The sequence below is a fragment of the Mixta sp. BE291 genome (assembly GCF_031457955.1).
Classification (GTDB): Bacteria; Pseudomonadota; Gammaproteobacteria; order Enterobacterales; family Enterobacteriaceae; genus Mixta.
In genome coordinates, this window is the sequence record NZ_JAVDXN010000002.1 from 57672 (window position 1) to 114438 (window position 56767).

Sequence of the window (56767 nt, forward strand, 5' to 3'; positions counted from 1 at the left end):
CATGCCAGCAATCAGCGGCATCAGGCTGGCACCGCCGTTTAACTCGTTCATAACAACCTCTGTTCTTCTTGAATTACGTCATCGATTTTACCTGGATTCGGCATAATGAATAGCCGTTGTGCTAAATGGCGCTTTAAGCATCCTCCGATCGATCTCACTCTACGGCCAGGCTATGCTGCATTCGTTTTGGTAGCGAAGCGGGAAACTTCGCCATTTTACAGGGAGACACAATGAAAATATTGCTTCGCATAGTGAGTTTACTGGCGCTGATCTGGCTGGGCTTGCTGTTAACCGGCTACGGCGTGTTGACCGGCAGCCATAAGAATGTCGCCGGTATCGGTTTGCAGTGTCAGTATTTGACGGCACGCGGCATGATCAAAGCGCAATACCTGCACAGCGACAGCGGCATTATTGGCGTGGCGGATTGTCCTTTGCTCAGAAAGACCTCTGAGGTTGTGGACAACAACGGATAAGGTTTCTGCCAGCGGCACCTGCGGGTACCGCTGGCTGCTATCAGAAAGGATAGTCGTGATAACCCAGCTGTGAAGAAAGCGTTCGCCCTGCGCGGTGCAGCATCGCGACATACTCATGCTTACGCTCTTCTGAAAAGCGGATCGTCGGGAAAGAGATACTCATACCGGCAATAACCACGCCAAAACGATCAAAAACCGGCACGGCAATGCAGCGTAATCCCTCTTCCTGCTCCTCATTATCTTCGCCAAAACCTTGCGTTTTGACCAGATCCAGCACCTCCAGCAGCGCTTCTTCGCTACCCAGAGTATGCGGCGTGCTGCGGCGGAACTCGACTTCGCGCAGAATTTCATGCACTTCGCCCCGATCGCGCCAGGCAAGCAACACTTTGCCGATCGCCGTGCTGTGCAACGGATTACGACGTCCGATACGCGAATACATACGCAGGTTATACAGCGAATCAATTTTATGAATATAAACGATGCTGTCTTCTTCCAGCGCGCCAAGGTGAATGGTCTCTTTGGTCAGCCGTGACAGCTCACGCATCTGAATATCTGCGCTGCGAATCAGATCGACGTTCTGCAACGCCCGCGCGCCCAGCTCAAACAGCTTCAGCGTAAGCGCATACTTCTCTGATTCACCTTCCTGCGAGACATAGCCCAGCGATTTCATGGTTTGCAGAAAACGATAAACGGTACTTTTTGACATCATCACGCGCTGCGACAGCTCGGTAATGCCGTTTTCACGCTCTTCGCCCAGCGCCTGTAAAATGCCAAACACTTTCAATACAGAGGAGACCGAATCCGGCTGTTTATCGCCATCTACATTCGCCATAATCAAAGCCTTTTGAAATTGTTTTATAAAAAATGGAACGCCATTTCCAGTATACGTGGCTCCTTCATCCCCAGGCAATATTTGTCCATCACAAGTGTCGTCTCCGTAACGCTTTGCCGTGGGATTTAAGTGCATCTTGCAAAAAAAATCATTAGCATGATGATATTCACCCTCTTCAATGTCTGAATATGCCTGTAACCACACCCACTGATGGCTTACCGCTGCCGCGCCGTTATGGTGCGATAGCCGCTATTGCTTTAGGAATCACCGTTGCGGTGCTTGATGGCACCATTGCCAATGTTGCGCTTCCTACCATCGCGCAAGAACTCCAGGCTAGCCCGGCGGAATCGATCTGGATTATTAACGCCTATCAGCTGGCGATTATCATCTCGCTGCTCTCTTTCTCTTTTTTGGGCGAGATGTGGGGCTATCGACGTATCTATCAGGGCGGGCTGCTGCTGTTTAGCGCAATGTCGTTGCTGTGCGCGGTTTCCGACTCGCTCGGGATGCTGACCGTGGCGCGCGTTATGCAGGGTTTTGGCGGCGCGGCGCTAATGAGCGTGAACACCGCGCTGATACGGATTATCTATCCGCAGCGCCATTTGGGGCGCGGCATGGCCATTAACGCGTTGATTGTCGCGGTCTCCAGCGCGGCTGGCCCTACCGTTGCCGCCGCAATCCTCGCCGTGGCGTCATGGCAATGGCTGTTTCTGATTAACGTCCCGGCGGGCATGCTGGCGCTGCTGCTCGCCTGGCGTTTTCTACCGGATAACACGCAAAAATCGCCGACGCAGCGTTTCGATATTATCAGCGCGGTGATGAATGCCCTGACCTTTGGCCTGCTGCTTTCGGCGCTAAGCGGCGCGGCGCAGGGCCAGGACTATCGGCTGATTGTCGCTGAGCTGCTGGCGCTGCTGGTTATCGGCACGCTGTTTATCCGACGGCAGCTAACGCTGACGTTTCCTCTGCTGCCGGTGGATTTGCTGCGCATCCCTATTTTCTCGCTGTCGATTTGTACCTCGGTCTGTTCGTTTCTGGCGCAGATGCTGGCGATGGTTTCCCTGCCCTTCTTTTTGCAAAGCGTTTTGGGCAGAAACGAGGTGGAGACCGGTTTGCTGTTAACGCCCTGGCCGCTGGCGACCATGATTATGTCCCCCATCGCCGGGCGCCTGCTGGAGCGTTTTCATGCCGGGCTGCTGGGCGGGATCGGGCTGGCTATTTTTGCCTGCGGCCTGTTTGCGCTGGCCTGGCTACCCGCTGCGCCTGGGGATGGCGATATTATCTGGCGCATGATCTTATGCGGTGCAGGCTTTGGCCTGTTTCAGTCGCCAAATAACCACACCATTATCTCTGCCGCGCCGCGCCATCGCAGCGGCGGGGCCAGCGGTATGTTAGGCACGGCACGCCTGCTGGGACAAACCAGCGGCGCCGCGCTGGTGGCGCTGATGTTTAACCTGTTTGCCACGCAAGGCACACACGCCTCGCTGCTGCTGGCGGGCCTGTTTTCCACTCTGGCCGCGCTGTTCAGTCTGTCGCGCCTGCGCCAGCCGCTGCATCGGGAAAGCTAGCCATCAGGAAGAATAACAGATTCGGATTTTCACATGAGTAGCCTTACTGGCAGAGCCAATCTGTTGCTGACCGTCTCCACAGTGGGTGATGTTCAGATAGGTATAAAAAAACCACCTCCTGAGAGGTGGTTTTTATTATCACGGCCTGACCAATCCAGATGTTTATTTCAGATACTGGCCGCTGCGCAGCGCTTCGATTCGTTTATCCAACGGCGGGTGCGACATAAAGAATTCGCTTAACGACTTCCCTTTACCATTGATACAAAACGCCATCATGCTGCCCGGCTCCTGCGGCTCATAGCTGGTTTTTAACCGCTGCAGCGCCGCAATCATTTTTTCACGACCAACCAGGCGCGCGGAACCGGCATCGGCATGGAACTCACGGTGACGCGAGAACCACATAGTGATCATGCTGGCGAGAATACCAAACAGCAGTTCCAACACCATCGACACGGCAAAATAGACCATCGGGTTACCGTTGCTGCTCTCTTCGTCGTCCCGGTTACCGGACAAAAAGCCTGCGGCGATCTGCGCCAGAATACGGGAAATAAAGATCACGAAGGTGTTCACGATGCCCTGAATCAACGTCATGGTTACCATGTCACCATTAGCGATATGGCTAATCTCATGCGCCAGCACGGCTTCCGCTTCGTCACGGCTCATGTTCTGCAACAGGCCGGTGGACACGGCGACCAGCGACGCATCACGCCGCGCGCCGGTGGCAAACGCGTTAATGTCAGGCGCGTGGTAAATCGCGACCTGCGGCATCGCGATTCCCGCCTGCTGCGCCTGACGCCCTACCGTTTCCATTAGCCAGCGTTCCGTTTCATTACGCGGCTGCTCAATCACTTCACCGCCAACGGAGCGCAGTGCCATCCATTTCGACATCAGCAGTGAAACAAACGCACCGCCGAAGCCAAACAGACCTGCCATTATCATCAGGCCCTGCACACTGCTTGACTGAATTCCTGTCAGGCTCAGAATCAGCCCGAATACCAACATCACGGCAAGGTTGGTCAGCAGGAAAAGAGCAATACGCATCATAAACTTTTATCTTCCTCAGTTAACTAAGCGCCCATGCGCGGATATACATCGTAGGGGCATCGTGGCGCATTTCAAGCATCCTTAACGTTTAAGTGCTTAAAAAGACATAACTTTACATTTTGTCGCAATCTTTTTTTAACCTTGTTTTGCGGCAATAAACAGCGTTGCTAAACAATCCCACGCAATAAAAAAGGCACCGCTTATGCAGTGCCTTTTAAATGGGGATAAAGTGGTGGTTTTATTGCGCCGACGACGCTTTTTCGCCTGATTGCTCCGGTTGCTGATGTGCCAGATCGTTAGCAATATTTACCGTTTCATCCAGATAAGGATCGGGCTCTTTATAGTCCTTCGGCAAATCATCAAGCTTAGCCAGCGGCTTTTTCCCTTCCGCTTTATAGCGCGCATTGATACGCTCCAGACGCTGCGCATCATCCTCATGGTTCTCTTTCTCGCGCTGGGCAAGATTGAGCGACACGATATTACGCTTATCTTTCATGGCGTTATAGCGCTCAATATCCTTAATGATGTACTGGAACTCCGCATCTTTCGCGATACGCTGCTCATGCGTTTTGCTCAGCTGCGGCACCAAGTCACTGATATCGCCCGATTTGGTATAGCTTGCCGCATTGATGCTGTCCCAGGGCAGCGCGTTATCTTCAAACTTCTCGCCGGTTTCCACCGCTTCGATACCGGTTGGCATCAGCAGATCGGGCGTAACGCCTTTACGCTGCGTACTGCCGCCGTTGATGCGGTAGAACTTTTGAATGGTGTACTGGACGGAACCCAGCGCCGGCCATTCAGGGCGCAGCATCTGATCGTAAATACGGTTCAGCGAACGATACTGCTGCACGGTACCTTTACCGAAGGTCGGTTCGCCGACAATCAGCGCGCGGCCATAATCCTGCATCGCTGCGGCAAAGATTTCCGAGGCCGAGGCGCTAAAGCGATCCACCAGCACCACCAGCGGGCCTTTATAATAAACCACGCCGTCGTTGTCGCTATCTTCACGGACTTTGCCGTTATTGTCGCGTACCTGCACCACCGGACCGCTGGGAATAAACAGACCGGAAAGCGATACCGCTTCAGTAAGCGCGCCACCGCCGTTAGTACGCAGATCGATCACTACGCTATCGACGTGCTGCTTCTGCAGTTTCTGGAGCTGCACTTTAACGTCATCGGTCAGGCCAACGTAGAAGCCAGGGATATCCAGCACGCCAACTTTGTCTTTCCCGACGTTATGCACGCTCATTTTAACCGCGCGATCCTCAAGGCGGATCTTCTCGCGCGTCAGCGTGACGGTACGGGTTTTGGTGCCTTTACCGGCAGGCAGGATCTCCAGGCGCACTTTGCTGCCCTTCGGTCCTTTGATTTTTGCCACCACGTCATCCAGGCGCAGACCGATAACATCTTCAACCGGTTTGCCTGGCTGACCGACGCCAACAATACGATCGCCGACGCTCAGCGACTTGCTTTTCGCTGCCGGGCCGCCCGCTACCATTGAATTGATGATCGTGTAGTCTTCATCCATCTGCAACACCGCGCCGATACCTTCCAGCGACAGGCTCATCTCGGTATTGAACTGCTCGGTATTACGCGGTGACAGGTAATTCGTATGGGGATCGATTTCATGCGCAAAGGCATTCATCGCCAGCTGGAAAACGTCTTCGCTGTTGCTCTGCGCCAGACGGCGAATCGCCGAGTTATAGCGCTTGGTGAGAATATCTTTAATCTCAGCGTCATTTTTGCCGGTGAGCTTCAGGCTCAGCCAGTCATATTTGACCTTGGCATGCCACAGCGCATTCAGCTCAGCACCGCTTTTCGGCCAGGGCGCTTTGCTGCGATCGGTATCGATCGTATCGTTGCCGGTAAAGCTCATCGGCTGATTCAGCACTGTTAATGCATACTGATAACGCTCAAAACGGCGTTTTTGCGCCAGATTGAATAAATCATAAAACACCGTGAGCTTGCCGCTGCGTAGCTCATCGCCCAGCGTGGTTTTCTTATCCGCGAACTGCGCGACATCTGTTGCCAGCAGCACATTATGGCTGTAGTCCAGCATATTCAGATAGCGGTCGAAGATTTTTGCTGAAAACGACTGATCGAGATCGAACTGACGATAGTGGGAGCGGGTAAAACGAGAGGTAACGCGTTCACTTACGGTGGCGTGCTGCGGTTCTTCGTGCAGCTGCGGAATTTGATCCGCGCGGGTAATGCTTTCAGCGCCAATGGCGTGACCTGCCAGTAGCAGGCCCGCCATCACGCTCATCTTAAAAAACTTGTTCATGCCCAGGGTGGCCTCCGTTTCAGAACTGTAAGTGTTCTGCGCGTACGATCATTGCCAGGCCGGAAGCCAGCTGTACCCGAACGCCATCCTTGGAGATCTCAAGAACAGTGGCGTCCATCGCGCTTTTGCCAGCTTTAACTTTAATATTTTGACCAGGCTGCAGTGCGGAGGTGTCAGTAACGGGTTGCGGACGCGGCTGGCGCGGTGCGGCGGGCGCACGCTCCTGAGCCGGGCGAGCCTCGTTAGTGCGGGCTTTGCGCGCAGGCTGACTGCCTTCAGCAGGCTTACGGCTGGCGGCTTTACGCGGACGACGCGCAGGCGCATCTTCACCCGTAGCGGCACCGGCGGCTTCACGCTTTTTCGCCTGCTGTTGCTGACGCTGCTGCTGAATGCGGGCTTTGGCCTCTTCAAGCTGCTTGCGTGCATGCTCAACATGCTGCTCTTCCAGCTCGCCGCAGGGGTTGCCATCCAGATCGACACGGGTTGCGCCCGCTTTAACGCCGTACAGATAGCGCCAGCTGGAGGTGTAAAGACGCAGCGCGGAACGTAATTGCGTTTTGCTCAGGTTCATTTCACCCTGAACACGTTCGACGAGGTCCTGAAAGATACCGATTTTAAGCGGACGCGCTTCACCTTCGGCACTAAAGCAGTGCGGGAAACGCTCCGCAAGCCAGGCGATGACTTCTTTACTGCTATTCAACTTAGGTTGATTTTCCATGAAATTTCCTGATTACAACGAGTGGCCAACAAGCCGCGGGCATGAACAGGCGACATTATAATGACCCCATCAGCAATTGCCACGAAATCCAGCGCTTTAGCGACGATTCAGATGAATATATTTTTTAACATCGCTTTGGGCTAACACGTTACAAAGCTCATTAGTAAAGGTTTGCAGGCCAATTTCATCTTCACTGTCGAAACGTTCGAAGCGCGTGCTGTCAATATCCAGTACCCCAATCACCTCGTCGTCAACGATCAACGGCAGCACGATTTCCGCGTTGCTGGCAGCGTCACAGGCGATATGACCGGCAAAGGCATGAACATCCGCCACGCGCTGGACACTTTTCTCGGCAACGGCGGTGCCGCAAACGCCGCGACCAACCGGAATACGTACGCAGGCGATTTTGCCCTGGAACGGCCCCAGCACCAGCGTCTTCTCTTCGGTTAACAGATAGAAGCCTGCCCAGTTCACCTCTTCCAGGCGCTCATACAGCAGCGCGCTGCTGTTGCTTAACGCCGCCAGAAAACTGGTTTCACCGGCGATAAGCGCACGCAAATCGCGGTTAAGATCGTGATAAAATTCTTGTTTGTTCATTTCCTGACCATCTTAAAAGCAACCGGACGGCTACAATTGAGCCGTCCGGTAAAATAAGTATTAAATATCCATTACCACAAGGTGAAGGATTCCGGCAGTTAATATAACCTTAGGATCTTGCGGAGCGGATTATCAAAACGGGCTATGCCCCTCAGCGTCCGTTTTGCGTCATGTTAAGGACCGTGCTTACCTGCACGATGAGGGTCACTGCTTTACTATATGAAAATACATACTATCAGTCACGTTCTGCCCCATGAACGTTATCAGCGTTGTCCACAATGCGATACCCTTTTTTCCTTACCGGATGTTAAATCCTGCCAGTCTGCGCACTGCCCGCGCTGCAACGCCAGAATCATGACCGGTCGAGACTGGTCGATGACGCGTTTAACCGCCATGGCGGTGACCATGCTGCTGCTGATGCCGTTTGCCTTTAGCGAACCGCTGATCCAGATCCGCCTGTTGGGGACGCCGATTCACGCCAACGTGCTCACCGGCATTATGCAGATGACCATGCAGGGCGACGTGCTGACCGCCGCAATGGTCGCCTTTTGTACTATCGGCGCGCCGGTGACGCTGGTAGGCGCTATCGCCTTTCTGTTTTTCGGCCACCGGCTGGGCATGAATTTGCGTCCGGTGCTGCTGATGCTGGAACGTCTGAAAGAGTGGGTGATGCTGGATATTTATCTGGTGGGCCTGGCGGTGGCGGCGATCAAGGTAAAAGATTATGCCGATATCAATATCGGCTACGGGCTGGTGGCATTTATCGCGCTGATGGCGCTTAGCCTGTTTACCCTGATTCATCTTAACGTCGAGCAGCTGTGGCACCGCTTCTATCCGCAGCCGCCAGCAGAGGTGGCGCAGGAAAAATTACAGGTTTGCCTGAACTGTCATCATACCGGGATGCCGGATGCGCGCGGGCGCTGTCCGCGCTGCCATACGCGCCTGGCGCATCGCCGCCCGCACAGCCTGCAAAAGTCGTGGGCGGCATTGATATCAGCCATGGTTTTTCTGATACCGGCTAACCTGCTGCCGATCTCAATTATTTATCTCAATGGCGGACGGCAGGAAGATACGATTTTTTCCGGCATCCTGTCGCTGGCCTCCGGTAATGTGCCGGTGGCGGCCATCGTGTTTATCGCCAGTATTCTGGTGCCCTTTACCAAGGTGCTGGTGCTGCTGGTGCTGCTGCTCAGCATTCACTTCCGCTGCCAGCAGGGCATCAAAACGCGTATCCGACTGCTGCGTTTGATCACCTGGGTGGGACGCTGGTCGATGCTGGATCTGTTTGTGATTTCGTTAACCATGTCGCTGGTCAATCGCGATCAGCTGCTGGCTTTTACTATGGGACCGGCCGCCTTCTATTTCGGCGCCGCGGTAATTTTAACTATCCTCGCCGTACAGTGGCTGGATAGCCGTCTTATTTGGGATGCTCATGCAACAAACGCCGACTACACCGACTAAAGCGCGGATAACCAACAAGCGTAAAATTTCGCCGTTTTGGCTACTGCCTTTTATCGCCCTGATGATTGCCGGTTGGCTACTGTGGACCAACTATCAGGAGCGCGGCACCACGGTCACCATTGATTTCGCCCAGGCGGACGGCATCGTGCCGGGACGCACGCCGGTACGCTATCAAGGGGTTGAGGTGGGCACCGTGCAGGGCATCAGCCTCAGCGACGATCTGCGTAAAATTAAAGTGCGCGTCAGTATCAAAAGCGATATGCGCGATGCGCTGCGTGAGGATGCACAATTCTGGCTGGTGACGCCTAAAGCCTCGCTGGCAGGGGTTTCCGGGCTGGATGCGCTGGTCGGCGGTAACTATATCGGCATGATGCCCGGCAAAAGCGGGGAGCTGCGGGAGAATTTCGTGGCGCTGGATACGCAGCCGAAATATCGCGTGAACACCGGCGAAATGCTGGTGCATCTACATGCCTCCGATCTGGGTTCGTTGAATACCGGCTCGCTGGTCTACTACCGCAAGATTCCGGTGGGCCGCGTTTATGACTACACCATCAATTCCGATAACAAAGGCGTGACCATTGATGTGCTGATTGAACGTCGCTTCACTAACCTGGTGAAAAAAGACAGCCGCTTCTGGAATGTGTCCGGCGTCAAAGCGGATGTCGGCCTTAGCGGCGCGAAAGTGGAACTGGAAAGCCTGGCGGCGCTGGTAAACGGCGCAATTGCTTTTGATGCCCCGCCCGCTTCGCAGCAGGCCGCCAGCGAGAGTAATTATCAGCTTTATCCCGATCTGGCTCACAGCCAGCGTGGCGTGATCGTTACGCTCGATCTGCCTAACGGCAAAGGTTTGCAGGAAGGCAGCACGCCGCTGATTTATCAGGGGCTGGAAGTCGGCACCCTGACAAAAATGACCTTACAGCCCGGCGGTAAAGTGCTTGGCGAGCTGACGCTGGATCCCTCGGTCGTGGAGCTGATGCGCAGCGGCACGCGTATTGAAATGCGCAGCCCGAAAGTTAGCCTGAACAATCCCAACCTGAGCGCGCTGTTAACGGGCGCGACGCTGGAGCTAATCCCAGGCGACGGCGAGCCGCAAAATCGTTTCCAGGTGCGGCAAAGCAATGAGGCGCTGTTGCAGCAGCCTGACGTGCTGACCGTACATTTGAGCGCGCCGGAAAGCTACGGCATTGACGCCGGTCAGCCGGTGGTGCTGCGCGGTATCCAGATTGGTCAGGTGATTCGGCGTCAGCTTACCGAGAAAGGCGTCGAGTTCGACGCGGCGATCGCGGCTGAGCATCGCCAGCTGGTACATGCCGACAGCAAGTTCATTATCAACAGCCGCCTTGACGTGAAATTTGGCCTCGACGGGATGAAAGTGTTAGGCGCCAGCGCCAGCGAATGGGTCGATGGCGGTATTCGCCTTGAGCCAGGCAATAAAGGCGCGCCGCTCAAGCAATACCCGCTGTTCTCCAATGCGGAAAAAGCAGAGGAAGGCATTACCGGCGAGCGTCCGTCAACCACGCTGACGCTCACGGCGAATAGCCTGCCGGATATTCAGCCCGGCTCGGTGGTGCTGTATCGTAAGTTTCAGGTGGGCGAAATCGTTGATGTGACGCCGAAAGCCAATGAATTTGTGGTGGCGGTGCATATCAAGCCGGAATATCGCAAGCTGCTGACCTCTGACAGCGTGTTCTGGGCGGAAGGCGGCGCGAAAGTGCAACTGAACGGCAGCGGCTTGACGGTGCAGGCTTCGCCGCTGAACCGCGCGCTGCGCGGCGCCATCAGTTTTGATAATCTCGCGGGCGCCAGCAACAGCAAAAATGAAACGCGCGTGCTTTACAACTCTGAAACCGCCGCGCGCGCCGTCGGCAGCCAGATTCTGTTGCACACGTATGATGGCAGCAAGCTTTCTGCCAACATGCCGATTCGCTATCTGGGGATCGATATTGGTCAGGTGGAGTCGCTGGCGCTGAGCCAGGATCATAATCAGGTGATCGCAAAAGCCGTGCTCTATCCTGAATATGTGCAAAGCTTCGCCCGCACCGGCAGCCGTTTCTCCGTGGTTTCGCCGGAGATCTCCGCGACCGGGGTTAATCATCTGGAAACGCTGTTGCAGCCTTATATCAACGTCGATCCCGGCAAGGGCGGCCTGAATCGCCGTTTCGAGCTACAGGAAACCACCATCACCGATTCGCGCTATCTTGATGGGCTGAGTATCGTGGTGGATGCGCCGGAGGCGGGATCGCTCAGCATCGGTACGCCGGTTCTGTTCCGTGGCGTTGAGGTGGGTACGGTCACCGGCACGTCGCTCGGCAGCATGGCGGATCGCGTGCAGGTTCAGCTGCGCATCAGCAAGAAGTATCAGCACCTGGTGCGCAATAACTCCGTGTTCTGGCTCGCCTCAGGCTATAACCTGGAGTTTGGCCTGATTGGCGGCGTGGTGAAAACCGGCACCTTCCAGCAGTTTATTCGCGGCGGTATTCAGTTTGCCACGCCGCCGACGGTGCCGCTGGCGCCGCAGGCTGGCTCTGGCAAACATTTCCTGCTGCAAAACGAAGAGCCTAAAGAGTGGCGTAAATGGGGAACGGCTATCCCCTCTTCCTGATCGATTACGGGAGCCTGCCTGTCAGGCTCCCCTTGCCATCGGCTTTTCGCGCAGCTGTGATACACTTCCCGCCTGATTTTTTGCAACTACCGGAATCCTGTCGTGTCCCAACAACCCCGCCCCCGTTTCCCTGAGGCCTTTCTTGACCTGATGCGGCAAACGCTGCCCGACGAAGCCAGCCTGCAGGCTTTTCTTGCTATCAGCCAGCAGCCGCTGCGCCGCAGTTTGCGCGTCAATACGCTGAAAATCAGCGTGGCAGATTTTTTAAGCCAGACAGCGGATTACGGCTGGCAGCTGACGCCGATCCCCTGGTGCGCCGAAGGTTTTTGGGTCACGCGCAGCGAAGAGGATGACGCGCTGCCGCTGGGCAGCGTCGCCGAGCATCTCAGCGGGCTGTTTTATATTCAGGAAGCCAGCTCAATGCTGCCGGTGAGCGCGCTGTTCGCCGCCCAGCCGCAGCCCGAATATGTGATGGATGTGGCGGCCGCGCCCGGTTCAAAAACCACCCAGATGGCGGCGCTGATGCATAATCAGGGCGTAATTGTCGCCAATGAATATGCCGCCAGCCGCGTTAAAGTGCTGCATGCCAATATCAGCCGCTGCGGCATCAGCAACACGGCCATCACCCATTTTGATGGCCGTGTGTTTGGCGCGGCGCTGCCGGAAACCTTTGATGCCATTCTGCTTGATGCGCCCTGCTCCGGCGAAGGGGTCATTCGTAAGGATGCCGACGCGCTGCGCAACTGGACGCTGGAAAGCACCCACGCTATCGCCGCCACCCAGCGCGATCTCATCGACAGCGCTTTTCATGCGCTCAAGCCAGGCGGCACGCTGATCTATTCAACCTGCACCCTGAACACGCTGGAAAACCAGCAGGTTATCCGCTGGCTTTGCCAGCGCTATCCCGATGCGGTAGCGATCGAATCGCTGATGGATCTCTTTCCTGGCGCCGAGCTTGCCGCCACGCCGGAAGGTTTCCTGCATGTGTTCCCGCAGCTTTTCGACAGCGAAGGCTTTTTTGTGGCGCGACTACGCAAAACCGCCAGCATCGAGCCGCTGCCCGCGCCGGGTTATAAGGTCGGTAAGTTTCCCTTCAGCCCACTGTCGCGTAAAGATGCGCAAACGGTGGTCGCAGCCGCGGCGAAATCGGGTCTGCACTGCCCCTCTTCGCTCACGTTATGGCAGCGTGATAAAGAGATCTGGCTGTTTCCCGCCGCCGCGGAGCCGCTCATCGGCCGGGTTCGCTTTTCACGTATCGGACTGAAGCTGGCGGAAACCTTTAACAAAGGCTATCGCTGGCAGCATGAAGCGGTCATCGCCCTTGCCCGCCCGGATGGCGGCAATAGCGTTGAGCTCAGTGAAAGCGACGCGGAAGAGTGGTATCGCGGGCGTGATATCTGGCCAGAAGCGCCGCTGCCACGCGACGAAGTGCTGGTCACCTGGCAGCACCAGCCGCTTGGCCTGGCGAAAAAAGTGGGGCAGCGTTTAAAAAACAGCTACCCACGAGAACTGGTGCGCGACGGCAAGCTGTTTCGCCGTTAACACCGCCTGCGTGCCTACTGAATTTTAACCAGCGTAAGCTGATTGTCGAACACTGCGCCGGTATCAATAAAGTGTTGGTTCCAGCCGCTTAGCGGCTGGTCCAGCGGCGTGTGGCCAAAATAGAACGCATCCGCGCCGACAATGGTTTCCCCCCGCCCACGCTGTAAATCATGGATGCGCTTGCGCCCCCAGACCACTTGATATTCATCAACCGGCTGTTCAAAAGCGTAATGCGCGGCCGGATAATCAGCATGTGCCACCACCACCGTGCGCGCTTCCAGGCTGATATGCAGGATTAAAGGCAGCGTCTGACACTGCATCAGCGCACGCTGTGCCTCATCACGCTCTTTTTCTTCCAGCTGCCAGAACCAGTCGCCGCCGTTTCTTTTCCACAGCAGCTTTTCGTTTTGCAGCAGCGCGTTCAGCGCCATCTCTTCGTGATTGCCGCGCACGCTGCGAAACCAGGGTTCTGCCAGCAGACGCAGGCAGCCCAGGCTATCCGGTCCGCGATCGATAAGGTCGCCAACCGCAATCAGCAAATCCTGCTGCGGATCAAAGCTTGCCGCCAGCAGCTGCCGATCGAGCAAGGCGCGGCAGCCGTGCAGATCGCCGACGATATAGATATGCCGCCAGTTATCACCGTTAAGGTATTGATACAACATAATGGTGTTCCTTACAGCTGTAAGGGCGATATTGATGTGCGGTTGAGACTACAGCCCTTAAAGTGTAGCAGCGGGATTAACTCACGGGTACGAAACGGAATGAAGAGCCAGAAGACGTTTATTTTGATGCTGGTTTGCCTGTTTTGCGGGAGCCTGCTGTTACTGGAAATCCTGGCGCGCCTCGCACACAAAATCATTGTGGGCTAAGCGCACCGCCATCTCGCCGCGCATAAGTGAATTCAGTACGCCACTATTTATCGTCGAGGAAATGCAGCACCGCTTCGGTAAACTCCTGCGGCGCCTGCAGGAAAGCAAAATGACTCACGGTGGGCAAAATCAGCAGTCCGGCGTCAGGAATGGTTGCAGCAATATGCTCCAGATGATTACGGTCGATCGCCTCATCATGGTCGCCATCAGCAATCAACACTTGCGCACGGATGTTGCGTAAATCTTCATCGCGCCATTCCGGCTGCGACTGCCACATCTGGCTAATCTGCCGCACAAAATTTTGATAATCGTCAGGCGTGGCCGACAGCTTTTTATACTCCTCTCCCGCACGGGAAATATAGGCGGCAAATAGCGGATTTTTATCCACGCCCGCTTTCACGCCCTGCGTGGTGGTGTTTGGCGCAAAGGCAAACACTTTACTCACCCGCTGCGGATAACGCATCGCCATATCCAGGCCGATAATCGCACCGTCGCTCCAGCCAACAATGGCGGCCGTCGGCAGTTGCAGCCGATCCATCAGCGCAATAATATCGTCGGTCATTAGATCATAACCGTAAGGCTGCGCGTTGCGCGTACTGCGTCCGTGACCACGGCTATCCACCACAATTACTTGATGGTGCTTCGCCAGCTCCGCAACCTGTAGACCCCAATAGTCACTGTTGGCCAGTCCGCCGTGCAGCAGAATAACTGGTGAGCCTGTGCCCAAAGCGGCGTAATAAAGCTGAATGCCGTTCACCGCGATATAACCGCTTTGCATAGCAGCGACCGGCGCGGGCGTCGCCGGCAGCCGTTGCCAACGCGTTCCCCAGTGGCTGTGCTGCGTTTCCGTTTGCGCTAATGCAGGCGCCAGCGCCAGAACGCCTGCCAATAAAATTGCCGGTTTGGTATGCATTAAACGGATTCCCGTGACGGTGATGAGGAGGCTGAATGGGCCGGAGGGCGCGTTATCGCACGGGGCTGGCCCGCAGAACCAAAGCGATAACTTTCTTGGCTATATTTAAAGCTGCGCTCTTTATCGCACAAATCAACGAGAACTGCCATGCAACGCCGCGATTTTATCGACTCAGCCAGTATGCCGATCGTGTTTGGCAACAAAAATCGTGCCTGAAAAGTCAGCCGTAAAGGCTCGAAAAGCTCGCTTTCATCTGGCTTAACGGCTTCGGCTTCAGCAACCCTTTGACCCCGTACGCCTGCGAGTGGTTTTTAGCAACAGGTGACCTACGCATTATATGCTCTAAGGATTAAAACCGGCCAACAGCAAAACTATTTGGTTTATATTGATGCTTTATTTAACAAGCCTGTGCTGCAAAATATTAATAAAGGTTTCTGTTATTAAGTAAATAATTAAACCTCCGCTTTTTCCATCAGCCTAATTACCTTCCCCGTACGGATTAATCTTAATATTACCGCTTTTTAGCCGATATTTTTCTCTTTTTAGCGCACGCTTTTGAAGCTGTAACGGTATTGGTTCAGGCAAATGTCAGCTGACGAAACGGGCGGCAAAGCCGCGTACGCCAACGCCTTGCGCGTTTCTCATCGCCGTTTTTGGTTTGAGTCGCTCAGTCCGACTGGGCCACAATGACGCAATAATATTACTATATGGCTGATTTATTCCTTCTCTTTGCCCAGCGCTTAGCTTTCTTTCTGCTAGACTTAATTTACTCAACGCTTTCAAAGGAGAAGAAATATGTTAGGTAAAGTTGAAGATAAAGTACGTGAAGGCGCAGGTAAGGCTCAGGAAGCTTATGGTCGCGCAACGGATAGCTATACTGATGAAGCCCAGGGTAGCGCGCGCAAATATGCCAGCCAGGCAAGTTATGCGGTAAGAGATGCTGCTGACACCGTCAGAAGCCAGGTCTCTTCTAACCCGATGGGCGGCTTAGCGGTTGCAGCGGCCGTGGGTGTGGTATTCGGCTATCTGTTAGGCCGTAAATAAATTACCTGAGAACTGGCAGGCTTCCTGCCAGTTTGTTCTCAACGCGTTTCAGCTTTTACAGCATTCGATTTACTTTTCTGCTTTGTTACCAGCCGCAGACATTCGCGTCTTCTTCTGTGTCGTAACCTCTGACCACATTAATCAAATCTTTTACCACTTCTGCCGCCACGTCTGGCACCAGCAGGCTCATTGGCGTCTCTGTTTCAAAATCCGCTGAAACACCGTTGCTGTTATTGGTGACCGTTACGGTATAGGTTGCCTTTTGCATAGATTCCTCTTTATTTCTGAGATTTAGTGGCCTGACGTAAACCGGTGCCTTTCAGCACTTCAGGTGCGACAAAAAATTCGATATTGAAATAGGTGTCATCGGTCATGAGTTCTATGTGATGCCACTTTTCCGGTGGGAACACGCCAAAATGACCCGCTTCAATCAGCAGCTCGCTATCTGGTTCGGCGCTTTCCGCATCGGGAAAACCATAATATTTAACCGCACCCTGCATCACTGACAGGCGTGGATAGACGCCGGGCTGGGTATTGTGATCGAGATGGCGCTGAAACAAGCCAGCTGGGGCATCATCTTTATTCCAAAAAGGTGTGGAACGGGTATGGATGCAATTCTTGGGAATACGCAGCATTACTTTCCTCCTCAGTAGATAAACGGTAAGTTTAGTCCGCTATTTCACCACTAAACATTAACGTTTTTTTTCCTAAAAGTGCATTTAAAATGCATCTTTTTTCCTGCAAAAGGCCACCCTTTAAACAACTGTTAACATGGTTTCTCCATTAAAGCCGTCAAATGATATCAACAGGTTAATTTCAGGTTATCAGGAGAGCAATGGCGGCTTTTTTCGATAAGGCTGGACAACACCGCAACCGCTTCTGTTAATGTGTGCAACATAAACACAAAAATTACGGAATTCGCTATGTTGTCTACCATCATCTATCGCAGCCATCTTGCCGATGACGTCCCGGTTAAAGCACTGGAGCACATGGTCGTTAAGGCCAATAACAATAACGAGTTATACGACGTAACCGGCATTTTACTCTTCAACGGCACCCATTTTTTCCAGCTGCTGGAAGGCCCTGAAGAGGCGGTTCTTGCTATTTATGAAGGTATTTGTGGCGATCAGCGTCATCATAATTTAGTTGAGCTGTTACGTGATTACGCACCTGCGCGTCGCTTCGGCAACACGGGCATGGAACTGTTCGATCTCAGAGAATATGATAAAGAAAGCGTATTGCAGGCGGTGCTGGACAAAGGCACGTCAAAATATCAGCTAACTTACAATGACAGAGCGCTACAGTTTTTGCGTACTTTTGTCGAGGCGCGGGAAAAAGAGAACTATTTTGAAATCCCACCGGCCAACTATTGGGATTTTGTCAGTGATGATGCAGCCGACAACGTCTGCGCAGAGGAAATAGCCATCGCTGCTGCAGATGAACCCTATCGTTTTGCCATGCAACCTATTCTCGATCCCTTTTCCTGCCAGACAGACTCGCTGGAAGCGATATTGCACTCCCCCGGCGACGACTCGCCGTTAGAACATCTTTCTCAGCTTTCACGCGACAAAATTTACCAGGCCGATCTGCACTCCAAAAAGTTCGCCTTCGCGCTGGCCAGTAAACTGGGCATTCAGGGTCAGAGACTTTCTATTAACCTGTTGCCGATGTCGCTGGTAATGGTACCGAATGCCGTTAACTTTTTGCTGAGTGAAATCGAAGCGAATGGGCTGGTGCCTGAACAGATCGTGGTTGAAGTAACAGAGCATGAAGTTATCTCGCGCATTGAAGACGTTGAAGCGGCAATCAAGCAACTTAAAGCCGCAGGTATCAGTCTTGCCATTGATAATTTTGGCGCCGGATATGCCGGCCTTGCGCTGCTGGTGCAATTTCAACCAGATCGCGTAAAAATCGACCACAAGCTTATTCGCGATGTGCATAAAAGCGGGTCTAAACAGGCTATCGTGCAGGCTATTATCAAGTGCTGCTCTTCGTTAGAAATCACGGTAATTGCGACGGGCGTAGAAAAAGCGCAGGAGTGGATGTGGCTGGAAGCGGCTGGTATTTATAATTTCCAGGGTGATTTATTCGCTGCGCCTAAGCTAAACGGCATTCCTGCTGTCGCTTGGCCGGAAAAAAGTTGATATAAAACAATCATCTTTATTTCACGGGCTGTTCTCCGCCATGACCTTTAGTTTTTAAAACACGGGTGCGCTGCCTCGCTTCAGCGCCCCGCTCCTTGCCGGTTATCCTGACCGCGCTGCATCAATCTGCTCTCTCTTAACGTAAACGCTAATTGCTCAAACATGCCGCAAAAGCGGCGGTTACTTATCCACAGAAAATGGGGGTAGCCTGTGTATAAATGCGTATAAACCGAGTTTTGGCACCGCACCGGCAACCATAAAACCGACAATGCATCGCTTCAACTGCGAAAAAATAGCCATTTTTGATCGATGTCAGCGCGATACAAAGCTGGGCTTTGGCACAATTTTCCGCCTGCCTCAGACGTTATCCAATGTCAGGCAAGGGGTTAAAAAGCGGCAACATTTGCCGTTCATGGCCGTTTAACAAGCAGAGTGGCTAAAGTTTTAGCAAAAGCTGCCGATTAAATAAACACGGGAAAATTCCCATTTCTCACCGGGAGGGCAAAGAGTGAATTCAGTTAAAAAGAGTTGGTCAGTCAAGTTCGTGATTAAAAAAGGCGAAAAAGCCGTTGAAATGTCTTTGCCAATTCATGGCGAAAACGCTGCTCGTGCATTGAATGACTTTTTTGATGAGCAATCCGCCAGACATGGCATTTTACGCTCTGATATCGACGTAACAGCACTGCATGCCGTTTGATAGCAAGCTAGCTGATATTTGGGTCGCTGTGGCGGCCCTTTTTATTGTCTGAGTCTGCACTTCGGGCAATGTAGCAACCATCATATCCTTCTGCATATATTGCTGTTTGTTCTGTGGCAACTCACACCATGCTTATTACATCAACGTTTTCCGTATCGCGTTAATAAGGCGACTGTTTCAGCAACCCTTACGAATGTAATCCTGCGTATTTCTCTAACAACCGGGCTTCCCGGCACGTCAGGCGCATTGCGCTACACTCTGTTGATAATGCAGTTTTATCAAAGAGAGGAAAGAAAATGAGCATTCAGTATCTACTGCTTGCCAGTGACGGTGGTAACAGGATTATCGAAGCAGACAAACTTGAAAACGAACTGGTGGTACCTATGTCTGGCGCTTCTCTTTCAGCGCGCAATGCGGACAGCGATGCCGATCGCCGGGTAGTCGTCAAAAAGCATTATTGTAAAGGTAAATATTACGCCGTCGCGCTGGACAGGCATGCGGCCAGCAATGAAATCGATGATGCTATTGATTTGCTACAGCCTGCCCCGCTCGATTCACCGCTTTAACCTTACCGCGCCGGAAATCCGTTGCTGATAAACGTTTCATAGCCGCGCTGACTGTGGCTTGGTCACAGCCCGCCTCACCGGCAAGCAAATATGTTCGATGCGAGAAAAGGCTCGCCTGAGCGAGCCTTTTCATCAAAGTGTGCCACCGCCAGAAGCATCCCTGCTTCCAGATTCGGAGGCCGGTACAGTCTGTCGTACTGTCGGCGGCTATAAATAACTATACTCCGCCAGCCAGAAGATGGGAGCAAATACAGAATATGCTTAAAAAAAGGTCAGCGGCGTGTTGTCAGGCCCAGCCGCGTATGGCTGAGGCAACGCCCCATGTCAGTATCAAACTGTTTATTATCAGACAGTTTTGGACGTTGCTCACAACCCCATGTTAATGCGTGAACCGTTCGTACAGGGTCCACTCAAACCCTTTGCATGCTTGAGGGATGGCAAAGCGCTGCACCCTGAACCCATATGCAGAAGGCTCGTTGAAACGAGCTTATGGAAATTTTTAGCCTGTTTTACTCTGAATATCGTTTGTCCCAACAGTGATAAATCACGCCAGCCAGTTTTGTCAACATTTCCACAGTGCCATACATAGATGAAACTACGATCAAAACTTTTGCGACATCAAAGGGCAGAAAACTAAACTCGTCCTGTGGAAATATGCCAAATGAAGACATAAAAACGCCTGCCAGCAATACTCCGGGCATCACCATTATTTGTCGCAGTCGCTTTTTATTTATTACCATGAACAATTATCTCCGCTACAACCGCCAGCGTTGCTTGCCCCAGTTCCACCGCCGCCTCCATTCCCACTTGAGAAGCATTTCCCGGCAATCGAGCCACCAATTACACCTCGAATAGCCCCCGCAACTGACGCCCCACCAGCAATTAAACCACCAACAATCCCGGTGACGCATGAGTTCTCGGTTATTAAGGTGTCTAAATCCATGCCGTTTGGATTTGTTCCGATAAAACCGCCGCCCTGTCCACCGTAGGTCGTATGGCCTTTATTGAAGCCGCCGCCTGAATGCCCCCAATAGCCTTCCCAACCGCCATTGCGGCTGGCACCCGTAATCAGAGTTAATTGATTTTCTTTTAATAGCATCATGATAAATTCCTTTTCGATTAAAAGTGAAATATGAAGCCGTAGATCCAATAAATTAATTAAAACAACATCTATCACTTGTCAAAGAAAATTAAGAAAAATAAACACACATATATAAATGATGTGAAAATTAATTATTCACCCTATAAATTAATACATATTTAACCTTATATCTCTTGATTTTTGATTTTTGATTTTTGATTTTTGATTTTTGATTTTTGATTTTTGATTTTTGATTTTTGATTTTTGATTTTTGATTTTTGATTTTTGATTTAATAATAAAAAATGTGCGCTATAAAACAACAGTAAGGAAGACATCTTTTTGACATCAAAAAGGAAAAACAGATCACAAATAGCGTTTACGCTTGGTCTGAAATGACAAGTAAAACTACTCTTGCGAGCGAACATTATTTAATGTCGCCACAAAGCGTGAAAATTTATTTTTGGATTAGCTCTGGCATCAGAAAACGGGTCTATTTACAACTCCGGCCATGCATGCATATTCATAATCTCTCACCTTGCCAGGCGCGGATGCTGTGTTATTAAAAAGCGCCAGCGCGCAGACGTAAAAGAAGCCCGCCGAAGCGAGCTTTGAATGGCACAAAAATTAATCCCCGCCAATAAATATCAAAACTTTCTTGAAAATGTATATGCACCCAGCAGTGCATAACAATAATAACGTGAAGCGAGAAAAGTTTACGGGCAAGCCGGGCCAGCCCGTATCTATAACCCCGGCCCCGTTCATTAACGATGTAGCTAATGCAATACCCAGTATAACGGCGAGGACGTTAATTATTTTATTCTTCATTATCAATTACCGTGAACAACTATCGCCGCTACAACTGGAGTTGCTGCCAGAACCGCCACCACCACCGTTACCGCCCTCGGATTTAAAGCAACCGCCCGCCAGTGCCCCCAGAGCCGCACCCGCAGCCATTCCTGGTACTCCGCCAAAAGCCCCCATGCCAAGCCCTGCCAGAATATTGTTATTGCAAACAGTAACTGCATCACCTAACCCCGCGTAAAACCCGCTGCCGTTACCACCGCCCTTTGACGAACTATTATTTTTACTTGCACCGCCGCCGCTATGTCCCTAGTACCCCTCCCAGCCGCCATTTCGACTGGCACCGGTAACCAGAGTTAATTGATTTTCTTTTAATAACATCATGATAAACTCCTTTTCGATTAAAAGTGAAATGTGAATCCGTAGGTCCAATCAATTAATTAATTAAAACAATATCTATCACTTGTCAAAGAAAACTTAAGAAAAATAAACACACATATATAAATGATGTGGAAATTAATTATTCTCCATATAAATCAATACTTATTTAACCTTATAATTCTTGATGATTGCTTCTTTATTCTTTATTCTTTATTCTTTATTCTTTATTCTTTATTCTTTATTCTTTATTCTTTATTCTTTATTTAACAATAAAAAACGTGCGCTTTAAAATAACAGTAAGGAAGACATATTTTTGTTATCAAAGAAGAAAAACGGATCACGAATAGCGTTTACGCTTGGTCTGAAATGACAATAAAAACACTTACGCTGAAGGGTGTTATTTAATTTCGCCACAAAGCGTGAAAAGTGATTTTTGTATTAGCTCTGGCATCAGGGAAATGGGTCTGTTTACAAGCCCGACCAGATATGCAGATTATTATGCATTTTCATAATTTCTTACCTTGCCAGGCGCGGGTGCTGTGTTATTAAAAGGCGCCAAAGCGCAGACATAAAAAAGGCTCGCCGAAACGAGCCTTGTTACATTTATTTTTTATGATAACTATTTTTATTCTTTGTGAAAAAATGAGGCGAAAAAAATAGACATTTTAGCGAATGCGTAAAGTGTTGCCACAATAACAACAAATGTAGAAATCGGCCCAGGCAGGGAATAAACCCCACTATGTATCACACCGGCACCGCTCAAAAAAAGATTGCCTACCAGCACACCTACAAATACTGCAAAAGGGGTGATGAATTTTTTCACACTTTTCTCCCGAACAAGTGAATTACCAGGTATATTGCCCGCCAAAGTCTCCACCGCCATCATTATGGTCTCCACTACCGTTATTTGATGAACCGGATGAGGTTGTACATGAACTAATCCCCCCGCCAATAGCGCTCGATATAGCTGACGCTGGCCCGCCTATTGACCCACCTACCATGCCGCCCAAAATACCATTTAGGCAATCTCTGAATATAGGGTTCATATAGGGTGGACAATTACCACCGCCCTTTGACGAACTATTTTTCCCTTTACTTTAACCACCGCCGCTATGTCCCCAGTACCCCTCCCAGCCGCCATTTCGACTGGCACCGGTAACCAGAGTTAATTGATTTTCTTTTAATAACATCATGATAAACTCCTTTTCGATTAAAAATGAAATATGAATCCGTAGATCCAATCAATTAATTAAAACAATATCTATCACTTGTCAAAGAAAACTTAAGGAAAATAAACACACATATATAAATGATGTGGAAATTAATTATTCTCCATATAAATCAATACTTATTTAACCTTATAATTCTTGATGATTGCTTCTTGTTTTTTCTTGCTTCTAAAGCTAATAATAAAAAATACCATGCGCATTATAAAATAACAACAAGGATGATATCTGTTTGACATTAAACAGGAACACAGGAACACAGGAACACAGGAACACCAATAGTGTTTACACTAGGCCTGTAATAACAAGCCAAAATACTCACGCGGGCGAATATTATTTAATGTCACCACAAAGGGAAAAAATTAATTTTTTAATTAGCGCTGGCATAAGGAAAAACAGCCCGGACGGCGCGATGCATCCTGATAATTTAACGGAGCGGTTTGCTGATGATTGCAAAGATGCCGGTATTGCATCGGACGCTCCAACTACATTTCATGAGATCACTGTGATGCATCGCCAATCGCAGGCTTTTCGCCAGCCCGTGAAAGCTGCCCGGCGTATTCTCTGACGACGATCCTACCTCGCCATCGCCGGTCTCATCCGCTAAGAAGCCAGATGTTGAAATACTTAATTTTGCCATGTAATCATTTCTTCCAGCCGTTTAAGAATGTCAGGGAGGAAGCTTTCATCAAGGCTGAAGTCGCCTTTGACCTGTACACTGTCGGCATGAGATTCAGGCCGAAGATCATATTCGATAACTATATCGTCAGCACTGGCAACCTTTCTGATAATCATATTCAGCTGATGACATTCGCTGCGAAATTCAAAAGGCTTTATCTCCTGTTCGGCGATAAGCACATCATGATGAGCAGAAAACTGTTCACGTAAAACTTGTAGCTCACCCACAGTAAATTTAGTCTGGAATTGTACTTTCAGGCCGGGAACCGAAAATTCAACAAAGGATTTAATCCAGTCCCAGCGTTGATACTCCAGGTCAGTCTCGTTATCGACAACCCTTTCAAAAGGAGAGATAGCAAACGTGAATTCTTCGTTATTAATATCAAACATTGATGTGTTCCTGTCGGCGGCCTAATAATATATAAAGTGGGTAATCGTCCAGTCAGACTCTCTTACCACAACTTCCAGTGTGTATTTTTTATACTCAGTAGTGGCTTTTTTATGATACAGCTTGTACATCTCTATCTCATATCAGGATAAAACTTTGACTTTACGGGGATCGACCGCGCGTTTACCGTAACGAATAGCTTTTCCTGAATATGCAAAGGAACATAGCGACCAGGTTCATACATATGTTTGGCAGCCGTTTCGGTCATTTTTAGGCTACGAGCGGACAAGGCAAGCTTAAATCTGGCGCGTAAAAATAAAATGGTGCTCTCGCTTAGCCTTGCTGTAGCAGCGAGTTATATGAAGAACTATTGGTGCATGAAGGCAAACCTTTTGAGGAATGCTACCGGCACTTTTACCAAATACAGCAGATCGCAAAAAGAGGATTACCGGAAGGTGAAATGAGCCATGTATTACGTTATACCTTCGTCAGTAACTTTATGACGGGTGGTGCGTTCACAAAATGACTATAAGGGGTTAGCAAAGGGTGCTGAGCAGAATACAAGCATAAACAAGTCACCGTTTCATCTGTAACTTACTGCTTTTTTAAACAAAACAAAAAAAGACCGAATACGATTCCTATATTCGGTCCAGGGAAATGGCTCTTGTAAGAGCCGTGCGCTAAAAGTTGGCATTAATGCAGGCGATGTCGCCTTGCCTTATAAAGCGTAGAACAGCCGTGAGGAATGTCCAGCCGGATGCAAACAGGCTGTAAGGAAGAGTTTAAGTCTGTGAGATCAACGGCAAAAAGCGCATAAGACGCTGTCATTTAGCGCCAGTGTTAACTACAGCTTGAGCGCGACGCTGCCGCGCTCGACTGGATTAATTACACAGTTTTTCTGCACGCTCGATAATCGGCTGCAGGCTGGCTTTTTGTCCAGGATGCTGCGGATCGTCAGCCTGAATAACAGAAATAGGCTGCGCGGTGGCCTTGCCTGATTTCACATTATGCGCCGCTTCGTCGTTCAGCGGATATTGCATCAAGGTGCTGGGGTTAATAGCGAACAGCGCATGCTCTTTCGTACAGGTCAGCATCACCTCTTCGCGGGTAAAGGGCCACTTATCTTTACCCATTTCAAAACGACTAATGGTGATGATTTCTGATGCAGCCAGCGCGCTGGTGCAGCATCCCATCGCCAGTAATAATCCGATGATTTTTTTCATGAGGTTACCTTATTGTCCCGGTTGACTTATTTATAGCTAAAACACTCTGCGCTTTATGCGAATAATTCGACACGCATTATGGCTGTAACGTGGCAAAGGTACTAACAGCAATCACGACCAATAGCGCGATGACGATCTCCAGCTGCGTGGTACGCATAAACCATAATTGCGCCCCGCTGCCCGGCGTGGAGAAACGCGGCACCAGCCAGTAGCGATTAAACAGCGCGATGCCTGCCATCAGCGCCACCAGCAAGATTTTAACCATCAGCAACAGCCGATAATCATTCGTTGCGGGCCAGGGCCAGCCCACGATAAAAGCCGTGTTGATCATGCCGCTCAGTAACGTGAGCGCGACCGCCAAATGCCCATAGCGGGAAAAGCGCATCATGGTGCAGATGGCATCACTCCGTAGCGCTGGCTGCCGCGCATCACGCATTAACCACAGCAAGGGCAGCAGGCCGCCAGCCCAAAAGGACGCGCCGATAAGATGAATCGCGTGATTGAAACGCTGTAGCGCGCCGGGCCAGCCATCCAGCATCGCCGCATGTCCCACCAGGGCCATACCGCAAAGCTGCACCAGGCCCCAAAGCAGCAGCAAACGCTGCCGCCTGCCGCCGCCGGCCAGACTCAGGCAGGCCAGCAGCGCAGCCAGCAGCTGCACCATCCAGGCCTGACCAAAGCCCGTCTGCATTACTGCTCGCCAGATCGCCGCCTGCACGATGTTGCGCCAGTCGCCGCTCATTAGTCCGGTCTGTGCCGCCAAAATCGCCAGGGCGCTTAACAGCGTTAACATCGTACAGCCGATAAGCAGCGGCATTAAACGTTGACTCAGCACCGCACGATAGCGACGCGGTGCCAGTAGCGCGCTATAAAAGGCGCTGCCGGTCAGCAACATCAGCGCACTGAAGTGGAGCCAGCGGCAGAAGATATAGAGCGTCTCCAGCGTCATCGCTATTTCACGCTGAAAGTGTAACTTCCCTTGGTTCTGTGACCATCTACCGACAGCACATGCCAGTTTACCTGGTAGCTGCCGCTGGGAAGCGGTTTTTCCAGCGGTACAATGAGCTGATTATGCTGTTTTGGCGCACGCTCAACTTCCGCTACCGGCATCGCTTGCTGATTAGCCGTAACGATATCAACACCGCTAAAAGCAGGCTCGACATCCTCAGAAAAGGTCAGCGTCAACGCCTGAGGCGATGCCTCAACGTTGGCATTCGCGGCGGGATATTGCGACTTCAGGTGGGCATGAGCCAGAGCAGCTGGAGAAAAAGCGACGGCCAATACCAGGGCGGCGCCAGGTAAAGCAGAGAAGCAGGTTTTCAACATGATTTCATCCTGTAAACTATCGTGGTTGTCACCAACGAGGCCGCAGCATACCTCCCGTGCCGAAGCCTGTCGAGGCATTAACGGCGATTCAAAACGGGTGCAGCAGCGCTTATACAGAGGAGTAAAAAATGTCTAACAACCTGGCAACATTGTCGCAGGAAGAGAAAGATAAAGTGAACGTTGACCTGGCTGCCGCTGGCGTCGCGTTTAAAGAGCGTTACAATATGCCGGTGGTGGCGGAAATCGTCGAGCGTGAACAGCCGGAAGCGCTACGCGACTGGTTCCGGGAGCGCCTGATGCATCATCGCCAGACCTCGCTTAACCTTTCCCGCCTGCCCTGGGAACCCAAGAGATAACAGTGCGCGTCAGCGCTAAGAGGTTTTATGCTACGCGTTATTGATACTGAAACCTGTGGTCTACAGGGCGGTATCGTTGAAATTGCTTCCGTTGATGTGATTGACGGCCAGATCGTTAACCCCATGAGCGACCTTGTGCGCCCCGACCGGCCTATCAGCCGTCAGGCGATGGCGGTGCATCGCATCAGCGAAGCGATGGTGGCCAATAAGCCGCCGATTGAAGCGCTTATCAGCCGTTATCACGGCAGCCCTTATTATGTGGCACATAACGCCAGCTTCGATCGGCGTATGCTGCCGGAAATGCATGGCGAATGGATTTGCACCATGAAGCTGGCACGCCAGCTGTGGCCCGGTTTAACCTACGGCAATCAGGCGCTGCGACAGCATCTGCAATTGGACGTGACGCCACCCGCCGATCTGCATGCGCACCGGGCGCTGTATGACTGCTATGTCACCGCCGCGCTCTTGATTCGCATTATGGCAACCTCCGGCTGGGATGCCACGCAGCTGGCTGCTCGTATGCAGCAACCAACCTCAGCAGAGGTGATGCCGTTCGGCAAGTATCGCGGTCGTCCGATTGCAGACGTGGCTAAACGTGACCCTGGCTATCTGCGCTGGATGCTTGACTCGATTCCCGATCTGAAACCTGCTCTGCGTAACGCCTTGCAAAAGCAGGTCAGTCAGGCTGACGATTAATAGCCGCTGCTGCCGTGCAACGAGCCCTGCGCCAGGCCGATGATAAACGCAAACTCCAGCGAAACGCCTTCATAGGATTTAAAACGTCCTGATTTGCCGCCGTGGCCGGAATCCATATCGGTACAGAGCAGCAGCAGGTTTTCATCAGTTTTCTGCTCGCGCAGCTTAGCGACCCATTTGGCAGGCTCCCAGTATTGTACCTGCGAATCATGCAGCCCGGTGGTCACCAACATATGCGGATAAGATTGCGCCGTGACGTTATCGTAAGGGCTGTACTGCTTCATATAGTCATAATATTGCGGATCGTTGGGGTTGCCCCACTCATCATATTCGCCGGTGGTCAACGGAATCGACTCATCCAGCATGGTGGTGACCACGTCCACAAAGGGAACCTGCGCCACAACGCCATGAAAACGCGCGGGCTGTAAATTAATTACCGTGCCCATCAGCAGCCCGCCCGCGCTGCCGCCCATCGCGTAAAGCCGCTGTGGATCGCCATAGCCATGCTGAACCAGCGCATCGGTTACGTCGAGGAAGTCGTTAAAGGTGTTCATTTTGTTTAATAAACGCCCGTCGTCATACCACTGTTGCCCCAGCTCGCCGCCGCCGCGCACGTGAACCAGCGCATAAACAAAACCGCGATCCAGCAGGCTGAGACGGCTAGAGCTGAAGTCGGCGTCCATAATGGTGCCATAAGAGCCATAGCCGTACACCAGCATTGGGTTTTTGCCCGGTTGATAATGCTGGCAGTGATAAACCAGCGAAACCGGCACTTCCACCCCATCGCGCGCTTTAATCCATAAATGCTCGCTCTTATAGTTAGCGGAATCAAAGCCGTTGATCTGCGTCTGCTTTAATACGCGCCGTTCACCGGTATCCATATCCAGTTCAAACAGCGTGGTGGGGGTAGTCATGGATGAATAGCCGTAGCGCAGCTTGCTGGTCTCCGGCGAGGCGTTATAAGCCAGCCAGGTGACATAGGCGGGATCGTCAAAGGCGATACCGAAGGTCTCACCGGTACGCCAGCAGATCTGCCGCAGGCTGGAAAGCCCGCGTTGCCGCTCTTCCACCACCAGCCAGTTACGGAACAGCTGGAAATCTTCCATCACCACATGGTCACGCGGCGCGATAATGGTTTCCCAGCGCGACTCATCCAGGTAGCTGGTGCGGTAGAGGCCGAAGTTTTTCCCTTCGCGGTTTGAGCGCAGCCAGAAGCGATGATCGTAATGATCAAGGGTATATTCATGGCCTTTGCGCCGCGGCACAAACACGCGCGGACGCGCATCGGCATACTCAGCATCCAGCAGATGAATTTCAGTGGTGGTGGTGCTGTGCAGCGCAATCAGAACAAAATGTTCCGAGGTGGTTTTATGCACGCTGAGGTAGAAGGTGTCATCGCTCTCCTCATAGACCAGCTCGTCATCCTGCTGCGGCGTGCCGACATTATGCCGCCACACCTGATAAGGCAGCAGCGTCTGCTTATCTTTACGCACGTAATAGAGCGTTTTTGAGTCATTAACCCAGGCAAAGCTGGATGAGACATTTTCCAGCACTTCCGGATACCAGTTGCCGCTCTCCAGGTTACGGAAACGGATACCGTACTGGCGGCGCGACAGGAAATCTTCCGCCAGCGCCATGATGCGGTTGTCCGGGCTGATATCCAGCGCGCCCATGGTATAGAACTCGCTGTGCGAAGCGCGCTGGTTAGCATCAAGCAGCACTTCCCACTCATCGGGCGTCGTGGTCTCTGCGGGCTGACGAAAATAGGTCGCGTATTCGTTACCGGCCTCATAGCGGCTCTGATAGCGATAGCCGTTTTTCACATAAGGCACCGAATAATCCTGCGGCGAAATGCGCCCGACCATCTCTTTCAGCAGGCGATCCTGCAACGCCTTTTGCGTCAGCATCACCTTATGGCCATAGTTATTTTCAGCGCGCAGATAATCCAGCACGTCGGGATCTTCACGCTGGTCATCACGCAGCCAGTAGTAATTATCGACGCGCGTATCATCATGCAGCGTCATTTCATGAGGAACTCTCTTCGCTTTCGGTGGCATCATAACGGTTACTGTTTTCAGACATAGATACATTAAGGTTGGCAGCTAAGGCCATGATTGCCAAGCGGCAGCGGCAAAAAGCAGGTTGTGAAGGTTACCAGCCCGCCGCCAGGCAGCGGCAGGCCTTAACAGAGAGGGTCAGGATGGGAGTTTCTCTTTTTCGGCGCGAATATCTTTTTCAATATCTTCGCGCACGTCCGCCGGGATCTTCAGTGCATCGCCCAGCTCTTTCAGGTAGCTGCGTTCCATAAAGTGGTCGACATCGATAGCCGCACAGCTCAGGAAGTAAAGCTCTAACGCCTCTTCCTCGTTTTTTATGCCCTGCGCCAGCCCGTGCGGATCCAGCGGACGATCAATCGCCTGTTGAATCAGCGCTTCCGCCTGTTCGCCATAACCCGCCTGATGGATGTTTTGCTCGATGGCTTTGCGCTCTTCGCCATCGATATGACCGTCGCTTTTCGCCGCGAACACCAGCGCGGTAATCAAACGTTCCGCGCGCTGATCCACCGGTGTCTCCTGCTGACCAAACTGCGGCTCATCCTGATGCGCTTCACGCACGCGCTGCTTATATTTATTCCATAGCAAAACGCCGGCCGCCGCGCTGCCGCCGATCACCAGGGCGTTTTTGCCATATTTGCTTAACAGATTGCGCGAGGATTTACTGGATATCAGCATACCGGCCAGGCCGCCGAGCGCACCCGGCGCCAGCATTTTGCTTAGCCCTTCGCTGCCGCCCTGCGCTTTTGCGCCTGCGTTGCCGATGCCCGTATTGCTCAACATTTTTTGCACTTGCTGCAGCCAGTTACTCATAAGCTCTCCTTTGTGATGTATGCCGATAGTGTGAAGCATCGGGCGTCAAGAAGCGTAAGCGAGAGCAAATAGCAAAAGAAGGTGGGATGAACCCTGTTCATCCCGCTCTGCTTAACATCGTTATCAGGAAAGTGTGGCTGATATTCGCCAGGCTGCAACGTTGAGCGGGCGCGTTAATCAGGCCGCTTTAACCGCGCGAACTTTTTTCGCCGTTTCGTCTGGCGCGTTATCATCGCTGGTTTCCGCTGCGGCGGCCTTCGATGCTTTTACCGCGGGCTGCGCGTCCGGCAGCTTGCTGGTACGTAAAATATGCTGTACCGCATCTTTCTGTTCCGCCAGGAACAGGCCCAGGTTTTCCAGCTGAGCTTCTTCCAGCGGCAGATCGCTTTGTACCAGCCAGTCAGTAAAAGCTTCCGCCATATCGAGCATTTTGTCGTATGCGTCTGCTTCTTTTTTACTGGCAAATGTCATTTTTTCTTCACCTTTTCTGACCACAACAAATTTGGTTTCAACAGCCATGACTCACCTCGGGTATATACTGTATTTTTATACAGTATAACAGGCAAAATCCTGAGATCAAGTTTTCCTGACGGCTGTCAGCGCAAACGTTTTCGTATATACTGCGCGCGTTTTTACTCTTCACTTTTCAGGTAGGTACTATGACGATTCTTGGAACGGCGCTGCGTCCCGGCGCGACGCGTGTGATGCTGTTGGGTTCAGGCGAACTGGGCAAAGAAGTGGCCATTGAATGTCAGCGTTTAGGCGTTGAAGTGATTGCCGTGGATCGCTATGCCGATGCGCCAGCGATGCATGTCGCCCACCGCAGCCATGTGATTAATATGCTGGATGGCGCGGCGCTGAAAGCGCTGATTGCTCAGGAGCGTCCCGATTATGTGGTGCCGGAAATTGAAGCGATCGCCACAGATATGCTGATTGAGCTGGAGCAACAGGGACAGCGCGTGGTGCCCACCGCTCAGGCGGCGCGTCTTACCATGAATCGTGAAGGTATCCGCCGTCTGGCGGCTGAAACGCTGGCTTTGCCCACCTCCAGCTATCGCTTCGCCGATACGCAGCCCGCCTTTATCGCCGCAGCGGAAGAGATCGGTTTTCCCTGCATCGTGAAGCCGGTGATGAGTTCTTCCGGCAAAGGTCAGAGCTTCGTACGTGAGGCGTCCCAGCTGGAACAGGCGTGGATCTACGCACAACAGGGTGGACGCGCCGGGGCCGGAAAAGTGATTATCGAAGGCGTGGTAAAATTTGATTTTGAAATTACCCTGCTTACCGTCAGCGCCGCAGACGGCATTCATTTTTGCGCGCCGATTGGTCATCGTCAGGAGGATGGCGATTATCGTGAATCCTGGCAGCCGCAACAGATGAGCCCGCAGGCATTAGCGCGCGCCCAACAGATCGCTGGCGACGTCGTGAAAGCGCTGGGCGGCTTTGGCTTATTTGGCGTGGAGCTGTTTGTCTGCGGCGATGAAGTGGTTTTCAGCGAGGTGTCGCCGCGCCCGCACGATACCGGCATGGTTACGCTGATTTCGCAGGATCTCTCCGAGTTCGCCCTGCATGTGCGCGCCTTTCTAGGCCTGCCGATCGGCGCGATTCGTCAGTATGGCCCGGCGGCATCAGCGGTTATTCTGCCGGCGCTGCGCAGCAATAACGTCAGCTATGGCGAAGTGGAAAATGCATTGGGCGCCGGGCAGCAGCTGCGGCTGTTTGCGAAACCGGAAATCGACGGCAAACGTCGGATGGGCGTGGCGCTGGCCACGGCGGAAAACGTCGAGGAGGCGGTAACGCGCGCGGTTGCCGCGGCGGCGGCCGTCAGGGTTAGCGGTTAACAAAACATGGCTCTCCCGCCGGGGAGAGCCATCATGCTTAGCGAGCGCCCGCTACCGCTTCACGCGCCAAATCGGTAATGCGCTGATAATCGCCGCTTTCCAGCGCATCGTTGGGCACCAGCCAGGAGCCGCCGATGCACAGCACGCTTTTCAGCGCCAGGTAATCACGGTAATTTTTCGGCGAGATACCGCCGGTTGGGCAGAAACGCACCTGCGGGAACGGTCCGCCGATCGCCTGTAACGCTTTTACGCCGCCGTTGGCTTCCGCCGGGAAGAATTTAAACTCGCGCAGGCCATACTGCATACCGGTCATTAATTCAGACACGGTGCTGATACCGGGAATCAACGGAACGCTGCCTTCCACGGCCGCCTGCAATAACGGTTCCGTGATGCCGGGGCTGATAACAAACTGCGCGCCCGCTGCGGTCACTTCCGCCAGCTGCTGCGGATTGATCACCGTTCCGGCGCCGACGATGGCGTCCGGCACTTCCTGAATAATCGCTTTCAGCGCATCCATTGCGACCGGCGTACGCAGCGTAACTTCCAGTACGCGCACGCCGCCCGCCACCAGCGCCTTCGCCATCGGCACCGCATGTTCCAGTTTATTCACTACGATAACCGGCACCACTGGCCCGGTGGTCAGGATCGATTCGGCACTTGTTTTCCAGTTTTTCATCGTACTTTCTCCTGTCAGGCCAGCGAACCATCCGACCACTGGCAAAAATGGCGCATCCGCGCGGCAAAGAAACGGTGATTACCATACCTGATCTTTAGCGCAGGCGTCCACGTGCTTAAGCATTTTTTGAAACTGCGGTTCATTTTTTTCAACGTTTTTACAACGCAAAAAAAAGCCCGCATTACGCGGGCTTAACAGCTTTTGACTTATTCGAACTCGTTCCAGGAACGGCCATCGCGGGTGATCATCGCCACGGAAGCAACGGGCCCCCAGGTGCCCGCCTGATAAGGCTTAGGCGCGTCGTTATCCGCCGCCCAGGCATCAACAATGGAATCGACCCATTTCCATGCCGCTTCCACCTCATCACGGCGCACAAACAGCGCCTGAATGCCGCGCATACTTTCCAGCAGCAGGCGCTCGTAGGCATCGGCCAGATGGGACTGGTTAAAGGTTTCTGAGTAGCTCAGATCCAGCTTGGTGGTTTGCAGATTATGTTTATGATCGAGTCCCGGCACCTTGTTCAGGATTTCGATATCCACCCCTTCATCCGGCTGCAGACGAATGGTTAGCTTGTTCTGCGGCAGCTCCTGCCAGGATTCTTTAAACAGGTTCATTTCCGGGTTTTTGAAATAGACCACCACTTCCGAACATTTGGTCGGCAGGCGCTTACCGGTACGCAGGTAGAAAGGCACGCCAGCCCAGCGCCAGTTATCGATATCAACGCGAATAGAAACGAAGGTTTCGGTATTGCTGGTTTTGTTGGCGCCCTCTTCTTCCAGGTAGCCCGGCACTTTTTTGCCCTGCACAAATCCGGCGGTGTACTGGCCGCGCACCGTTTTATCGCGCACGTTGCTGTGGTCGATGCGGCGCAGCGAGCGCAGCACTTTTACTTTTTCATCACGAATGCTGTCGGCGCTGAGATCGGACGGCGGCGACATGGCAATCATGGTCAGCACCTGCAACAGGTGGTTCTGGATCATATCGCGCATCTGACCGGCTTTATCAAAATAGCCCCAGCGCCCTTCGATACCGACTTCTTCCGCTACGGTAATTTGCACGTGATCGATGGTGCGGTTATCCCAGTTATTGGCAAACAGGGAGTTAGCAAAGCGCAGCGCCAGCAGGTTCAGTACCGTTTCTTTACCCAGGTAGTGGTCGATACGGAACACCTGGCACTCTTCAAAATATTCACCAACCTGATCGTTGATTTCCTGAGAGGTTTCCAGCGAGGTGCCGAGCGGTTTTTCCATCACTACGCGCGCGGGCTTAGCGTTCAGCTTCGCCTGTCCCAACCCTTTGCAGATAGCGCCGAAGGTGCTGGGCGGCATGGCAAAATAGTTGATGGTGACGCGGTTTTGTTGGTCCAGCATTTTACCCAGGCGTGGGAAATGCGAGGTATCGTTAACGTCCAGGTTACAAAAATCGAGGCGGCCGCTGAGGCGATCCCACAGCGCTTCGTCGATTTTTTCTTTCATAAAGGTTTCCAGCGCTTCACGTACCACTTTGGTGTACGCCGCCTTATCCCATTCCGCGCGGCCAACGCCGATAATGCGGCTCTCTTCATGAATCTGCCCTGCCTTTTCCAGCTGATACAGGGAAGGCAGAAGTTTACGGCGCGCAAGGTCGCCTTTCGCACCGAAAATAACCAGATCGCATGCCTGGGCTGTTTGTGTTACCGCCATTCTTATCTCCTCGTTGCAGGATGAGTCGGGTCCGGGATGATCCGCGCTAACCCAGCTCTTATTGTAATTTTATTTCAGCACAATGTACTGTGTTTGATCGACGCGGGTAAACCAGCGCCCGCTCCTTTTGCCATAAACGGTTATTTTAACAACGCTCTGCGTGCTTTTGCGGCGCGTTAATCCCTGTAAAAAATATGGCTTTTCACAACGAAATCAGACACAGCTCATATTCTGGCAAAAAACGTCAGGTCAGGTTTTACCAGCGCTGCCCTGGGACGGCTATAGCGCGGTATATTCGCAGTAAACCGCCATTGGATGCACCTTTATATGAAATTGACAAAAGTGATGAGCGTTAGCGCATGAACAATATGTTGGAGAAAATTCAGTCGCAGCTTCCCTTTCTCAGTAAATCCGAACGCAAAGTCGCCGCCGTGGTGCTCGCCGCGCCAGAGATGACGATTCACTCCAGCATCGCGCTGTTGGCCGCCGCCGCTGAAGTCAGCGATCCTACGGTAAACCGCTTTTGCCATCGCCTGCAAACCAAAGGCTTTCCCGATTTTAAACTGCAGCTGGCGCAAAGCCTGGCGACCGGCACGCCCTGGGTAAGCCGTAACATTGATGAGCATGATGCGGTAGAGATCTATAGCGACAAGATTTTCCAGTCAGCGCTGGCCGGTCTGGAGCAGGTGCGTCAACGCCTGGATATGCGCGCCATTCAGCGTGCTGTCGAGGTGCTGGCGACGGCGAAAAAAATCAGCTTTTTCGGGCTGGGCGCTTCGGCGGTAGTGGCGCACGACGCCATGAATAAATTTTTCCGTTTTAACGTGCCGGTTTTCTGTTCCGATGACGTGATGATGCAGCGCATGAGCTGTATTAACAGCGGCGCGGGCGATGTCGTGGTGCTGATTTCCCATACCGGCCGCACGAAATCGCTGCCGGAGCTGGCACAGCTGGCGCGCGAAAACGGCGCGGTGGTGCTGGCGCTGACTGCTTCCAGCTCGCCGCTGGCGCAGGAGGCCTCGCTGCTGCTGGCGCTGGACGTAGCGGAAGATACCGATATTTATATGCCGATGGTGTCGCGTATGGCGCAGCTGATGCTGATTGATGTGCTGGCGACCGGTTTTACGCTGCATCACGGCACCAGCCTGCGTGCGAACCTCAAACGGGTCAAAGAAGCGTTAAAACCGTCGCGGCTGGATAAAGAGAGCGATCCGTTCCCCATCCAGCGTTAAGCAGGCCCTCGCGCGCCTTGAAAGATAACTTGCCACAAGCGCCCATTGTTCGCTGCTCTTCCCGCCGCTGCGGTGCGCTAAACTTGTCGCTTATCAACGAAGTTTTTCTTCAGCGCGAGCGAAGGGTGACTTTAGCAGCCGGTGTCAGTATTGTATTTGGCGAACAGGAAAACGTCTTTAACTCTGGCCTGGCATCGCCGCCAGCGGTAACAGAAAGGAAAATGAATCTGCAGTTAGATCAATAATCATAAACAGAACATGCATACTTACTCTACGCCTCATTCAGGTTTCTACACCTTAAGGAAAACCCATGACTCGACGTCTCAGAAGAACCAAAATCGTGACCACGTTAGGCCCTGCCACCGACCGCGACAATAATCTGGAAAAGATCATTGCCGCCGGGGCTAACGTAGTACGACTGAACTTCTCCCACGGCACGCCAGAAGATCACCAGCTGCGTGCGGATAAAGTACGCGAAATTGCAGCCAAGCTGGGTCGCCACGTCGCCATTCTCGGCGATCTGCAGGGGCCGAAAATTCGCGTTTCAACGTTTAAAGAAGGGAAAATTTTTCTCAGCGTTGGCGATCGCTTCCTGCTTGATGCGAGTCTGGGCAAAGGTGAAGGCGATAAAGAAAAAGTGGGTATCGACTATAAAGGCCTGCCGGAAGATGTGGTGCCGGGTGATGTGCTGCTGCTGGATGATGGTCGCGTCCAGCTGAAAGTGCTGGAAGTGCGCGAAAGCAAAGTGTTTACCGAAGTCACCGTCGGCGGCCCGCTTTCCAATAATAAAGGCATTAACAAACTGGGCGGCGGTCTCTCTGCCGAAGCGCTAACCGAAAAAGATAAAGCGGACATCAACACCGCCGCAAAAATCGGCGTCGATTATCTGGCGGTTTCTTTCCCGCGCTGCGGCGAAGATCTCAACACCGCGCGCCGTCTGGCGCAGGAAGCGGGCAGCGATGCGAAAATTGTCGCCAAGGTTGAACGCGCTGAAGCGGTCTCCAGCCAGGACGCAATGGACGATATCATTCTCGCTTCCGACGTGGTGATGGTGGCCCGTGGCGACCTTGGCGTGGAAATCGGCGACCCGGAGCTGGTGGGTATCCAGAAAGCGTTGATTCGTCGCGCCCGTCAGCTGAACCGCGCGGTGATCACCGCGACGCAGATGATGGAATCAATGATTACCAATCCAATGCCGACGCGCGCGGAAGTAATGGATGTCGCCAATGCGGTGCTGGATGGCACCGATGCGGTCATGCTGTCAGCTGAAACCGCGGCGGGTCAGTATCCGGCGGAAACCGTTAGCGCGATGGCGAAAGTTTGTCTGGGCGCGGAAAAAGTGCCCAGCATTAACGTGTCGAAACATCGCCTGGAAGTGCAGTTCGATAACGTTGAAGAAGCGATTGCGATGTCGGCGATGTATGCCGCCAACCATCTGCAGGGCGTTACGGCGATTATTACCATGACCGAATCGGGCCGTACTGCGCTGATGACCTCACGCATTACTTCCGGGCTGCCGATTTTCGCGATGTCGCGTCACGAACGTACGCTTAATCTGACGGCGCTCTATCGTGGCGTGACGCCGGTCTATTTTGACAGCAATAATGACGGCGTAGCCGCCGCGCATGATGCGATCAACCTGCTGCGCGACAAAGGCTTTTTAGTCTCTGGCGATCTGGTTATTGTCACTCAGGGTGATGTGATGGCTACCACCGGCACCACTAACACCAGCCGCGTGTTACGCGTCGAGTAATCTCTGCCAGCTGCCGCCCTGACGCGGCAGCTGTTTTATTGCCCGCTTGCTGTTTTCCTGTCGCCGCTTCTTGCTCGCCCGTTATCTTACCTGTTGGATTGCTTTTCTGCCTGCTCGCCTGTTTCCTTATGCTCGCCCGTTTTTTCCTGCTTACCCGTTGTTCTGCATGCTTGCCTGTTTACTGTCTGCTTGCGTCAAAATACCCGCGCTCCCTCCCCTTTCCCGCCGTTTTTGAGACGGCTCAATGTGATCTTCGTCACACTTTAAATATTAATAACACTTATAACTTAACTGTCACCAAAATCCTATTGAATGATAATGATTGCTATTTATAATCGCATTTACATTCTCAACAGCAGCATTTAATTAACAAAAGCGGGCCATAACCGCATAAAAAGGAGGTTTATCTGCATCAGATGGCTACTCCTCTGTTTTTGATTAATTTCGGGTAAATGCTTTTACCCACAAAGACATTAGATAATTTGAACTGATGCCATACAGCATCAGGCGTACAGGGCCGTCATATTTTCAGTGACGGTACGGGTTTCTTACGTCCAGAAAAAGGGTCAGGAAATGGCTTTAGTTTCCGCAACAACGCAACATACCGCTTCAGAACAGGGTGAAACCTCATCCGCCAGCGGCAGCGAATTTTTCTTTAACGAGGCGCAGCTGGAGCAATATGCGCAACAAACCCTGAGCGCGCTGGCGCTGATTCGCCACCAGCTACAGCAGACTGAAAAGCCGTTTAGCGGCATCCTGCCGCACGAACTGGCGCCTGCCTTACGTCATATCGATCTGGAGCAGCCGCTGGGCGATACGCAAGCGGCGCTGAGCGAGCTGGCTGAGGTTTATCTGCGCGATGCGGTTTGGTTCCATCATCCAAAATATGTCGCCCACCTTAACTGCCCTATCGTTCTGCCTTCACTGCTGGCGGAACAGGTGATGAGCGCGGTTAACAGTTCGGTAGATACCTGGGATCAAAGCGCAGGCGGCACCCTGATTGAACAGAAAGTAATTGACTGGACGCTACAGCGTATCGGCCTGCCCGCTGGCTCAGACGGTATTTTCACCAGCGGCGGCACGCAGTCGAACCTGATGGCAATGCTGCTGGCGCGCGACAGCTGGTGCGTACGCCAACACCCGGAGCACCTGATTAAACAGCGTGGCTTACCGCCTGAAGCAGGAAAATGGCGTATTTTCACCTCGAAAATGAGCCACTTCAGTATCCAGAAATCTACCGCGATTTTGGGTCTTGGCTATGATGCGGTGGTCGCTATCGATCACGATGAGCACTACCGTATGGATGCCGCCAAACTTGAGCAGGCGATTCAGCAGTGTCGTCAGGATGGCCTGATCCCGATTGCGGTGGTTGCCACAGCAGGCACCACCGATTTCGGCAGCATCGATCCGCTACAGGCGATCGGCGATATTTGTCGTCACTACCAGCTCTGGATGCATGTGGACGCCGCCTACGGCTGCGGGCTGCTGGTGTCGCCGCAGCATCGGGCGCGCCTGAAAGGCATTGAGCGCGCCGACTCCGTTACCGTGGATTATCACAAATCCTTCTTCCAGACCGTCAGCTGCGGCGCGTTCTTTGTGCGTGAAAGCCAGCACCTCAGTCATGTTACGGTACATGCCGACTACCTGAATCCGCTCAGCGCGCAGCAGGAAGGCACGCCGAACCTGGTGAATAAAAGCATTCAGACCACGCGTCGCTTTGATGCGCTGAAGATGTGGATGACGCTGCGGATCATGGGCGCACAGCAGCTGGGTAGCGCCTTTGACAGCGTACTGGCGCTGGCGCAGCAAACGCATCGCCTGTTACAGGCGCACCCGGCCATTGAGGTGCTGCATGCGCCTGAACTCACCACTCAAGTGTTCCGCTATATTCCGCGTCCCGGCCTGCACGACGAGAAGGTCGATGAGATCAACGCGCAAATCCGCAAAGCGCTGTTCCGCTCAGGCAACGCGGTGGTGGCGGGGACCAAAGTCAACGGACGCCAGTATCTGAAATTTACCCTGCTCAATCCCAACACGCGCATCGCTGATATGGAAGATGTCATCGCGTTAATCAGCCATTACGGGCGCGAACTGTCGCACAACACGCCGTTAAACGCTGCGAATCAGTAAGGACATAATGATGAACGACACCATTTATGACTTTATCGGCATTGGCATCGGGCCGTTTAATTTAAGTCTGGCCTGCCTGACCTCACCGCTGGAAGAGGTCAACGGCCTGTTCCTTGACCAGAATCCAGGCTTTGACTGGCACACCGGTATGATGCTGGAGAGCGCCCACCTGCAAACGCCGTTTATGGCCGATCTGGTGACGCTGGCCGATCCCACCAGCCCATTCAGTGTGCTGAACTACATGAAGCAGCAGGGCAAGCTTTACAGCTTCTATATCCGCGAAAGCTTCTTTTTGATGCGCAAAGAGTACAACCAGTATTGCCAGTGGGCCTGCTCGCAGCTGAATAACCTGCGCTGGAATACGCGCGTGGATTACGTCAGCTACGACGAAGGTCGCGAATGCTATCGGCTTCAGGCGGTGGATACGCGTAGCGGCGAACGCCATAGCTGGCTGACGCACAAGCTGGTGCTAGGCACCGGGCCGGTGGCCTGGCTGCCGGAATGCAGCCGCCCGCTGCGCGATCGCATCGTGCATTCCAGCGATTACCTGGTAAATAAAGCGCAGCTGCAAACGCAGCGCGCGATCACCGTGCTGGGCAGCGGTCAGAGCGCGGCGGAGATTTTCTACGATCTACTGAGCGATATCGACAGCCACGGCTATCAGCTCAACTGGGTCACGCGGGCGCCGCGCTTCTATCCGCTGGAGTACACCAAACTGACGCTGGAGATGACGTCGCCGGAGTGGATCGATTATTTCCACGCCCTGCCGCCCGCTAAACGCGACCAGCTGAATGCCGGACATAAAAATCTGTTTAAGGGCATCAACAGCAGCCTGATCAACGACATTTATGACCTGATGTATATCAAGCAGCTGGATGGCGATCTGAAGGTGCGGCTGTTTACCAACTCAGCGCTGACCGGGCTGCGTCGCCTGCCGAGCGGTGAGCTGGAGTTGTCGCTCCATCAGCGTGAACAAGATGAACACTATACGCGCCGCACCGAAGGACTGGTGATGGCCACCGGCTATCACTATCAGCCGCCGCAGTTTATTGAAGGCATCGCGCACCGCCTGCGCTGGGATGAACAGGGACGTTACGATGTGCAGCGCAACTACAGCATCGATCGTCATAACGCGGTGTTTGTACAAAATGCTGAACTGCATACCCACGGCTTCGTTACGCCCGATCTCGGTATGGCCTGCTACCGCAACTCGGTGCTGATCCGTGAAATCGCCGGACGCGAGATCTACCCGGTGGAGCAACGCATCGCCTTCCAAACCTTCCCGGCAGAAACGGAGCGCTAAGATGAACGTGGTATACCGCTGTAAACGGCCCGCCGGTGACTTTACGTTGCGTACGATGAAGGCAGACGATGCGCCGCTTATCCATCGCTGGGTCACGCAGGAGTACGCGCGCTTTTGGGGCATGCAAAACGATACGCTGCAACAGGTTGCCGATTTTTACCAGCAGCTGACGGCCAGCGATCCGCAGGCGGCGATTATCGGCCTTTGCAATAACGAGCCGGTTTTCCTGATGGAGTTTTACCGCGCCCAACAGGATGAGGTGGGCAAGCACTATCCCGCGCGTGCTGACGATTACGGGATGCATATTCTTATCGCTCCGGCGCACAAGCCGCTGCCGCAGTTTAGCTGGCAGGTGTTCAGCACGGTGATGGATTACCTGTTCAGCCTGCCGCAGGTGCAGCGCGTGGTCGTGGAGCCGGACGTGCGTAACGAGAAAATCCATCGGCTGAACAAACGCGCGGGCTTTCGCTATCAGCACACCATCGATATGGGACATAAAACGGCCTGGCTCGCCTTTTGCCAGCGCGAAGATTATCAGCAAGCGCAATTGCAGGAACCTTTACCAATGACGACACCCCATCCCCTGATTAATGGACAACACCTGAGCGGCGACAACTGGACGCTGGCGAACCGCCTGCTGGTGCGCAAAGCGATTGCGGAGTTCGCCCATGAAAAACTGATTGCGCCGCAGCCGGATGCGAATAACAGCTATCAGCTGGCGGTGCCGGGCGGCGAAGCGGTTTACGCTTTTCGCGCCCGTCGTCTGGCGCTCGATCACTGGCAGATCGATCTCGATTCGCTGGCAAAGCATGAAAACGGCGAGCCGCGTCCGCTGGATGCGCTGCAGTTTATTATTGAGTTTCATCAGCAGATTGGCATCCCTGCCGCCATGCTGGCGACCTATATGGAAGAGATCACCAGCACGCTGTGCAGCAGCGTCTACAAATTACAAAAGGGCAACCCGGACAGCGCGGCGCTGGTGAAAGCTGATTTCCAGACGGTGGAAGCCGCAATGACCGAAGGCCATCCTTGCTTTGTCGCCAATAATGGTCGCATCGGGTTTGATGCGCGTGACTATCTGGCTTACGCGCCGGAGGCGGCCGCGCCGGTGCATCTGGTTTGGGTGGCAGTGCATACCCGCAACGCGCACTTTTCCAGCCTGGATACCCTGAGCTATCAACAGCTGATGCAGGAGGAGCTGGGGCAAGAGACCGTCGCCAGTTTTAATGCGCGTCTGGAAGCCATGGCGGTGAACCCGCAGGATTATCTGTTTATGCCGGTTCATCCCTGGCAGTGGCAGAACAAGCTGCTAACGGTGTTTGCGCCCGACATCGCCGCGCGCGACATTATCTGGCTCGGCGAAGGCGAAGAGAGCTATCAGGCGCAGCAATCGATCCGCACCTTCTTTAACCGCAGCCAGCCGAGCAAACGCTATGTGAAAACCGCGCTCTCGGTGCTGAATATGGGCTTTATGCGCGGCCTGTCGCCTTACTATATGGCGACTACGCCTGCGGTGAATCAGTGGCTGGAAAGCGTGGTGAGTCAGGACGCCTGGCTACAGCGGTGCGATTTCCGTCTGCTGCGCGAGGTCGCGGCGATTGGCTATCATAACCGCTATTATGAGCGCGCTATTCAGGGCGATTCCGCCTATAAAAAGATGTTTGCCGCGCTGTGGCGCGATAACCCGGTGGCGCGGCTACAGCCTGGTCAGCGCCTGATGACCATGGCTTCGTTGCTGCATATCGATCAGCATCAGCAGCCGCTGCTGCCCGCGCTGATCGCTGATTCCGGGCTGGATGCGCAGACATGGATCGACCGCTATCTGACCTGCTACCTTAGCCCGCTGCTGCACTGTTTCTATCAGCATGACATCGTGTTTATGCCGCACGGCGAGAACCTGATTCTGCTGCTGGAAAATAACGTGCCGGTCAGCGCCTATATGAAAGATATCGGCGAAGAGATCGCGGTGCTGAACCCGGACGCGGTGCTGCCGGATAAGGCGCAGCGGCTGGCGGTAGAGGTGCCGGAAAACCTGAAGGTGCTCTCTATTTTTACCGATGTGTTTGACTGCATTTTCCGCTTTGTCTCCGCGATCCTCGATGAGAGCGGGACGCTGCCGGAAGCGCGTTTCTGGCAACGCGTGGCGCAGTGCGTTCACCACTATCAGCAGGCGCATCCGCAGCTGGCGAGTAAGTTTGCCCGCTATGATCTGTTTACGCCGACCTTCGCCCTCTCCTGCCTGAATCGCCTGCAGCTGGCGAATAATCAGCAGATGATTAACCTGGCGGATCCGGCGGAAAACCTGAAATTTGCCGGTGAGCTGGCCAACCCGATTGCGGCGTTTACGCATCAAGAATAATTCATCTGTCATACTGGTTTGATGGTTATACTGGCGCGGCCGCACTTGCGGTCGCGTTTTTATCTTTCTGGAGCATACCTGCATGGCCGCATACACCCCGGTTTCCAGCCTGACCTTCAGGCACCTACTGTTCCCGCTTTCGCTGGTACTGTTTGAGTTCGCGACCTATATCGCGCACGACATGATCCAGCCCGGCATGCTGCTGGTGATCAATGAGTTCCATGTCGGGGCCGAATGGGTTTCGGCCTCGCTGACCGCTTATCTGATAGGCGGTATCGTTCTGCAATGGCTGCTTGGCCCGCTATCGGATAAATATGGCCGTCGTCCGGTGATGCTGGCGGGCGTGCTGTTTTTTATCGTCTGCTGCGCGCTGATGCACTGGATTTCATCCATCGAGCAGTTTGTCGCGCTGCGTTTCCTGCAGGGCATCAGCCTCTGCTTTATCGGTGCGGTTGGCTATGCCGCCATTCAGGAAGCGTTTGACGAGGCGCGCAGCGTGCGCATTATGGCGCTGATGGCGAATGTCGCCCTGCTGGCGCCGCTGGCCGGCCCGCTGGCAGGCGCCGCCTTTTTGACCGTTGGCGACTGGCGCACCATGTTCTGGCTGTTTGCGATTATCGCTGCGCTGGCGCTGGTTGGTCTTTGGCGCGCCATGCCGGAAACCGCTGGCGATCGCACCGTCTCCATTAGCCTGAAAAATCTGGGCCGCAGCTATCTGGCGCTGGCGCGCGATCGACAAGTCATGAGCGGTTCGCTGGCGATCGGGCTGGTTTTTATTCCCATTCTGGCCTGGGTGGCGCTGTCGCCGGTGATTCTGATTCAGGATGAAGGCTTATCGCGTATGGATTACGCGCTGCTGCAGCTGCCGGTGTTTCTGGCGATGATCGCCGGTAACCTGACGCTAAGCCGTCTTTCCAGCCGCTTTCCCATTGAAAGCCCGCTGCGTTTCGGCGCATGGCCGATTCTGGCCGGTCTGGTGCTGGCCGCGTTAACCAGCCTGCTCAATAACCACAGCTATTTGTGGCTGACCGCCGGGCTGAGCCTGTATGCCTATGGCGCGGGCATGGTTAACGCCGGACTTTATCGCCTGACGCTGTTTTCCAGCAGCGCGGGCAAAGGCAGCGTGGCCGCTATGTTAGGTATGGTGAGCATTATTGCTTTTGCGTTGGGCATTGAGCTGACGAAGTTCGGCTATTTTCACGGCGGCAGTGCCTGGTTTAGCCTGATTAATCTGGCGAGCGGCCTGCTGTGGCTGGTTCTGGTTACCGCGTTCCTGCGTGAGCGCAAGCGACGCAGTACGGTCAATCCGCTTTAACGGCCTGCGCCCTTGCATCGTCAAGGGCGCACGTTTTCAGGAAGCACCGGGGGCAGGGTTATCGCCTCGCTTTGCGGTGACGGGCGGGCGGCGCAAAGCGCTTCCCGCCGCCTGACGCTTATTTGCGCGGAAACAATTCTTTGCGCTTATAGGGTTCGATATCCCCTTCACGACGCGTTTTCAGCAGTTTCAAAATCCAGGTGTACTGCTCAGGATGCGGGCGGACAAGTCTCTCCACCTCTTCATTCATGCGACGCGCCAGGGTCGGATCGTCCGCGTCCAGCAAATCATCCATCGGCGGCCGGATATAGATATCCAGCTGGTGGGTTTTGGCGTTATAAACCGGGAACAGCGGCACCACGCGTGCGCGACACACTTTCATCAGGCGTCCAACCGCGGGCAGCGTCGCTTTATAGGTGGCAAAGAAATCCACAAATTCGCTGTGCTCTGCGCCGTGATCCTGATCGGGCAAATAGTAGCCCCAGTAGCCCTGACGAATCGAACTGATAAAGGGTTTGATGCCATCATTTCTGGCATGCATCCGACCGCCAAAACGGCGGCGCACCCGATTCCACATATAGTCGATCAGCTGGTTGCTTTGATTATGGAACATCGCCGCCATCATCTGACCTTCAGAAGCCAGCAGCATGGCAGGAATATCTACCGCCCAGCCGTGCGGCACCAGCAAAATGACGTTTTGTTTCTCGGCCTGCATGGCATCGATAATTTCCCGGCCATGCCAGCGAACGTGCTGTCGCACGCGCTCGGGCTTACGTAGCGCCAGTTCAGCCATCATCACCATCGCCTGCGGCGCGGTAGCGAACATGTCGTCGATGATCGCTTCACGCTCGGTTTCCGACAGCTCAGGCAGGCAGTAAAGCAGGTTGATTTGCGCACGACGGCGCGCGCTTTTGGCAAAACGTCCGGCAAGGCGGCCCGCCGCGCCAAGGATAGGATCGCGTAGCGCCGCAGGCAGCATGGCCATTACGCTAAACGCGCCAATGCCCAGCCAGGCTCCCCAGTATTTGGGCAACAGAAAGGATTTGTGGAAGACGGGAATAAATTCGCTGTTTTTTTTCTTGCTGGTTTCCATGCACTCGCCTCTATCAATAACCGGCTAATGATAGTGTCGACAGGCAAATTTGCAACGCTTACCGCAGATTGTCGCTCAACCAGGGCTAAATAACGCGAAACTGGCAGGATGCCAGTAGAAAAAGCCAGCGGAGCGCACGATAAACGTACGCTCCGTAAAATAAGCCACGACTGCGGTTTAATTAAGCTTTAGCTGCGGCAACACGTCCCTCACCTGCGCCAGGAATTCTGAACGATCCTTGCCGGTCAGCCCTTCCGTACGCGGCAGCTTCGCCGTCAGCGGGTTTACCGCCTGGTTATTGATCCAGATTTCATAATGCAGGTGCGGACCGGTTGAACGGCCGGTATTGCCGGAAAGACCAATGCGATCGCCACGTTTCACCTTATCGCCCGGTTTAACCAGCAGCTTTTTCATGTGCATATAACGCGTCATATACTGGCGACCGTGACGAATAGCAATGTAGTTACCCGCGCCCGAACTACGTTTGGCCTGCACCACTTCACCATCGCCCACCGCCAGCACCGGCGTGCCAATCGGTACGGCAAAGTCCACGCCTCTGTGCGGCGCAATACGACCGGTGACCGGGTTCAGACGGCGCGGGTTAAAGTTCGAGGAGACGCGGAACTGCTTCACCGTCGGGAAACGCATAAAGCCGCGCGCCAGACCGGAGCCGCTACGATCGTAGAATTTGCCATCTTCGGCGCGGATGGCGTAATAATCTTTGCCGCCGGTGCGCAGGCGCACTCCCAACAGCTGGCTCTGCTCATTTTTGCCGTTCAGCTCTTCACGCGACATCAGGACGCTGAACTTATCACCTGCGCGCAGCTTGCGGAAATCCATCTGCCACTGCAATGCTTTGATTACGCTGCTGATCTCAGCGCTGCTCAGGCCAGCACGCTGGGCGCTGCTGACAAAACTGCCGTTAACTTCACCGGTTAACACGCTGTTTTTCCATTCGCCCTGTTGCATGGCGCTGGACATCTTAAAGCCGTTATCGATGCGATCGTAGGTGCGGGTTTCGCGCCGCGACATTTCCCACGTCAGGCGCTGCAGCTGGCCGTCATCGGTCAACGTCCAGGAGAGCTGTTGCCCCACCTGAATATTACGCAGTTCGCCGTCGGTTTTAACCAGCTGGCTAATTTCGCCCATATCGATGCCGTACTGATTCAGTACGCTGCTCAGGGTATCGCCGCTGGAAACCACATAATCGTGGGTGCCGGATTCAGCCGTGACATCCTGATCGATTTCATCCTGCGGCAGGTTGTCTTCTTCCTGGACGGACTGATCGAGCGGCTCACTGGCTTCAGGCAGCAGCGTACGCAGCTGATTTTTATCAATTTCAATGGTTTTGATGATGGGCGCTGTTTCACCCGGATGGTAAACGAAAGGCCGCCAGACAGCGACGGCCAGGGTAACAACGGTCAGCGACCCCAGCATTACGCGATGGGGACGCGGCAGATTATTAAATGCCAGGGCGACAGAGCGGGCTATCTGTTGCACTTTTAGGGATTCCTCATGCTCCTTTCAGGCAGCTTTCATACTGGCTCGACAGCTGTGAGAGGAATTTCACATAACTGTCTTTTGATAAGCTGATACCCATTCCCAGCGGATCGAGCGTACCTTTACGTACCTGAGTTCCTCTGGCAACGGCATCGATTACGGCCGGCCTGAATTGTGGCTCAGCAAAAACGCAGGTCGCTTTTTGCTCAACCAACTGTGTTCGAATTTGATGTAAATGCTGCGCGCCCGGTTGGATTACAGGATTAACGGTAAAATGGCCAAGTGGCGTGAGACCGTAATGCTTTTCAAAGTAGCCATAAGCATCATGAAAAACGAAATATCCTTTTCCTTTCAGCGGTGCCAGCTGTTGCGCGATTTGCGTATCGCTTTTCGCTAATTCTGCTTCAAATTGCTGCAGGTTAGCGTCAAGTTTGTCTTTGCGCTGCGGCATAAGTTCCAATAATTTTTCATGGATTGCAACCGCAGATTGGCGTGCTATTTCCGGCGACATCCACAGGTGCATATTATATTGCCCGTGATGATGGTGTTCATGCGCTGCGTCATGATGCGCTTCATCTCCATGATGATGCTCATCTTCCTCTTCCGTGCCGGTCATCAGCAACGGTTTTACCTGCGGCAACGCGGCAATTTCCAGGTTCTTTTCGGGCGGTAGGGTGCCGGCAGTTTTGCTGATAAAGGCTTCCATATCCGGACCAATCCATACCACCAGATCCGCGCCCCGCAAGCGTTTCACGTCAGAAGGACGCAGCGCGTAATCATGTTCTGAGGCGCCATCGGGCAATAAAACTTCGACCGGCGTTACGCCGTCGGCAATAGCGGAGGCGATAAAGCCCAGCGGCTTAATTGAAGCGACAACGGCGGCGTTAGCCGGAGCGCTAAGCGCAGCGGCACAGCTCAGGGAAAATAACAGGGGAACAAGGGCTTTTTTATTCTGTAACATAATGCGTCAATCCATCGTGACTGGGTGATGGATTGTGATATTATAACATCCGTTAACTTCTGCAAGCATTAAAACTATGACCTCACTGATTAGTCTGGAAAATATTTCAGTCAGTTTTGGCCAGCGTCAGGTATTGTCAAATATCTCATTATCGCTGGAACCTGGACGGATTCTGACGCTTCTCGGTCCCAATGGTGCCGGAAAATCGACGTTAGTTCGCGTGGTGCTGGGGCTTATTAAGCCTGCCAGCGGCACGCTACAACGTAATGACGCACTGCGCATCGGCTATGTGCCGCAAAAGCTGCATCTTGACCCTACGCTTCCGCTTACCGTAGAACGTTTTTTACGGCTGCGCCCGGATACGCGCAAAGCGGATATTTTACCGGCGCTTAAACGCGTGCAGGCCGGGCATCTGCAACATGCGCCCCTGCAAAAACTTTCAGGCGGCGAAACGCAGCGCGTATTGCTGGCGCGCGCCCTGCTGAACCAGCCGCATCTGCTGGTGCTGGATGAGCCGACGCAGGGCGTTGATGTTAACGGGCAGGTGGCGCTGTACGATCTGATTAACCAGCTGCGCCTTGAGCTGAACTGCGGCGTGCTGATGGTCTCCCATGATCTGCACCTGGTGATGGCGAAAACCGATGAAGTGCTCTGCCTGAATCACCATATCTGCTGTTCCGGCACGCCGGAAGCGGTGTCGCGCCATCCTGAATTTATCGCCATGTTTGGCCCGCGCGGCGCAGAACAGCTGGCGATTTACCGGCATCATCATAACCATCGTCACGATTTACAGGGACGAATAGTTTTGCGTAAAGGACAGGAAAAATAATGCTTGAATTGTTACTACCCGGCTGGCTGGGCGGCGTAATGCTGGCGCTGGCGGCCGGTCCGTTAGGTTCATTTGTGGTCTGGCGTCGGATGTCCTATTTTGGCGATACGCTGGCGCACGCGTCGCTGCTGGGCGTTGCTTTTGGTTTGCTGCTCAACGTGAATCCTTTCTACGCGGTGATTGCGGTGACGCTGCTGCTGGCGTTGGGTCTGGTCTGGCTGGAGCGTCGCCCGCACCTGGCGATTGATACGCTGCTGGGCATTATGGCGCACAGCGCCTTGTCGCTGGGGCTGGTCGTGGTCAGCCTGATGTCTAACGTGCGCGTTGATTTGATGGCGTATCTGTTTGGCGATCTGCTGGCGGTGACGCCGGAAGATCTCTGGATAATCGGCGGCGGCGTGACGCTGGTGCTGGCGACGCTTACCTGGCAATGGCGACCGCTGCTGTCGATGACCATCAGCCCGGAGCTGGCACAGGTGGACGGCGTAAATATTGCGCGTACGCGTATGCTGCTGATGCTGGTTACCGCCCTGACTATTGGCGTGGCGATGAAATTTGTCGGCGCGCTGATTATCACCTCACTGCTGGTGATCCCGGCGGCAACCGCCCGGCGCTTTGCCCGCACGCCGGAGCAGATGGCGCTGATCGCGGTTGGCACCGGCATTATCGCCGTAACCGGCGGCCTTACCTTCTCCGCCTTTTACGACACGCCAGCTGGCCCGTCGGTGGTGCTGTGTGCCGCCCTGCTGTTTGTTTTCAGCCAGCTGAAAAAAGCCCCTGCGTAATAGCAAACAGGCGACACTGAAGCCTGAGGCTACGGCCTGGAGTAAAGCGTCCCGCGGCCCTGAAAGGCGCGGGACGGGCATGTTTACACCTCGCGGGTCATGCCGAAATGTTTGAAGGCATGTTGCGTGGCGATGCGCCCACGCGGCGTACGTTGAATAAAGCCCTGCTGAATCAAATAAGGCTCCAGCACGTCCTCAATGGTTTCACGCTCTTCGCCGATCGCCGCCGCCAGGTTATCCAGCCCTACCGGCCCGCCGGTGAACTTATCGATAATCGCTAACAGCAGCTTGCGATCCATATAGTCGAAGCCTTCATGATCGACATTCAACATATCAAGCGCTTTCGCCGCCACTTCGCCATCCATCACACCTTCGGCGCGCACTTCCGCAAAGTCACGCACGCGGCGCAGCAAACGGTTAGCGATACGCGGCGTACCGCGCGCGCGACGCGCCACTTCCAGCGCCCCTTCCGGGCTCAGGTCCAGCCCCAGACAGGCGGCGCTGCGCCCAACAATATGCTGCAAATCTTTAACCTGATAAAACTCCAGGCGCTGCACAATACCGAAACGATCGCGCAGCGGCGAGGTTAACGAACCGGCGCGCGTGGTGGCGCCAATCAGGGTGAACGGCGGCAGATCAAGTTTGATAGAGCGCGCAGCCGGGCCTTCGCCGATCATAATATCCAGCTGATAATCTTCCATCGCCGGATAGAGCACCTCTTCCACCACCGGCGACAGACGATGGATCTCATCGATAAACAGCACGTCGTGCGGCTCAAGGTTAGTCAGCATCGCCGCCAGATCGCCCGCTTTTTCCAGCACCGGGCCGGACGTGGTGCGCAGGTTAACGCCCATTTCATTGGCGACAATGTTCGCCAGCGTGGTTTTCCCTAATCCCGGCGGGCCAAAAATCAGCAGATGATCCAGCGCGTCGCCGCGCATTTTGGCCGCCTTGATAAAGATCTCCATCTGTTCGCGCACCTGCGGCTGACCAACATACTCATCCAGCAGGCGCGGACGGATCGCGCGATCGATAATTTCTTCTTCGCTCACATTGCCGGGTGAGACCAGGCGATCGGCTTCAATCATGGTTTACCTCAGAGCGCTGCGCGCAGCGCTTCACGAATCAGGGTTTCACAGTCAGCATCCGGGCGACCGACTTTACTTACCATCCGGCTCGCCTCCTGCGGTTTATACCCCAACGCCACCAGTGCGGCAACCGCTTCGGCCTCGGCATCGTTACCGTCAGCAACAGCATTCTCGCTGGTAAGCGTAAAGGTGGCGTCGCCGCCAAACAGATCGCCGTGCATGCCTTTAAAGCGATCTTTCATTTCCACCACCAGCCGCTCAGCGGTTTTTTTGCCGACGCCAGGCAGCTTCACCAGCGTCGCGACTTCTTCCCGCTCGACGGCGGTCACAAACTGCTGGGCGGACATACCGGAAAGGATCGCCAGCGCCAGCTTCGGCCCCACGCCATTCACTTTAATCAGCTCACGAAACAGCGCGCGCTCTTGCTTGCTGGTAAAGCCATACAGCAGCTGCGCATCTTCCCGCACGATAAACTGGGTGAAAATGATCGCTTCCTGATTCAGTTCAGGCAGCTCATAGAAGCAGGTCATTGGCATGTGGACGTCATATCCCACTCCGTTCGCTTCAATTAACACCAGCGGCGGTTGTTTTTCCAGAATGATGCCTCGCAGACGACCTATCACAGTTGCTTCCTTTGATTCGGGGAAAGGGAAAGTGTCAGAGTTATAACATAAAAAAGGCTGGATGAATATCCAGCCTGATAATGGGTTACGAACGTAATCTGCCGCGCGTCAACGTCAAACGTGACTCGCTTAGCTTGCTGGCGTTTTGGCTAACGTGACAGTGGGTAATCGCAATCGCCAGCGCATCGGCGGCGTCGGCCTGCGGGTTAGCCGCCAGCTTCAGCAATGTGCGCACCATATGCTGCACCTGGCTTTTTTCCGCGCTGCCGATGCCGACTACCGTCTGTTTCACCTGACGCGCTGCATATTCAAATACCGGCAGATCCTGATTCACCGCCGCCACGATAGCGGCGCCGCGCGCCTGACCCAGCTTCAGCGCCGAATCGGCGTTTTTCGCCATAAAAACCTGTTCGATGGCGAAAAAGTCTGGCTGAAACTGGGTGATAATTTCGCTAACGCCCGCGTAAATCAGCTTTAAACGGGTGGGCAGATCGTCAACGCCGGTGCGGATACAGCCGCTGCCGAGGTAAGTCAACTGCCGTCCAACCTGGCGGATCACGCCGTAGCCGGTAATTCGTGAACCTGGGTCAATACCCAGAATGATCGCCATCAGGCCGCTCCGTCAGGTTGGTGAATGACAACAACCATTACAGGGTTGCCGCCACCTCATCGGACATCTCACCGTTGTGGTAAACTTCCTGCACGTCGTCGCAATCTTCCAGCATATCGATCAGACGCATCAGTTTCGGTGCTGTTTCAATATCCATATCCGCTTTGGTGGAGGGGATCATCGTCACTTCCGCGTTTTCCGCTTGCAGACCCGCCGCATCCAGCGCATCTTTGACTTCGCCGAAATTTTCCCACGAGGTAAAGACGTCAATCGCGCCGTCGTCATAGGTCATGACGTCGTCAGCGCCCGCTTCCAGCGCCGCATCCATCACCGTATCTTCATCCAGGCCCGGCGCATAGGAAATCACGCCTTTTTTGGTGAACAGATAGGCTACGGAACCATCAGTACCCAGGTTGCCGCCGCACTTGGTAAAGGCGTGGCGCACTTCAGAAACGGTACGGTTACGGTTATCGCTCAAACATTCCACCATCACCGCCGTGCCGCCTGGGCCATAGCCTTCATAAATGATGGTTTCCATGTTGTTGTTATCGTCGCCGCCGACGCCGCGGGCGATAGCGCGATCCATGGTGTCACGCGTCATGTTGTTAGACAGCGCTTTATCCATTGCCGCGCGCAGACGCGGGTTCGAGGCGGGATCGCCGCCGCCCAGCTTCGCCGCCGTCACCAGCTCACGAATGATTTTGGTAAAAATCTTACCGCGTTTGGCATCCTGTGCCGCTTTGCGGTGTTTGGTGTTGGCCCATTTACTATGACCTGCCATAACTCTGCTCTCTCCAGGTTGACACCGGTCAGACCTCGCAAGGCCGGTTCCCCACAGGGAAACAACGCACCTTATGCCTGACGCTGTTGATTTTGTATCAGTCCAGACTGACTGACGGCTTCAGCGCTCTGGCTGATAAACAGCCCGCACTCTCCGTGCGCTGCGCTGCTGTCGGCCGGTTAGCCGACAAATTCTTCTATCGCCTGGCGATTACTCCAGGACTTGGTAAGACGGGCGGCAACGGCAACATCCAGCCATTGCCAGGCCAGATGCTCGCTTAACGCAATGCTGCGTTCGCCGGGCAACGCCAGCCGGAACCAGTGCTCGATATTGTGCGTAACGTGCGGCGCATAGCGATGACGAAAATACGGGAAGATTTCAAATTCAATCTGCCGCTGGCAATCTTCCAGCGTCAGCTTTTCGGCCGCCACATCGATGCACAGCTCTTCCCACACTTCGCGCTGCGCCGCCTCAGCGGGCGCTTCTCCCGCCTCCAGGCTGCCGGTCACCGACTGCCAGAAATCGGGATCGTCACGCCGCTGCAGCATCAGCACCCGCCCGGTATCCTGCGCGAAGATCACTACCAGTACCGAAACGGGCTGCTTAAAGGGCATCTTACAGGCTCTCTGGCTTTTCCTTTTTCACCACCTGAATGCTTAACTCCTCCAGCGACGCCGGATTAGCAAAGCTTGGCGCTTCCGTCATCAGACAGGCGGCCGCGGTGGTTTTCGGGAAGGCGATGACGTCACGAATATTGTCGGTGCCGGTCAGCAGCATCACCAGACGATCCAGGCCGAATGCCAGGCCCGCGTGCGGCGGCGTACCATACTTCAGCGCATCCAGCAGGAAGCCAAACTTCTCGCGCTGCTCGGTTTCGGTAATGCCCAGAATGCCAAACACGGTTTGCTGCATCTGGCCGTTGTGAATACGCACCGAGCCGCCGCCAACTTCGTAACCGTTGATCACCATATCGTACGCGTTGGCGATAGCGGTTTCCGGCGCGGCTTTCAACTCTTCCGGCGTCATGTCGCGCGGCGCGGTGAACGGGTGATGCATCGCCGTCAGGCCGCCCTCGCCGTTATCTTCAAACATTGGGAAATCGATCACCCACAGCGGCTTCCAGGCGCTAAGGTCGGTGATGTTCAGATCGCGGCCCAGCTTCAGACGCAGCGCGCCCATCGCATCGGCCACCACGCCCGCTTTATCGGCGCCGAAGAACACCATGTCGCCATCCTGCGCATCGGTACGCGCCAGGATCGCCTCAACGATTTCCGCGTTAAGGAATTTCGCTACCGGGCTTTGAATGCCTTCCAGCCCCTGTGCGCGCTGGTTGACTTTGATATACGCCAGCCCTTTCGCGCCGTAGATTTCAATAAACTTGCCGTATTCATCAATCTGCTTACGGCTAAGCTGAGCGCCGCCCGGCACGCGCAGCGCCGCGACGCGGCCTTTGGCATCGTTCGCCGGGCCGGAGAAGACTTTAAACTCAACCGCTTTCACCAGGTCGGCCACGTCCACCAGCTCCATCGGGTTACGCAGATCCGGTTTGTCGGAGCCGTAACGACGCATCGCTTCGGCAAAGGTCATTTGCGGGAACTCGCCCAGATCGACGCCTTTTATTTCCAGCCACAGCTGGCGCGCCAGACGCTCCATCACTTCACGCACCTCAGGTGCGGTCATAAAGGAGGTTTCCACATCGATTTGGGTAAATTCAGGCTGACGGTCAGCACGCAGGTCTTCATCGCGGAAGCATTTCACGATCTGATAGTAGCGATCGAAACCGGACATCATCAGCAGCTGCTTAAACAGCTGAGGCGACTGCGGCAGCGCGTAGAATTTGCCTTTATGTACGCGGCTTGGCACCAGATAGTCACGCGCGCCTTCCGGCGTGGCTTTGGTCAGCATCGGCGTTTCAATATCCAGAAAGCCGTTATCGTCCATAAAGCGACGCACCAGGCTGGTGATTTTGGCACGCGCCTTCAGGCGCTGCGCCATTTCCGGACGACGCAGATCGAGGTAGCGATATTTCAGACGCGCCTCTTCCGTGTTGACCTGGTTAAAATCGAGCGGCAGCGGTTCGGCACGGTTGATAATGTTCAGCGCGGTGGCAAACACTTCCACTTCGCCGGTGGCCATATCCGGGTTTTTATTACGCTCTTCACGAGCGCGCACCACGCCGGTGACCTGAATGCAGAACTCGTTACGCAGCTCAGAGGCCAGATTGAATGCCTCCTGGCGATCCGGGTCGAAAAAGACCTGGACGATACCTTCACGGTCGCGCATATCAATAAAGATCAGGCTCCCGAGATCGCGGCGACGGTTAACCCAACCGCAGAGAGTCACTTGCTGACCAACATGAGACAGATTGATCTGTCCGCAATATTCTGTACGCATAACGCTATCCTTTTAACTTCGCCGCTGCAGCATGGGCAGCGCTGTTGTGTCGTCCTGGAGTCAGGTCATCCGGCGGATAACCATCAGGCAGACGCTGCCGCAAAAAGGCAGGCATTATAATGTAAAAAGCGAGGCACGATAAGGGGCAACGGCTCAGCGCGCAGAAAGCCTGCCTATTTGTTATCCCCTACTGGCTAATGTTAGCGCCGCGCACATAGAAATTCACAAAATTGATGAATTAACGACACTTTTCCGCTCGCCCGCAGGCTGGCGAGTCAAGTAGGCTAACGGTTTTGTCTTTTGCGGAGAGCAACATGAAACTGAATTCTGAATCAACCGCGCTGGTTTTAATCGACCTCCAGGAAGGTATTCTGCCTTTTGCCGGTGGCCCGCACAGCGCGCAGCAGGTGGTGTCAGGCGCAGCAAAGCTGGCGGAAAAGTTCCGCGCCGTTAATGCGCCGGTGGTACTGGTACGCGTTGGCTGGTCGCCTGATTTTGCCGACGCGCCGAAGCAGGAAGTCGATTCTGCGCTGATGCATGGCGCGCTGCCGGAAAACTGGTGGGATTACCCTGCGGCGCTGGGCGCGCAGGCCGGTGATATTGAAGTGGTTAAGCATCAGTGGGGTGCGTTTTACGGCACCGATCTGGAGTTACAGCTGCGCCGTCGCGGTATTGATACCATTGTACTGGGCGGCATTTCGACCAATATTGGCGTAGAATCTACCGCACGCAACGCCTGGGAATTAGGCTTTAACCTGGTGATTGCCGAAGATATTTGCAGCGCAGGCAGCGTGGAGCAGCACAACAGCAGCCTGGAGTGGATTTTCCCGCGCATCGCCAAAATTCGCGGTAGCGATGAGATTATCGCTGCGCTGTAACCTGAACCGGACGGCGCGCAGCCTCCGCACCTGACGCTCTGGCGGGTTACCTCGCCGGGGCATCTCTGTTACGGGAGCATTATGACCTTTCGTCTTGGTTTGCCGCAGTGGCAACATCAGCACTGGAAACGCTACGGGCTGGAAACGCTGGCCGACTATGCCCGCTATTTTAACTGCGTTGAAGGCAATACCACGCTCTATGCCCTGCCGAAAGCGGAAGTGGTGCTGCGCTGGCGCGAAATGACCCACGATGATTTCCGTTTCTGCTTTAAATTCCCTGCCACGATCAGCCATCAGGCGGCGCTGCGCGACTGTGACGATCTGCTGGATACCTTTTTTCGTACGCTGGATCCGCTTAGCGCGCGCATTGGGCAATACTGGCTACAGCTGCCCGCTGCCTTTGGCCCTGATTCGCTGGCGGCGCTGTGGGCCTTTCTTGATAGCCTGCCAGCCGCCTTCCGCTACGGCGTAGAAGTGCGTCATCCCGCTTTTTTCGCCAAGGGTGAAGCGGAGCGCGCGCTGAATCGCGGCCTGCACCAGCGCGGCGTCAACCGGGTGA

The 56767-nt window shown here is 53.9% G+C and carries 54 protein-coding genes (2 of these 54 only partly in view); 23 read left to right on the forward strand and 31 right to left on the reverse strand.

All coding sequences use genetic code 11. The features are described from left to right. Positions 1-51: the beginning of a YebO family protein gene (locus J2X14_RS05400; RefSeq protein ID WP_352410205.1), read on the reverse strand. It extends 216 nt beyond the left edge of the window; 51 of the gene's 267 nt are visible here — the first part of the coding sequence; it begins with the start codon at positions 49-51; its stop codon lies off the left edge, out of view. A gap of 179 nt (positions 52-230) precedes the next feature. Between J2X14_RS05400 and J2X14_RS05405 the strand changes: the two genes are divergently transcribed. Next, the gene (locus J2X14_RS05405) at positions 231-473 is read left to right on the forward strand and encodes a YobH family protein (protein WP_352410206.1); all 243 of its coding nucleotides are present in this window, start codon (positions 231-233) and stop codon (positions 471-473) included. Positions 474-513: 40 nt separating this feature from the next. Here J2X14_RS05405 and kdgR read toward each other — a convergent pair whose 3' ends face one another. Continuing rightward, entirely contained in the window at positions 514-1305 is a 792-nt protein-coding gene (kdgR, locus tag J2X14_RS05410; protein WP_352410207.1) for a DNA-binding transcriptional regulator KdgR, read from the reverse strand. Between the two features lie 188 nt (positions 1306-1493). Between kdgR and J2X14_RS05415 the strand changes: the two genes are divergently transcribed. Next, positions 1494-2873, forward strand: coding sequence for an MFS transporter (locus J2X14_RS05415; protein ID WP_352410208.1), 1380 nt, complete (start codon positions 1494-1496; stop codon positions 2871-2873). A gap of 162 nt (positions 2874-3035) precedes the next feature. Here J2X14_RS05415 and htpX read toward each other — a convergent pair whose 3' ends face one another. From htpX to msrC, 4 genes are all read right to left on the reverse strand, one after another. Then, the gene (htpX, locus tag J2X14_RS05420) at positions 3036-3917 is read right to left on the reverse strand and encodes a protease HtpX (RefSeq protein WP_352410209.1); all 882 of its coding nucleotides are present in this window, start codon (positions 3915-3917) and stop codon (positions 3036-3038) included. 238 nt (positions 3918-4155) lie between these two features. Then, positions 4156-6201 (reverse strand): carboxy terminal-processing peptidase, encoded by a 2046-nt coding sequence (gene prc / locus J2X14_RS05425; protein WP_352410210.1) that lies wholly within the window; start codon positions 6199-6201, stop codon positions 4156-4158. 19 nt (positions 6202-6220) lie between these two features. Beyond that, positions 6221-6919, reverse strand: a complete 699-nt coding sequence (proQ, locus tag J2X14_RS05430; RefSeq protein WP_352410211.1) for an RNA chaperone ProQ — start codon at positions 6917-6919, stop codon at positions 6221-6223. Positions 6920-7015: 96 nt separating this feature from the next. Continuing rightward, positions 7016-7516: a free L-methionine (R)-S-oxide reductase MsrC gene (gene msrC / locus J2X14_RS05435; RefSeq protein ID WP_352410212.1), complete on the reverse strand. Its 501-nt coding sequence runs from the start codon at positions 7514-7516 to the stop codon at positions 7016-7018. Between the two features lie 219 nt (positions 7517-7735). Between msrC and yebS the strand changes: the two genes are divergently transcribed. The 3 genes from yebS (at position 7736) to rsmF (ending at position 13121) form a co-directional block, all read left to right on the forward strand. Further along, positions 7736-8977 carry a membrane integrity lipid transport subunit YebS gene (yebS, locus tag J2X14_RS05440; RefSeq protein ID WP_352410213.1) on the forward strand — a complete coding sequence of 414 codons (1242 nt, stop codon included), beginning with the start codon at positions 7736-7738 and terminating at the stop codon, positions 8975-8977. Further along, positions 8943-11579: a PqiB family protein gene (locus tag J2X14_RS05445; protein WP_352410214.1), complete on the forward strand. Its 2637-nt coding sequence runs from the start codon at positions 8943-8945 to the stop codon at positions 11577-11579. The genes yebS and J2X14_RS05445 overlap by 35 nt, the downstream gene beginning before the upstream one ends. A gap of 102 nt (positions 11580-11681) precedes the next feature. Next, a complete protein-coding gene (rsmF, locus tag J2X14_RS05450) occupies positions 11682-13121 on the forward strand; it encodes a 16S rRNA (cytosine(1407)-C(5))-methyltransferase RsmF (RefSeq protein WP_352410215.1) in 1440 nt (479 codons plus the stop codon). Between the two features lie 14 nt (positions 13122-13135). On the opposite strand, the gene J2X14_RS05455 is transcribed toward rsmF, so the two are convergent. Both J2X14_RS05455 and J2X14_RS05460 read right to left on the reverse strand, forming a co-directional pair. Further along, positions 13136-13783, reverse strand: a complete 648-nt coding sequence (locus J2X14_RS05455; RefSeq protein WP_352410216.1) for a metallophosphoesterase — start codon at positions 13781-13783, stop codon at positions 13136-13138. A 250-nt stretch (positions 13784-14033) separates the two neighbouring features. Then, on the reverse strand, positions 14034-14903 hold the full coding sequence (locus J2X14_RS05460; RefSeq protein WP_352410217.1) for an alpha/beta fold hydrolase: 870 nt from the start codon (positions 14901-14903) through the stop codon (positions 14034-14036). A gap of 795 nt (positions 14904-15698) precedes the next feature. Here J2X14_RS05460 and J2X14_RS05465 point away from each other — a divergent pair. Continuing rightward, positions 15699-15947: a CsbD family protein gene (locus tag J2X14_RS05465; protein ID WP_352410218.1), complete on the forward strand. Its 249-nt coding sequence runs from the start codon at positions 15699-15701 to the stop codon at positions 15945-15947. A gap of 85 nt (positions 15948-16032) precedes the next feature. Here J2X14_RS05465 and J2X14_RS05470 read toward each other — a convergent pair whose 3' ends face one another. Beyond that, the gene (locus J2X14_RS05470; RefSeq protein ID WP_352410219.1) at positions 16033-16215 is read right to left on the reverse strand and encodes a DUF1869 domain-containing protein; all 183 of its coding nucleotides are present in this window, start codon (positions 16213-16215) and stop codon (positions 16033-16035) included. Positions 16216-16225: 10 nt separating this feature from the next. After that, the gene (locus J2X14_RS05475) at positions 16226-16582 is read right to left on the reverse strand and encodes a TehB family protein (RefSeq protein ID WP_352410220.1); all 357 of its coding nucleotides are present in this window, start codon (positions 16580-16582) and stop codon (positions 16226-16228) included. A gap of 288 nt (positions 16583-16870) precedes the next feature. On the opposite strand from J2X14_RS05475, the gene J2X14_RS05480 reads away from it, so the two are divergent. From J2X14_RS05480 to J2X14_RS05490, 3 genes are all read left to right on the forward strand, one after another. Then, on the forward strand, positions 16871-18091 hold the full coding sequence (locus tag J2X14_RS05480) for a diguanylate phosphodiesterase (RefSeq protein ID WP_352410221.1): 1221 nt from the start codon (positions 16871-16873) through the stop codon (positions 18089-18091). A 508-nt stretch (positions 18092-18599) separates the two neighbouring features. Continuing rightward, on the forward strand, positions 18600-18788 hold the full coding sequence (locus tag J2X14_RS05485) for a hypothetical protein (protein WP_352410222.1): 189 nt from the start codon (positions 18600-18602) through the stop codon (positions 18786-18788). Between the two features lie 296 nt (positions 18789-19084). Next, positions 19085-19354 (forward strand): hypothetical protein, encoded by a 270-nt coding sequence (locus J2X14_RS05490; RefSeq protein WP_352410223.1) that lies wholly within the window; start codon positions 19085-19087, stop codon positions 19352-19354. Positions 19355-19863: 509 nt separating this feature from the next. Here the strand turns inward: J2X14_RS05490 and J2X14_RS05495 are convergent. The 3 genes from J2X14_RS05495 to J2X14_RS05505 all read right to left on the reverse strand — a co-directional run bounded on the left by J2X14_RS05495 (position 19864) and on the right by J2X14_RS05505 (position 22504). Further along, positions 19864-20094 carry a hypothetical protein gene (locus J2X14_RS05495; RefSeq protein ID WP_352410224.1) on the reverse strand — a complete coding sequence of 77 codons (231 nt, stop codon included), beginning with the start codon at positions 20092-20094 and terminating at the stop codon, positions 19864-19866. After that, positions 20088-20456: a hypothetical protein gene (locus J2X14_RS05500; RefSeq protein WP_352410225.1), complete on the reverse strand. Its 369-nt coding sequence runs from the start codon at positions 20454-20456 to the stop codon at positions 20088-20090. The genes J2X14_RS05495 and J2X14_RS05500 overlap by 7 nt, the downstream gene beginning before the upstream one ends. Positions 20457-22243: 1787 nt before the next feature. Beyond that, entirely contained in the window at positions 22244-22504 is a 261-nt protein-coding gene (locus tag J2X14_RS05505) for a hypothetical protein (RefSeq protein WP_352410226.1), read from the reverse strand. Positions 22505-23184: 680 nt separating this feature from the next. On the opposite strand from J2X14_RS05505, the gene J2X14_RS05510 reads away from it, so the two are divergent. After that, positions 23185-23412, forward strand: coding sequence for a hypothetical protein (locus tag J2X14_RS05510; RefSeq protein ID WP_352410227.1), 228 nt, complete (start codon positions 23185-23187; stop codon positions 23410-23412). A 59-nt stretch (positions 23413-23471) separates the two neighbouring features. Here the strand turns inward: J2X14_RS05510 and J2X14_RS05515 are convergent, their stop codons facing one another. The 4 genes from J2X14_RS05515 to yobA all read right to left on the reverse strand — a co-directional run bounded on the left by J2X14_RS05515 (position 23472) and on the right by yobA (position 26459). After that, a complete protein-coding gene (locus J2X14_RS05515; RefSeq protein WP_352410228.1) occupies positions 23472-23912 on the reverse strand; it encodes a WapI family immunity protein in 441 nt (146 codons plus the stop codon). Positions 23913-24791: 879 nt separating this feature from the next. Continuing rightward, positions 24792-25133, reverse strand: coding sequence for a YebY family protein (locus J2X14_RS05520; RefSeq protein ID WP_352410229.1), 342 nt, complete (start codon positions 25131-25133; stop codon positions 24792-24794). 76 nt (positions 25134-25209) lie between these two features. Continuing rightward, positions 25210-26082, reverse strand: a complete 873-nt coding sequence (copD, locus tag J2X14_RS05525) for a copper homeostasis membrane protein CopD (RefSeq protein ID WP_352410230.1) — start codon at positions 26080-26082, stop codon at positions 25210-25212. A gap of 2 nt (positions 26083-26084) precedes the next feature. Next, the gene (yobA, locus tag J2X14_RS05530; RefSeq protein ID WP_352410231.1) at positions 26085-26459 is read right to left on the reverse strand and encodes a CopC domain-containing protein YobA; all 375 of its coding nucleotides are present in this window, start codon (positions 26457-26459) and stop codon (positions 26085-26087) included. 128 nt (positions 26460-26587) lie between these two features. On the opposite strand from yobA, the gene J2X14_RS05535 reads away from it, so the two are divergent. Beyond that, positions 26588-26815, forward strand: coding sequence for a DNA polymerase III subunit theta (locus tag J2X14_RS05535; protein ID WP_352410232.1), 228 nt, complete (start codon positions 26588-26590; stop codon positions 26813-26815). A gap of 27 nt (positions 26816-26842) precedes the next feature. Next, the gene (gene exoX, locus J2X14_RS05540) at positions 26843-27511 is read left to right on the forward strand and encodes an exodeoxyribonuclease X (protein WP_352410233.1); all 669 of its coding nucleotides are present in this window, start codon (positions 26843-26845) and stop codon (positions 27509-27511) included. Here exoX and J2X14_RS05545 read toward each other — a convergent pair. From J2X14_RS05545 to J2X14_RS05555, 3 genes are all read right to left on the reverse strand, one after another. Next, complete coding sequence (locus J2X14_RS05545) at positions 27508-29571, reverse strand: prolyl oligopeptidase family serine peptidase (RefSeq protein WP_352410234.1); 2064 nt, start codon at positions 29569-29571, stop codon at positions 27508-27510. The two genes, exoX and J2X14_RS05545, sit on opposite strands and share 4 nt — an antisense overlap. 135 nt (positions 29572-29706) lie before the next feature. Then, positions 29707-30378, reverse strand: a complete 672-nt coding sequence (locus J2X14_RS05550; protein WP_352410235.1) for a tellurite resistance TerB family protein — start codon at positions 30376-30378, stop codon at positions 29707-29709. 177 nt (positions 30379-30555) lie between these two features. After that, positions 30556-30897, reverse strand: coding sequence for a YebG family protein (locus J2X14_RS05555; RefSeq protein WP_352410236.1), 342 nt, complete (start codon positions 30895-30897; stop codon positions 30556-30558). Positions 30898-31037: 140 nt separating this feature from the next. Between J2X14_RS05555 and purT the strand changes: the two genes are divergently transcribed. Beyond that, the gene (gene purT, locus J2X14_RS05560) at positions 31038-32216 is read left to right on the forward strand and encodes a formate-dependent phosphoribosylglycinamide formyltransferase (RefSeq protein WP_352410237.1); all 1179 of its coding nucleotides are present in this window, start codon (positions 31038-31040) and stop codon (positions 32214-32216) included. A 37-nt stretch (positions 32217-32253) separates the two neighbouring features. On the opposite strand, the gene J2X14_RS05565 is transcribed toward purT, so the two are convergent. Both J2X14_RS05565 and zwf read right to left on the reverse strand, forming a co-directional pair. Further along, on the reverse strand, positions 32254-32892 hold the full coding sequence (locus J2X14_RS05565; RefSeq protein WP_352410238.1) for a bifunctional 4-hydroxy-2-oxoglutarate aldolase/2-dehydro-3-deoxy-phosphogluconate aldolase: 639 nt from the start codon (positions 32890-32892) through the stop codon (positions 32254-32256). 206 nt (positions 32893-33098) lie between these two features. Beyond that, positions 33099-34574: a glucose-6-phosphate dehydrogenase gene (zwf, locus tag J2X14_RS05570; RefSeq protein ID WP_352410239.1), complete on the reverse strand. Its 1476-nt coding sequence runs from the start codon at positions 34572-34574 to the stop codon at positions 33099-33101. Positions 34575-34933: 359 nt separating this feature from the next. Between zwf and J2X14_RS05575 the strand changes: the two genes are divergently transcribed. From J2X14_RS05575 to J2X14_RS05600, 6 genes are all read left to right on the forward strand, one after another. Then, on the forward strand, positions 34934-35806 hold the full coding sequence (locus J2X14_RS05575; RefSeq protein WP_352410240.1) for a MurR/RpiR family transcriptional regulator: 873 nt from the start codon (positions 34934-34936) through the stop codon (positions 35804-35806). 310 nt (positions 35807-36116) lie between these two features. After that, positions 36117-37559 carry a pyruvate kinase gene (pyk, locus tag J2X14_RS05580; RefSeq protein WP_352410241.1) on the forward strand — a complete coding sequence of 481 codons (1443 nt, stop codon included), beginning with the start codon at positions 36117-36119 and terminating at the stop codon, positions 37557-37559. Positions 37560-38132: 573 nt separating this feature from the next. After that, positions 38133-39689, forward strand: coding sequence for a pyridoxal phosphate-dependent decarboxylase family protein (locus tag J2X14_RS05585; RefSeq protein ID WP_352410242.1), 1557 nt, complete (start codon positions 38133-38135; stop codon positions 39687-39689). 10 nt (positions 39690-39699) lie between these two features. Continuing rightward, complete coding sequence (locus tag J2X14_RS05590) at positions 39700-40992, forward strand: lysine N(6)-hydroxylase/L-ornithine N(5)-oxygenase family protein (RefSeq protein WP_352410243.1); 1293 nt, start codon at positions 39700-39702, stop codon at positions 40990-40992. Between the two features lies 1 nt (position 40993). Continuing rightward, entirely contained in the window at positions 40994-43351 is a 2358-nt protein-coding gene (locus tag J2X14_RS05595; protein ID WP_352410244.1) for a GNAT family N-acetyltransferase, read from the forward strand. Between the two features lie 82 nt (positions 43352-43433). Beyond that, a complete protein-coding gene (locus tag J2X14_RS05600; RefSeq protein ID WP_352410245.1) occupies positions 43434-44666 on the forward strand; it encodes an MFS transporter in 1233 nt (410 codons plus the stop codon). 118 nt (positions 44667-44784) lie between these two features. Here the strand turns inward: J2X14_RS05600 and lpxM are convergent, their stop codons facing one another. The 3 genes from lpxM to znuA form a co-directional block, all read right to left on the reverse strand. Next, on the reverse strand, positions 44785-45759 hold the full coding sequence (gene lpxM / locus J2X14_RS05605) for a lauroyl-Kdo(2)-lipid IV(A) myristoyltransferase (protein WP_352410246.1): 975 nt from the start codon (positions 45757-45759) through the stop codon (positions 44785-44787). Positions 45760-45936: 177 nt separating this feature from the next. Beyond that, complete coding sequence (mepM, locus tag J2X14_RS05610) at positions 45937-47259, reverse strand: murein DD-endopeptidase MepM (protein WP_352410247.1); 1323 nt, start codon at positions 47257-47259, stop codon at positions 45937-45939. Positions 47260-47272: 13 nt separating this feature from the next. Beyond that, positions 47273-48220, reverse strand: a complete 948-nt coding sequence (gene znuA, locus J2X14_RS05615; protein WP_352410248.1) for a zinc ABC transporter substrate-binding protein ZnuA — start codon at positions 48218-48220, stop codon at positions 47273-47275. 76 nt (positions 48221-48296) lie between these two features. On the opposite strand from znuA, the gene znuC reads away from it, so the two are divergent. Both znuC and znuB read left to right on the forward strand, forming a co-directional pair. Further along, entirely contained in the window at positions 48297-49049 is a 753-nt protein-coding gene (znuC, locus tag J2X14_RS05620) for a zinc ABC transporter ATP-binding protein ZnuC (protein WP_352410249.1), read from the forward strand. Further along, a complete protein-coding gene (gene znuB / locus J2X14_RS05625; protein WP_352410250.1) occupies positions 49049-49834 on the forward strand; it encodes a zinc ABC transporter permease subunit ZnuB in 786 nt (261 codons plus the stop codon). The genes znuC and znuB overlap by 1 nt, the downstream gene beginning before the upstream one ends. A gap of 83 nt (positions 49835-49917) precedes the next feature. Here znuB and ruvB read toward each other — a convergent pair whose 3' ends face one another. The 6 genes from ruvB to aspS all read right to left on the reverse strand — a co-directional run bounded on the left by ruvB (position 49918) and on the right by aspS (position 55330). Beyond that, positions 49918-50922, reverse strand: a complete 1005-nt coding sequence (gene ruvB, locus J2X14_RS05630; protein WP_352410251.1) for a Holliday junction branch migration DNA helicase RuvB — start codon at positions 50920-50922, stop codon at positions 49918-49920. An 8-nt stretch (positions 50923-50930) separates the two neighbouring features. Beyond that, entirely contained in the window at positions 50931-51545 is a 615-nt protein-coding gene (gene ruvA / locus J2X14_RS05635) for a Holliday junction branch migration protein RuvA (protein ID WP_352410252.1), read from the reverse strand. A gap of 85 nt (positions 51546-51630) precedes the next feature. Then, complete coding sequence (gene ruvC / locus J2X14_RS05640) at positions 51631-52155, reverse strand: crossover junction endodeoxyribonuclease RuvC (RefSeq protein WP_352410253.1); 525 nt, start codon at positions 52153-52155, stop codon at positions 51631-51633. A gap of 37 nt (positions 52156-52192) precedes the next feature. Then, positions 52193-52936: a YebC/PmpR family DNA-binding transcriptional regulator gene (locus tag J2X14_RS05645; RefSeq protein ID WP_352410254.1), complete on the reverse strand. Its 744-nt coding sequence runs from the start codon at positions 52934-52936 to the stop codon at positions 52193-52195. A 179-nt stretch (positions 52937-53115) separates the two neighbouring features. After that, entirely contained in the window at positions 53116-53550 is a 435-nt protein-coding gene (gene nudB / locus J2X14_RS05650) for a dihydroneopterin triphosphate diphosphatase (protein ID WP_352410255.1), read from the reverse strand. A gap of 1 nt (position 53551) precedes the next feature. Further along, the gene (aspS, locus tag J2X14_RS05655) at positions 53552-55330 is read right to left on the reverse strand and encodes an aspartate--tRNA ligase (RefSeq protein WP_352410256.1); all 1779 of its coding nucleotides are present in this window, start codon (positions 55328-55330) and stop codon (positions 53552-53554) included. Positions 55331-55644: 314 nt separating this feature from the next. Between aspS and J2X14_RS05660 the strand changes: the two genes are divergently transcribed. Beyond that, positions 55645-56208: a hydrolase gene (locus J2X14_RS05660; RefSeq protein WP_352410257.1), complete on the forward strand. Its 564-nt coding sequence runs from the start codon at positions 55645-55647 to the stop codon at positions 56206-56208. 81 nt (positions 56209-56289) lie between these two features. Continuing rightward, positions 56290-56767 carry the 5' portion of a DUF72 domain-containing protein gene (locus tag J2X14_RS05665; protein WP_352410258.1) on the forward strand. The gene runs 344 nt beyond the window's last position, so only the first 478 of its 822 coding nucleotides appear in the window; it begins with the start codon at positions 56290-56292; its stop codon lies off the right edge, out of view.

Excerpts from the sequence above, each read along its gene's own strand:
- J2X14_RS05405 (WP_352410206.1), top strand. The coding sequence starts at position 231 with ATGAAAATATTGCTTCGCATAGTGAGTTTACTGGCGCTGATCTGGCTG.
- kdgR (WP_352410207.1), bottom strand. The coding sequence starts at position 1,305 with ATGGCGAATGTAGATGGCGATAAACAGCCGGATTCGGTCTCCTCTGTA.
- J2X14_RS05415 (WP_352410208.1), top strand. The coding sequence starts at position 1,494 with ATGCCTGTAACCACACCCACTGATGGCTTACCGCTGCCGCGCCGTTAT.
- htpX (WP_352410209.1), bottom strand. The coding sequence starts at position 3,917 with ATGATGCGTATTGCTCTTTTCCTGCTGACCAACCTTGCCGTGATGTTG.
- prc (WP_352410210.1), bottom strand. The coding sequence starts at position 6,201 with ATGAACAAGTTTTTTAAGATGAGCGTGATGGCGGGCCTGCTACTGGCA.
- proQ (WP_352410211.1), bottom strand. The coding sequence starts at position 6,919 with ATGGAAAATCAACCTAAGTTGAATAGCAGTAAAGAAGTCATCGCCTGG.
- msrC (WP_352410212.1), bottom strand. The coding sequence starts at position 7,516 with ATGAACAAACAAGAATTTTATCACGATCTTAACCGCGATTTGCGTGCG.
- yebS (WP_352410213.1), top strand. The coding sequence starts at position 7,736 with ATGAAAATACATACTATCAGTCACGTTCTGCCCCATGAACGTTATCAG.
- J2X14_RS05445 (WP_352410214.1), top strand. The coding sequence starts at position 8,943 with ATGCTCATGCAACAAACGCCGACTACACCGACTAAAGCGCGGATAACC.
- J2X14_RS05455 (WP_352410216.1), bottom strand. The coding sequence starts at position 13,783 with ATGTTGTATCAATACCTTAACGGTGATAACTGGCGGCATATCTATATC.
- J2X14_RS05460 (WP_352410217.1), bottom strand. The coding sequence starts at position 14,903 with ATGCATACCAAACCGGCAATTTTATTGGCAGGCGTTCTGGCGCTGGCG.
- J2X14_RS05465 (WP_352410218.1), top strand. The coding sequence starts at position 15,699 with ATGTTAGGTAAAGTTGAAGATAAAGTACGTGAAGGCGCAGGTAAGGCT.
- J2X14_RS05470 (WP_352410219.1), bottom strand. The coding sequence starts at position 16,215 with ATGCAAAAGGCAACCTATACCGTAACGGTCACCAATAACAGCAACGGT.
- J2X14_RS05475 (WP_352410220.1), bottom strand. The coding sequence starts at position 16,582 with ATGCTGCGTATTCCCAAGAATTGCATCCATACCCGTTCCACACCTTTT.
- J2X14_RS05480 (WP_352410221.1), top strand. The coding sequence starts at position 16,871 with ATGTTGTCTACCATCATCTATCGCAGCCATCTTGCCGATGACGTCCCG.
- J2X14_RS05490 (WP_352410223.1), top strand. The coding sequence starts at position 19,085 with ATGAGCATTCAGTATCTACTGCTTGCCAGTGACGGTGGTAACAGGATT.
- J2X14_RS05495 (WP_352410224.1), bottom strand. The coding sequence starts at position 20,094 with ATGGTAATAAATAAAAAGCGACTGCGACAAATAATGGTGATGCCCGGA.
- J2X14_RS05500 (WP_352410225.1), bottom strand. The coding sequence starts at position 20,456 with ATGATGCTATTAAAAGAAAATCAATTAACTCTGATTACGGGTGCCAGC.
- J2X14_RS05505 (WP_352410226.1), bottom strand. The coding sequence starts at position 22,504 with ATGATGGCGGTGGAGACTTTGGCGGGCAATATACCTGGTAATTCACTT.
- J2X14_RS05510 (WP_352410227.1), top strand. The coding sequence starts at position 23,185 with ATGTCACCACAAAGGGAAAAAATTAATTTTTTAATTAGCGCTGGCATA.
- J2X14_RS05515 (WP_352410228.1), bottom strand. The coding sequence starts at position 23,912 with ATGTTTGATATTAATAACGAAGAATTCACGTTTGCTATCTCTCCTTTT.
- J2X14_RS05520 (WP_352410229.1), bottom strand. The coding sequence starts at position 25,133 with ATGAAAAAAATCATCGGATTATTACTGGCGATGGGATGCTGCACCAGC.
- copD (WP_352410230.1), bottom strand. The coding sequence starts at position 26,082 with ATGACGCTGGAGACGCTCTATATCTTCTGCCGCTGGCTCCACTTCAGT.
- yobA (WP_352410231.1), bottom strand. The coding sequence starts at position 26,459 with ATGTTGAAAACCTGCTTCTCTGCTTTACCTGGCGCCGCCCTGGTATTG.
- J2X14_RS05535 (WP_352410232.1), top strand. The coding sequence starts at position 26,588 with ATGTCTAACAACCTGGCAACATTGTCGCAGGAAGAGAAAGATAAAGTG.
- exoX (WP_352410233.1), top strand. The coding sequence starts at position 26,843 with ATGCTACGCGTTATTGATACTGAAACCTGTGGTCTACAGGGCGGTATC.
- J2X14_RS05545 (WP_352410234.1), bottom strand. The coding sequence starts at position 29,571 with ATGATGCCACCGAAAGCGAAGAGAGTTCCTCATGAAATGACGCTGCAT.
- J2X14_RS05550 (WP_352410235.1), bottom strand. The coding sequence starts at position 30,378 with ATGAGTAACTGGCTGCAGCAAGTGCAAAAAATGTTGAGCAATACGGGC.
- J2X14_RS05555 (WP_352410236.1), bottom strand. The coding sequence starts at position 30,897 with ATGGCTGTTGAAACCAAATTTGTTGTGGTCAGAAAAGGTGAAGAAAAA.
- purT (WP_352410237.1), top strand. The coding sequence starts at position 31,038 with ATGACGATTCTTGGAACGGCGCTGCGTCCCGGCGCGACGCGTGTGATG.
- J2X14_RS05565 (WP_352410238.1), bottom strand. The coding sequence starts at position 32,892 with ATGAAAAACTGGAAAACAAGTGCCGAATCGATCCTGACCACCGGGCCA.
- zwf (WP_352410239.1), bottom strand. The coding sequence starts at position 34,574 with ATGGCGGTAACACAAACAGCCCAGGCATGCGATCTGGTTATTTTCGGT.
- J2X14_RS05575 (WP_352410240.1), top strand. The coding sequence starts at position 34,934 with ATGAACAATATGTTGGAGAAAATTCAGTCGCAGCTTCCCTTTCTCAGT.
- pyk (WP_352410241.1), top strand. The coding sequence starts at position 36,117 with ATGACTCGACGTCTCAGAAGAACCAAAATCGTGACCACGTTAGGCCCT.
- J2X14_RS05585 (WP_352410242.1), top strand. The coding sequence starts at position 38,133 with ATGGCTTTAGTTTCCGCAACAACGCAACATACCGCTTCAGAACAGGGT.
- J2X14_RS05590 (WP_352410243.1), top strand. The coding sequence starts at position 39,700 with ATGAACGACACCATTTATGACTTTATCGGCATTGGCATCGGGCCGTTT.
- J2X14_RS05595 (WP_352410244.1), top strand. The coding sequence starts at position 40,994 with ATGAACGTGGTATACCGCTGTAAACGGCCCGCCGGTGACTTTACGTTG.
- J2X14_RS05600 (WP_352410245.1), top strand. The coding sequence starts at position 43,434 with ATGGCCGCATACACCCCGGTTTCCAGCCTGACCTTCAGGCACCTACTG.
- lpxM (WP_352410246.1), bottom strand. The coding sequence starts at position 45,759 with ATGGAAACCAGCAAGAAAAAAAACAGCGAATTTATTCCCGTCTTCCAC.
- znuA (WP_352410248.1), bottom strand. The coding sequence starts at position 48,220 with ATGTTACAGAATAAAAAAGCCCTTGTTCCCCTGTTATTTTCCCTGAGC.
- znuC (WP_352410249.1), top strand. The coding sequence starts at position 48,297 with ATGACCTCACTGATTAGTCTGGAAAATATTTCAGTCAGTTTTGGCCAG.
- znuB (WP_352410250.1), top strand. The coding sequence starts at position 49,049 with ATGCTTGAATTGTTACTACCCGGCTGGCTGGGCGGCGTAATGCTGGCG.
- ruvB (WP_352410251.1), bottom strand. The coding sequence starts at position 50,922 with ATGATTGAAGCCGATCGCCTGGTCTCACCCGGCAATGTGAGCGAAGAA.
- ruvC (WP_352410253.1), bottom strand. The coding sequence starts at position 52,155 with ATGGCGATCATTCTGGGTATTGACCCAGGTTCACGAATTACCGGCTAC.
- J2X14_RS05645 (WP_352410254.1), bottom strand. The coding sequence starts at position 52,936 with ATGGCAGGTCATAGTAAATGGGCCAACACCAAACACCGCAAAGCGGCA.
- nudB (WP_352410255.1), bottom strand. The coding sequence starts at position 53,550 with ATGCCCTTTAAGCAGCCCGTTTCGGTACTGGTAGTGATCTTCGCGCAG.
- aspS (WP_352410256.1), bottom strand. The coding sequence starts at position 55,330 with ATGCGTACAGAATATTGCGGACAGATCAATCTGTCTCATGTTGGTCAG.
- J2X14_RS05660 (WP_352410257.1), top strand. The coding sequence starts at position 55,645 with ATGAAACTGAATTCTGAATCAACCGCGCTGGTTTTAATCGACCTCCAG.